The sequence below is a fragment of the Longimicrobium sp. genome, assembly GCA_036377595.1.
Classification (GTDB): Bacteria; Gemmatimonadota; Gemmatimonadetes; order Longimicrobiales; family Longimicrobiaceae; genus Longimicrobium.
The window spans coordinates 1-55,574 of the sequence record DASUYB010000083.1 but is presented as its reverse complement, the minus strand read 5'-3'; the positions used below and the strand labels follow the sequence as shown (position 1 = coordinate 55,574).

Annotated in this window: 59 protein-coding genes (1 of these 59 running past the window's edge); 32 read left to right on the top strand and 27 right to left on the bottom strand. The window is 71.0% G+C overall.

What is annotated here, in order from left to right; translation table 11 throughout:
• Positions 1-333: the final stretch of a PDDEXK nuclease domain-containing protein gene (locus VF092_11775; protein HEX6747961.1), read on the top strand. Its footprint begins 723 nt before the window's first position; 333 of the gene's 1,056 nt are visible here — the last part of the coding sequence; its start codon lies off the left edge, out of view; the stop codon is at positions 331-333.
• A 99-nt stretch (positions 334-432) separates the two neighbouring features.
• Here VF092_11775 and VF092_11770 read toward each other — a convergent pair whose 3' ends face one another.
• Positions 433-1,317: a DNA-formamidopyrimidine glycosylase family protein gene (locus VF092_11770; protein ID HEX6747960.1), complete on the bottom strand. Its 885-nt coding sequence runs from the start codon at positions 1,315-1,317 to the stop codon at positions 433-435.
• A gap of 161 nt (positions 1,318-1,478) precedes the next feature.
• Between VF092_11770 and VF092_11765 the strand changes: the two genes are divergently transcribed.
• The 14 genes from VF092_11765 (at position 1,479) to VF092_11700 (ending at position 14,870) form a co-directional block, all read left to right on the top strand.
• A complete protein-coding gene (locus VF092_11765) occupies positions 1,479-2,108 on the top strand; it encodes an SDR family oxidoreductase (protein HEX6747959.1) in 630 nt (209 codons plus the stop codon).
• A gap of 149 nt (positions 2,109-2,257) precedes the next feature.
• On the top strand, positions 2,258-3,028 hold the full coding sequence (locus VF092_11760) for a tetratricopeptide repeat protein (GenBank protein HEX6747958.1): 771 nt from the start codon (positions 2,258-2,260) through the stop codon (positions 3,026-3,028).
• 175 nt (positions 3,029-3,203) lie between these two features.
• Positions 3,204-3,905: a redox-sensing transcriptional repressor Rex gene (locus VF092_11755; GenBank protein HEX6747957.1), complete on the top strand. Its 702-nt coding sequence runs from the start codon at positions 3,204-3,206 to the stop codon at positions 3,903-3,905.
• 361 nt (positions 3,906-4,266) lie between these two features.
• Entirely contained in the window at positions 4,267-5,493 is a 1,227-nt protein-coding gene (locus VF092_11750; GenBank protein ID HEX6747956.1) for an arginine deiminase family protein, read from the top strand.
• Positions 5,490-6,392 carry a 3'-5' exonuclease gene (locus VF092_11745; protein HEX6747955.1) on the top strand — a complete coding sequence of 301 codons (903 nt, stop codon included), beginning with the start codon at positions 5,490-5,492 and terminating at the stop codon, positions 6,390-6,392. The genes VF092_11750 and VF092_11745 overlap by 4 nt, the downstream gene beginning before the upstream one ends.
• Positions 6,389-7,288 carry an MBL fold metallo-hydrolase gene (locus VF092_11740; protein HEX6747954.1) on the top strand — a complete coding sequence of 300 codons (900 nt, stop codon included), beginning with the start codon at positions 6,389-6,391 and terminating at the stop codon, positions 7,286-7,288. The genes VF092_11745 and VF092_11740 overlap by 4 nt, the downstream gene beginning before the upstream one ends.
• Before the next feature lie 50 nt (positions 7,289-7,338).
• Positions 7,339-8,568, top strand: coding sequence for an acetyl-CoA C-acetyltransferase (locus tag VF092_11735; protein ID HEX6747953.1), 1,230 nt, complete (start codon positions 7,339-7,341; stop codon positions 8,566-8,568).
• A gap of 217 nt (positions 8,569-8,785) precedes the next feature.
• Entirely contained in the window at positions 8,786-9,766 is a 981-nt protein-coding gene (locus VF092_11730) for a CPBP family intramembrane glutamic endopeptidase (GenBank protein HEX6747952.1), read from the top strand.
• The gene (locus tag VF092_11725) at positions 9,763-10,134 is read left to right on the top strand and encodes a hypothetical protein (protein ID HEX6747951.1); all 372 of its coding nucleotides are present in this window, start codon (positions 9,763-9,765) and stop codon (positions 10,132-10,134) included. Before VF092_11730 ends, VF092_11725 begins: the two co-directional genes overlap by 4 nt.
• Before the next feature lie 426 nt (positions 10,135-10,560).
• A complete protein-coding gene (locus VF092_11720; protein ID HEX6747950.1) occupies positions 10,561-11,421 on the top strand; it encodes a 3-hydroxybutyryl-CoA dehydrogenase in 861 nt (286 codons plus the stop codon).
• Entirely contained in the window at positions 11,418-12,179 is a 762-nt protein-coding gene (locus tag VF092_11715; GenBank protein HEX6747949.1) for a hypothetical protein, read from the top strand. Before VF092_11720 ends, VF092_11715 begins: the two co-directional genes overlap by 4 nt.
• Before the next feature lie 157 nt (positions 12,180-12,336).
• Positions 12,337-12,549: a DUF2695 domain-containing protein gene (locus tag VF092_11710; GenBank protein HEX6747948.1), complete on the top strand. Its 213-nt coding sequence runs from the start codon at positions 12,337-12,339 to the stop codon at positions 12,547-12,549.
• Positions 12,550-12,588: 39 nt separating this feature from the next.
• Positions 12,589-13,725, top strand: a complete 1,137-nt coding sequence (locus VF092_11705) for an acyl-CoA dehydrogenase family protein (protein HEX6747947.1) — start codon at positions 12,589-12,591, stop codon at positions 13,723-13,725.
• An 89-nt stretch (positions 13,726-13,814) separates the two neighbouring features.
• Complete coding sequence (locus VF092_11700; GenBank protein ID HEX6747946.1) at positions 13,815-14,870, top strand: Glu/Leu/Phe/Val dehydrogenase; 1,056 nt, start codon at positions 13,815-13,817, stop codon at positions 14,868-14,870.
• An 83-nt stretch (positions 14,871-14,953) separates the two neighbouring features.
• Here the strand turns inward: VF092_11700 and VF092_11695 are convergent, their stop codons facing one another.
• The 3 genes from VF092_11695 to VF092_11685 all read right to left on the bottom strand — a co-directional run bounded on the left by VF092_11695 (position 14,954) and on the right by VF092_11685 (position 16,094).
• The gene (locus VF092_11695) at positions 14,954-15,172 is read right to left on the bottom strand and encodes a hypothetical protein (protein HEX6747945.1); all 219 of its coding nucleotides are present in this window, start codon (positions 15,170-15,172) and stop codon (positions 14,954-14,956) included.
• A 202-nt stretch (positions 15,173-15,374) separates the two neighbouring features.
• Positions 15,375-15,608 carry a hypothetical protein gene (locus VF092_11690; GenBank protein HEX6747944.1) on the bottom strand — a complete coding sequence of 78 codons (234 nt, stop codon included), beginning with the start codon at positions 15,606-15,608 and terminating at the stop codon, positions 15,375-15,377.
• A gap of 213 nt (positions 15,609-15,821) precedes the next feature.
• Positions 15,822-16,094, bottom strand: a complete 273-nt coding sequence (locus VF092_11685) for a hypothetical protein (GenBank protein HEX6747943.1) — start codon at positions 16,092-16,094, stop codon at positions 15,822-15,824.
• A gap of 161 nt (positions 16,095-16,255) precedes the next feature.
• Between VF092_11685 and VF092_11680 the strand changes: the two genes are divergently transcribed.
• Positions 16,256-16,831 carry a hypothetical protein gene (locus tag VF092_11680; protein HEX6747942.1) on the top strand — a complete coding sequence of 192 codons (576 nt, stop codon included), beginning with the start codon at positions 16,256-16,258 and terminating at the stop codon, positions 16,829-16,831.
• A gap of 22 nt (positions 16,832-16,853) precedes the next feature.
• On the opposite strand, the gene VF092_11675 is transcribed toward VF092_11680, so the two are convergent.
• Entirely contained in the window at positions 16,854-18,410 is a 1,557-nt protein-coding gene (locus tag VF092_11675; protein ID HEX6747941.1) for a hypothetical protein, read from the bottom strand.
• Between the two features lie 245 nt (positions 18,411-18,655).
• On the opposite strand from VF092_11675, the gene VF092_11670 reads away from it, so the two are divergent.
• Both VF092_11670 and VF092_11665 read left to right on the top strand, forming a co-directional pair.
• A complete protein-coding gene (locus VF092_11670) occupies positions 18,656-19,051 on the top strand; it encodes a hypothetical protein (protein ID HEX6747940.1) in 396 nt (131 codons plus the stop codon).
• A gap of 107 nt (positions 19,052-19,158) precedes the next feature.
• Positions 19,159-20,289, top strand: coding sequence for an ABC transporter substrate-binding protein (locus VF092_11665; GenBank protein HEX6747939.1), 1,131 nt, complete (start codon positions 19,159-19,161; stop codon positions 20,287-20,289).
• A gap of 305 nt (positions 20,290-20,594) precedes the next feature.
• On the opposite strand, the gene VF092_11660 is transcribed toward VF092_11665, so the two are convergent.
• The 5 genes from VF092_11660 to VF092_11640 form a co-directional block, all read right to left on the bottom strand.
• Positions 20,595-20,750 carry a FeoB-associated Cys-rich membrane protein gene (locus VF092_11660; protein ID HEX6747938.1) on the bottom strand — a complete coding sequence of 52 codons (156 nt, stop codon included), beginning with the start codon at positions 20,748-20,750 and terminating at the stop codon, positions 20,595-20,597.
• Between the two features lie 130 nt (positions 20,751-20,880).
• Positions 20,881-23,061, bottom strand: a complete 2,181-nt coding sequence (gene feoB, locus VF092_11655) for a ferrous iron transport protein B (GenBank protein HEX6747937.1) — start codon at positions 23,059-23,061, stop codon at positions 20,881-20,883.
• Entirely contained in the window at positions 23,062-23,286 is a 225-nt protein-coding gene (locus tag VF092_11650) for a FeoA family protein (GenBank protein ID HEX6747936.1), read from the bottom strand.
• A 4-nt stretch (positions 23,287-23,290) separates the two neighbouring features.
• Positions 23,291-23,572: a FeoA family protein gene (locus tag VF092_11645; protein HEX6747935.1), complete on the bottom strand. Its 282-nt coding sequence runs from the start codon at positions 23,570-23,572 to the stop codon at positions 23,291-23,293.
• Between the two features lie 344 nt (positions 23,573-23,916).
• Positions 23,917-24,195 (bottom strand): hypothetical protein, encoded by a 279-nt coding sequence (locus VF092_11640; protein ID HEX6747934.1) that lies wholly within the window; start codon positions 24,193-24,195, stop codon positions 23,917-23,919.
• 47 nt (positions 24,196-24,242) lie between these two features.
• Between VF092_11640 and VF092_11635 the strand changes: the two genes are divergently transcribed.
• The 4 genes from VF092_11635 to VF092_11620 all read left to right on the top strand — a co-directional run bounded on the left by VF092_11635 (position 24,243) and on the right by VF092_11620 (position 29,654).
• Positions 24,243-28,085, top strand: coding sequence for an AAA domain-containing protein (locus tag VF092_11635; protein HEX6747933.1), 3,843 nt, complete (start codon positions 24,243-24,245; stop codon positions 28,083-28,085).
• Positions 28,086-28,190: 105 nt separating this feature from the next.
• On the top strand, positions 28,191-28,370 hold the full coding sequence (locus tag VF092_11630) for a hypothetical protein (protein ID HEX6747932.1): 180 nt from the start codon (positions 28,191-28,193) through the stop codon (positions 28,368-28,370).
• Between the two features lie 84 nt (positions 28,371-28,454).
• A complete protein-coding gene (locus VF092_11625) occupies positions 28,455-28,631 on the top strand; it encodes a hypothetical protein (protein ID HEX6747931.1) in 177 nt (58 codons plus the stop codon).
• Between the two features lie 102 nt (positions 28,632-28,733).
• Positions 28,734-29,654 (top strand): LysR substrate-binding domain-containing protein, encoded by a 921-nt coding sequence (locus VF092_11620; protein ID HEX6747930.1) that lies wholly within the window; start codon positions 28,734-28,736, stop codon positions 29,652-29,654.
• Positions 29,655-29,723: 69 nt separating this feature from the next.
• On the opposite strand, the gene VF092_11615 is transcribed toward VF092_11620, so the two are convergent.
• Positions 29,724-31,808 (bottom strand): M13 family metallopeptidase, encoded by a 2,085-nt coding sequence (locus VF092_11615; protein HEX6747929.1) that lies wholly within the window; start codon positions 31,806-31,808, stop codon positions 29,724-29,726.
• A gap of 284 nt (positions 31,809-32,092) precedes the next feature.
• Here VF092_11615 and VF092_11610 point away from each other — a divergent pair, with 284 nt between their 5' ends.
• From VF092_11610 to VF092_11580, 7 genes are all read left to right on the top strand, one after another.
• Positions 32,093-33,472 (top strand): erythromycin esterase family protein, encoded by a 1,380-nt coding sequence (locus VF092_11610; protein HEX6747928.1) that lies wholly within the window; start codon positions 32,093-32,095, stop codon positions 33,470-33,472.
• A 220-nt stretch (positions 33,473-33,692) separates the two neighbouring features.
• Complete coding sequence (gene glyA, locus VF092_11605; protein ID HEX6747927.1) at positions 33,693-34,943, top strand: serine hydroxymethyltransferase; 1,251 nt, start codon at positions 33,693-33,695, stop codon at positions 34,941-34,943.
• A gap of 11 nt (positions 34,944-34,954) precedes the next feature.
• Positions 34,955-35,233, top strand: coding sequence for a hypothetical protein (locus tag VF092_11600; GenBank protein HEX6747926.1), 279 nt, complete (start codon positions 34,955-34,957; stop codon positions 35,231-35,233).
• A gap of 209 nt (positions 35,234-35,442) precedes the next feature.
• Positions 35,443-36,810, top strand: coding sequence for a tRNA (N6-isopentenyl adenosine(37)-C2)-methylthiotransferase MiaB (miaB, locus tag VF092_11595; GenBank protein ID HEX6747925.1), 1,368 nt, complete (start codon positions 35,443-35,445; stop codon positions 36,808-36,810).
• Positions 36,807-37,139, top strand: coding sequence for a hypothetical protein (locus tag VF092_11590; protein HEX6747924.1), 333 nt, complete (start codon positions 36,807-36,809; stop codon positions 37,137-37,139). The genes miaB and VF092_11590 overlap by 4 nt, the downstream gene beginning before the upstream one ends.
• Positions 37,140-37,502: 363 nt before the next feature.
• Positions 37,503-37,844, top strand: coding sequence for a hypothetical protein (locus VF092_11585; protein HEX6747923.1), 342 nt, complete (start codon positions 37,503-37,505; stop codon positions 37,842-37,844).
• A 166-nt stretch (positions 37,845-38,010) separates the two neighbouring features.
• Positions 38,011-38,337, top strand: a complete 327-nt coding sequence (locus VF092_11580) for a hypothetical protein (protein HEX6747922.1) — start codon at positions 38,011-38,013, stop codon at positions 38,335-38,337.
• A gap of 192 nt (positions 38,338-38,529) precedes the next feature.
• On the opposite strand, the gene VF092_11575 is transcribed toward VF092_11580, so the two are convergent.
• The gene (locus VF092_11575; GenBank protein HEX6747921.1) at positions 38,530-38,922 is read right to left on the bottom strand and encodes a hypothetical protein; all 393 of its coding nucleotides are present in this window, start codon (positions 38,920-38,922) and stop codon (positions 38,530-38,532) included.
• Positions 38,923-39,047: 125 nt separating this feature from the next.
• On the opposite strand from VF092_11575, the gene VF092_11570 reads away from it, so the two are divergent.
• From VF092_11570 to fbp, 3 genes are read left to right on the top strand one after another with little or no spacing between them, the layout of a single operon-like run.
• Positions 39,048-41,414 (top strand): DNA internalization-related competence protein ComEC/Rec2, encoded by a 2,367-nt coding sequence (locus VF092_11570; protein ID HEX6747920.1) that lies wholly within the window; start codon positions 39,048-39,050, stop codon positions 41,412-41,414.
• Positions 41,411-41,803 (top strand): DUF4157 domain-containing protein, encoded by a 393-nt coding sequence (locus VF092_11565; protein ID HEX6747919.1) that lies wholly within the window; start codon positions 41,411-41,413, stop codon positions 41,801-41,803. Before VF092_11570 ends, VF092_11565 begins: the two co-directional genes overlap by 4 nt.
• Complete coding sequence (gene fbp / locus VF092_11560) at positions 41,800-42,837, top strand: class 1 fructose-bisphosphatase (GenBank protein HEX6747918.1); 1,038 nt, start codon at positions 41,800-41,802, stop codon at positions 42,835-42,837. Before VF092_11565 ends, fbp begins: the two co-directional genes overlap by 4 nt.
• Before the next feature lie 186 nt (positions 42,838-43,023).
• Here the strand turns inward: fbp and VF092_11555 are convergent, their stop codons facing one another.
• From VF092_11555 to VF092_11485, 15 genes are all read right to left on the bottom strand, one after another.
• Positions 43,024-43,356 (bottom strand): helix-turn-helix domain-containing protein, encoded by a 333-nt coding sequence (locus VF092_11555; GenBank protein ID HEX6747917.1) that lies wholly within the window; start codon positions 43,354-43,356, stop codon positions 43,024-43,026.
• Positions 43,356-43,715, bottom strand: a complete 360-nt coding sequence (locus VF092_11550; protein ID HEX6747916.1) for a type II toxin-antitoxin system RelE/ParE family toxin — start codon at positions 43,713-43,715, stop codon at positions 43,356-43,358. Before VF092_11550 ends, VF092_11555 begins: the two co-directional genes overlap by 1 nt.
• A gap of 199 nt (positions 43,716-43,914) precedes the next feature.
• Positions 43,915-44,757: a 16S rRNA (adenine(1518)-N(6)/adenine(1519)-N(6))-dimethyltransferase RsmA gene (rsmA, locus tag VF092_11545; GenBank protein ID HEX6747915.1), complete on the bottom strand. Its 843-nt coding sequence runs from the start codon at positions 44,755-44,757 to the stop codon at positions 43,915-43,917.
• 7 nt (positions 44,758-44,764) lie between these two features.
• A complete protein-coding gene (locus VF092_11540; GenBank protein ID HEX6747914.1) occupies positions 44,765-46,324 on the bottom strand; it encodes a SpoIIE family protein phosphatase in 1,560 nt (519 codons plus the stop codon).
• Positions 46,325-46,335: 11 nt separating this feature from the next.
• Positions 46,336-46,794 carry an ATP-binding protein gene (locus VF092_11535; GenBank protein ID HEX6747913.1) on the bottom strand — a complete coding sequence of 153 codons (459 nt, stop codon included), beginning with the start codon at positions 46,792-46,794 and terminating at the stop codon, positions 46,336-46,338.
• 101 nt (positions 46,795-46,895) lie between these two features.
• Positions 46,896-47,228 carry an STAS domain-containing protein gene (locus VF092_11530; protein HEX6747912.1) on the bottom strand — a complete coding sequence of 111 codons (333 nt, stop codon included), beginning with the start codon at positions 47,226-47,228 and terminating at the stop codon, positions 46,896-46,898.
• A gap of 260 nt (positions 47,229-47,488) precedes the next feature.
• Entirely contained in the window at positions 47,489-48,472 is a 984-nt protein-coding gene (gene pta, locus VF092_11525; protein HEX6747911.1) for a phosphate acetyltransferase, read from the bottom strand.
• 150 nt (positions 48,473-48,622) lie between these two features.
• Positions 48,623-49,138 carry a pantetheine-phosphate adenylyltransferase gene (gene coaD / locus VF092_11520; protein HEX6747910.1) on the bottom strand — a complete coding sequence of 172 codons (516 nt, stop codon included), beginning with the start codon at positions 49,136-49,138 and terminating at the stop codon, positions 48,623-48,625.
• The gene (gene rsmD / locus VF092_11515) at positions 49,135-49,662 is read right to left on the bottom strand and encodes a 16S rRNA (guanine(966)-N(2))-methyltransferase RsmD (protein ID HEX6747909.1); all 528 of its coding nucleotides are present in this window, start codon (positions 49,660-49,662) and stop codon (positions 49,135-49,137) included. Before rsmD ends, coaD begins: the two co-directional genes overlap by 4 nt.
• A gap of 99 nt (positions 49,663-49,761) precedes the next feature.
• Positions 49,762-51,195 carry a hypothetical protein gene (locus tag VF092_11510; GenBank protein HEX6747908.1) on the bottom strand — a complete coding sequence of 478 codons (1,434 nt, stop codon included), beginning with the start codon at positions 51,193-51,195 and terminating at the stop codon, positions 49,762-49,764.
• A gap of 320 nt (positions 51,196-51,515) precedes the next feature.
• Positions 51,516-51,953: a hypothetical protein gene (locus tag VF092_11505; protein ID HEX6747907.1), complete on the bottom strand. Its 438-nt coding sequence runs from the start codon at positions 51,951-51,953 to the stop codon at positions 51,516-51,518.
• Positions 51,954-52,046: 93 nt separating this feature from the next.
• The gene (locus VF092_11500; protein ID HEX6747906.1) at positions 52,047-52,601 is read right to left on the bottom strand and encodes a hypothetical protein; all 555 of its coding nucleotides are present in this window, start codon (positions 52,599-52,601) and stop codon (positions 52,047-52,049) included.
• Positions 52,598-53,164, bottom strand: coding sequence for a hypothetical protein (locus VF092_11495; GenBank protein ID HEX6747905.1), 567 nt, complete (start codon positions 53,162-53,164; stop codon positions 52,598-52,600). The genes VF092_11500 and VF092_11495 overlap by 4 nt, the downstream gene beginning before the upstream one ends.
• 73 nt (positions 53,165-53,237) lie before the next feature.
• A complete protein-coding gene (gene recJ, locus VF092_11490; GenBank protein HEX6747904.1) occupies positions 53,238-54,968 on the bottom strand; it encodes a single-stranded-DNA-specific exonuclease RecJ in 1,731 nt (576 codons plus the stop codon).
• A gap of 302 nt (positions 54,969-55,270) precedes the next feature.
• Positions 55,271-55,432, bottom strand: a complete 162-nt coding sequence (locus VF092_11485) for a hypothetical protein (GenBank protein HEX6747903.1) — start codon at positions 55,430-55,432, stop codon at positions 55,271-55,273.
• Between the last annotated feature and the right edge of the window lie 142 nt (positions 55,433-55,574).

Sequence of the window (55,574 nt, the reverse complement as noted above, 5' to 3'; positions counted from 1 at the left end):
CGGCTGCACTGCTACGTGGCCATCGAGCTCAAGGTCGGACGCTTCGTTCCGGAGAGCGTCGGCAAGATGAACTTCTACCTGGCCGCGCTCGACGATCAGCTGCGTGGAGCTGCCGACCAGCCGAGCATCGGCATCATCCTCTGCACCGACCGCAACGACGTGGTGGTGGAGTACTCGCTTCGCGACATCACGCGCCCGATCGGCGTGGCGACGTACCGGCTGCAAGGCCCGCTCCCCGCACCGTTCCGCGGCGTCCTGCCGACCGCGGCCGAGCTCGCCGCCGAGGTCGAATCCGTGATGCGGCCGGCCAGCGCCCACGACGCGTCGTCCTGATTGTGCAATAGTGCAAGCGGCGCCTGCACTATTACACAGTCAGGACAATATGAATGGTTTCCGAAGCCCGTCCCCCTCGATCCGAGCGGCGGGAACCGCTCACTCCAACTCGTCGATGCTGCGGGGCCAGTCGCCCTTGAGCAGGCGCGAGAGCGAGCGGTCGGCCAGGAGGCGGCCGCCGGTCTGGCAGCGGGCGCAGTAGTTGGTCTCGTTCTCGGCGTAGCGGATGCGCTGCACCGGCGCGCCGCAGACGGGGCACGGCCGGCCGTACTTCCCGTGCACGGCCATCGCCGGGTGGAACGCCGTCACCTTCTCCGGGAACCCGTCGCCGGTCTCGCGACGCAGGCGCTCGGTCCACTCCGCCAGCGTGTCGCGAACCGCGGCATGGAGGCGCGCCGCCTCGTCGTCCGACAGGTTCGTGGTCAGCTGCACGGGCGAAAGCCGCGCGCGGTGCAGGATCTCGTCCGAGTACGCGTTGCCGATCCCGCTGAACACGTGCGGGTCGGTGAGCGAGCGCTTGAGCGTGTGCCGCCCGCTCCGCAGCGCGGCCGCGAACTCCTCCGTCGACGCCGCCATCACGTCGATTCCGCCAGGATCCATCGCGCGCAGCGCTTCGGCCCCGGCGAGCAGGTGGATGGAGGCGCGGCGCTTCGACCCCGCCTCGGTGAGCGCGAGCGCGCCATTCGTGAAATCGAACGCGGCGAGGCCGATCTTCCCGGGCACTTTGGCGCCCTTCGCCAGCCAGCGGAACCGACCCGTGACCATCAGGTGAATGACGATGAAGCGCTCGCCCTCGAGCTCGATGGCGATCCGCTTCCCCACGCGGTGGAGAGCGACGACGCGCCGCCCGGTCATCTCCGCCGGCCTCGGCTCCACGGTGCGCAGCACGAACGGGCTTGCCAGCCGGATGCCGAGCAGCGTCTCACCGGCGATCCGCTTCTCCAGCGCTTCGATGTAGACGGCGACGTCCGGCAGCTCGGGCATGGCGGGGTGGTTTCTCCGATGAGAGCGTGAGAGACTGCGATCGTCTGATAGAATCACACGGAGGGAACGGAGTCAACGGAGGACGACGTGATTCGTCCGCGCGGCACATCCTTCGCGGAGGTGCGCGGCCCAGCGATCACCGGGAGGGGAGGAGGCGGGGGATGAACGTGGTGGTGTTCGGCGCGACCGGCGGCACCGGGCGCGAGCTGGTGAAACAGGCGCTCGGCCACGGCCACACCGTGCGCGCGTTTGTGCGCAGCCCCGACAAGCTGAAGGTGATCCACCACCGCCTGGAGGTGGTGCAGGGCGACGTGCTGGACGCGCCGGCCGTCGCCGAAGCGGTGGCGGGGCAGGACGCGGCGCTCTCGGCCCTGGGGGTGAACAACACCAAGCCGAACACCGTCCTCTCCGACGGCACGCGCAACCTGCTGGCGGCGATGGAGGAGCGGAAGGTGCGGCGGCTCCTCTTCGTCTCGTCGCTCGGCGTCGGCGACAGCAAGGGGCAGCTCGGGCCGCTCTACAACTGGATCCTGCTGCGGACCCTGCTGAAGCACATCTTCGCGGACAAGGAAACGGCGGAGGAACAGGTCCGCGACTCGAAGCTGGACTGGACCATCGTGCGCCCGGGGCGGCTGACGGACGGGCGCCTGACGGCGAAGTACCGTACCGGACCGGACGCCGCGAAGGGGCGCTGGTTCCCGAAGGTGTCGCGCGCGGACGTCGCCGATTTCATGCTGCACGCGCTGGAGCGCAACGCGCACGTCCGCGCAATCTCCGGCATCTGCTACTGAGCGGCGGATCCGCGGCAATCTCCATCCCACCATCCCCACGACGGACAGGACGAAGGCGCCGGCGCAGTTGCGCGGCGCTCCGTTCGGTCCGATCTTGTTCGCATCCCCCACGTCTCCGCTCCACGTCCCACGCCCGCCGGGGCCGACCCATGTTCTTCCCGTCCCTCTTCTATCTGCCCTCCCTGCTGATCGTGGCGGTGCAGGTGTTCTTCGCGGTGCACTGCATCCGCAACGGGAAGCCGGCGTGGCTCTTCCTGATCGTCTTCTTCCCCTTCGTCGGCAGCCTGATCTACCTGTTCGTGGAGTACCTGCCGGAGATGCGCGCGCGGGATACGATTGGCTCCACCGCGCGCAGGGTGAAGGAGCGCATCAACCCCGCGGCCGAGATCCAGCGGCTGGAAGACCAGGTGGCGCTCAGCAACAGCCACGTGAACCGGATGGAGCTGGCGCGCGGCTACCTGCGCGTGGGCCGCGCCGACGACGCCATCGCCGTGTACCGCCAGTCGCTGGTGGGGATGTATGCCGACGATCCGCCGCTGCTGTACGAGCTGGCGGCCGCCTACCACGCGGTGGGGCGCCTGGACGAGGCGCGCGAGACGTACGAGCAGCTGCGCGCCAACGTGCCTGCGCCGACCACCGACCACCTGCTGCTGAGCGCGCGCATCTACGAGGACGCGGGCGAGCTGGACGCGGCGGCGCGCGAGTACGAGGCGCTGCTCACCCGCCCGGTGGTGGGCGAGGAGGCGCGCTGCCGGTACGCGCTGGTGCTGAAGCAGCTCGGCCGCACCTCCGAGGCGCACGCGCTGTTCGACGCCATCGTCCGCCACGCGCGCGTCTCACCCGGCCACTACCGCAAGGCGCAGAAGCCGTGGATCGAGATCGCGCGCAAGGAGCTGGCGGGCGAGACCGTGGCGGGCTGAGGCACTCCGATCCCGCGCCGAGTCCAGTCAAAGAAAAGCCTCACGCAGGGTTAGCAGGTTAAAGCAGCTTCAATCACTGCTTTCTGCTAACCCTGCGTGAGGCTTTCTTTTTCTCGATCAGACCAGGATCGGATTCTGTGCGTTGACGTTCCCGGATCTCCGCCCTATCTTGTGAATGATTTCACAAGCCTTCTCGCGGCCGGCGTTGTTCGCGCGGCGGCGCGCGAGTCGCAGCGTGGTTCATGGCATGAAGAAGATCTCCGAGTCGGCGGTGCGCCGGCTTTCGCTGTACCTGCGCTTTCTCCAGGAGGCCCAGGCCGCGGGGGCGGAGACCATCTCCAGCGGCGAGCTGGCCCGGCGCGGCGGCACCACCTCGGCGCAGGTGCGCAAGGACCTGTCGCTCTTCGGGTCGTTCGGCAAGCGCGGGATGGGCTACTCCGTGCCCGAGCTGCTGCGCGAGATCCGGCAGATCCTGGGGCTCACGCGCCCCTGGAACGTGGCGGTGATCGGCGCCGGACGGCTGGGATCCGCCCTCAGCAGCTTCCGCGACTTCGAGGCGCGCGGCTTCCACATCAGCGCGGTGTTCGACGCCGACCCGGCCAAGATCGGCCAGAGCTGGGGCGGCCTGACCGTGCAGCCCGACGAGGAGCTGGACGCCACCCTGCGCGAGCGCCGCGTGGAGATCGCCATCGTGGCCGTTCCCGCCGAGGCGGCGCAGGGCGTGGTCGACCGCGTGGTCGCCGCCGGCGTGAAGGCGCTGCTGAACTTCGCCCCCGTGCGGCTGCGCGTCCCCCGCGGCGTCACCCTGCGCAACGTCGACGTCACGCTGGAGCTCGAGGGGTTGTCCTTCGCGCTGGCGAACGGGAAGGCGGGGTAGGCTTCCGAGCATCGGTCCGGGCGGCTGAAGCCACGGCGACAACAGCACAAAGTCCGCTTCGCGGACTGTGGGGCAAGGCCGGCGCGGGATGCCGGCGTTCAGGCGGAGGCTCATCCTGCCGATCGGCGCCGGACAAGCGCTTCCCCGGCAGCTCGATGCCGCGGCCGCAGTCCCGCAGGGACTTTGTGCCCTTGTTGCCGCGAATTCATTCGCCGGGAATCAGGGCGGGTCCGGAGTCCGGCATCGGCCGCGAAACTCTCTCTCCATGGACGGCCGGGTCGGCGGAATCCGTGTTGCCGCCCCTCCGGCGCGCGGCTAGATTTTTCCATCTATGCCGACCTCATCGCCCACACCCCAGACGGTGCGCGTCACCTCGGAGATCGGGCCGCTCCGCACGGTGATCTGCCACACCCCGGGGGCCGAGCTGCTCGCGGTGACTCCGTCCAACCGCGAGCAGTTCCTCTACGACGACATCATCGACCTGGACCTGGCGCGGCGCGAGCACCAGCGCTTCCGCGCCATCCTCTCGCGCTTCGCCGAGGTGCTGGACGTGCGCGAGCTGCTGGCCGACATCGTCGACGAGCCGGAGGTGCGCCGCTTCCTGGTCAACCGGGTGATGGAGGTGGCGTCTTCAGAGCCGCTGGTGGGCGAGCTGGCCGAGATCCCGGGCGAGGAGCTGATCCGCCGCTTCGTCGAGGGCGTCGAGGCGCCGATGGGGCCGATCTCGCAGCTCCTGCACAAGGTCAGCTGGGAGCTGCCGCCGCTGCCGAACCTGTTCTTCACCCGCGACGCCGCCATGGTGGTGAACGACGCGGTGATCATCGGCGCCATGCGCTACGCGGTGCGGTGGACCGAGGAGCTGCTGATGAAGGCGCTCTTCCTCTACCACCCGCTGCTCCGGAACGGCGGCTTCATCTACGACGGCACCGACGAGCACCGCAGCGACTACACCATCGAGGGCGGCGACGTCCTGATCCTGCGCCCCGACCTGGCGATGGTGGGCCTCTCCGAGCGCTCCTCTCCCGCCGCCATCGAGGGGCTCGTCGATGGCCTGAGAGGGACGGCGGGGATCGAGCACGTCCTCGTGGTCGTCCTTCCCGCCGAGAGCCCGGCGATCCACCTGGACATGATCATGACCATGGTGGACCGCGAGCACTGCGTGGTGTATCCCCCCTACTTCTTCAGCCCCTCGCGCCTCCCCGTGCTCTACTACAAGCCCGACGCGAAGGGGGTGAAGGCGTACGACGACGTGTTCACCGCGCTGCGGAAGGTGGAGCTGCCGCTGGAGCCGATCTGGTGCGGCGGCCGGCATCCGACCCGGCAGGAGCGCGAGCAGTGGTCCAGCGGGTGCAACTTCGTGGCGGTGCGGCCGGGCGTGGTGCTGGGCTACACGCGCAACGAGGGAACGATGCGGGAGATGGAATCCGCCGGCTACCGGCTGATCGACGCGATCGAGTTCCTCACGGGAGAGGTGGAGATCGAGGACGGCGACCGCGCGGTGATCGCGTTCGAGGGCGCCGAGTTGGTGCGGGGCGGCGGCGGCGGCCGCTGCATGACCCTTCCCGTCTGCCGCGACGACATCTGGTGAGCCAGCTGGCCCTTGCCCTGGACGGGGTCCGCTTCCAGCCGGACGGCATTCTCGTCCGCCGCGCGCTGGAGCTGCTGGAGACGCCGCGGCCCACCTGCGAGGTGGCCGCGAAGGTGCTGGGGATCACCCACGGCGCGGGCGCCGCGGCGGCCGCGGTGTTCGCGCTGCTGGGCACGGACCCGCGCTTCGCCGTCTCCGGCGAGGGCGTGTGGTCGCTCTCCGCGCCCCTCCCCCGCCCCACCGTCCCCGCGCCCGACGTGGCGCCAGCGGAGCCCGGCCGGAGCCTGTGGGAAGAGGAGTGGTGCGTGGTCGACCTGGAGACCACGGGCGGATCGCCGTTCCGCGGCCACCGGGTGACGGAGCTGGCCGCGGTCTGCGTCTCGAAAGGGAAGATCACCGACACGTACGCGACGCTGGTGAACCCGGCACGCGCCATCCCCCGCATGATCACCGCGCTCACGGGGATCTCGCAGGAGATGGTGGTGGAGGCGCCGTACTTCCACGAGGTGGCCCCGCAGGTGGCGGAAACCATCGGCGGGCGCGTCTTCGTGGCCCACAACGCGGCCTTCGACTGGCGCTTCCTAACGCACGAGATGCAGTCGGCCAACGGCACCACCCCCGCCGGGCGCCAGCTCTGCACCGTGCGCCTGGCGCGGAAGCTCCTCCCCGAGCTGCCGTCGCGCGGGCTCGACGCGCTGGCGCTCTACTTCGGGGTGGAGATCGAGAGCCGCCACCGCGCGCTCGACGACGCGGTCGCCACGGCGCGCATCCTGGTCCGCCTGCTGGAGATGGCCGAGGAGCAGGGCGCGGGCGACTGGGATTCGCTGCAGACGTTCCTGCGGCGCCGCGCGCGGCGGAAGAAGCGGACGAAGAGCCCGAAGTCGATGGAGGCGGCGTGACGGAGACGGTGCTGGCGACGGACACCCTGGTGCGCACCCGCACGCTCGGGCGGATGCGCATCCACGCGCTCGAGGCGGGGCTGCAGCGCCTGGATGGCGGCGCCATGTTCGGCGTGGTCCCCAAGCCGTTGTGGGAAAAGCGCATCCCCGCCGACGCGCGCAACCGCATCCCCCTCGCCCTCCGTTGTCTCCTCGTCGAGACGCCGGACGCGCTGGTGCTGATCGAGACGGGGCTGGGGAACAAGGAGAACGAGAAGTTCCTCGACATCTATGGCGTCGAGAACGCGTCCTCCGATCCCCGCTTCCCCGATCGGCTGCACCAGGCGATCGCCGCGGCGGGGTTCTCGGCGGACGATGTCTCCATCGTCGTCGACACCCATCTCCACTTCGACCACGCGGGCGGCAACACGTATCGCGATCGCGAAGGACAGGTGCGGCTCTCCTTTCCCAACGCGGCCTACCACGTGCAGCGCGGCGAGTGGGAGTGGGCGCACCGCGTGAACGAGCGCACCTCGGCGAGCTATCTCCCGCACAACTTCGATCCCGTGATGGAGGCGGGGCGGCTGAAGCTGGTGGAAGGCGACGTGGAGATCGTTCCGGGCATTTCGGTGTACCGGACGCCCGGCCACTGCCCGCACCACCAGTCCGTCCTGGTTTCGTCGGACGGCGAGGTGGGGTGCTTCCTGGCGGACGTCGTTCCCACGATGGCGCATCTTCCGCTGCCGTGGATCATGGGATACGACGTGGAGCCGCTGGTGACGCTGGAGAGCAAGCGCGCGCTGCTGAAGCGGGCGACGGACGAGCGGTGGCTGCTCGTCTCCACGCACGACCCGTTCACCCCGTGGGGATACGCGGTGGCGGACGGCAGGAACACGAGACTGGAAGAGGCCGCCTGAGGCGGCAAATACGCGCAGGACCCGAGATCTCAATCAACCGGAAGGCGGAGATGATCGACATAGCCCGTGACCCCCGCACCACGCCCGTGATCGTCAGCGCGGTGCGCACCCCCATCGGCCGCTTCCTGGGCGGCCTGTCGTCGCTGACCGCGCCGGACCTGGGCGCCGTGGCCATCCGCGAGGCGGTCGCCCGCTCGGGGATCGCGGTGGAGGACGTGGCCGAGGTGATCATGGGCAACGTCGTGCAGGGCGGCGTGGGGCAGGCGCCCGCGCGCCAGGCGGCGGTCAAGGCCGGGCTGCCGGTGACCGTTTCGGCGCTCACCATCAACAAGGTGTGCGGCAGCGGGCTCAAGGCGGTGATGCTGGCGGCGCAGTCGATCCGCGCGGGCGACAACCAGGTAGTGGTGGCCGGCGGGCAGGAGAGCATGTCGAGCGCGCCGTACTACATCTACGGGATGCGCGGCGGCGTGAAGTTCGGTGACCAGGAGCTGGTGGACGGGCTGATCCGCGATGGCCTGTGGTGCGCGTTCTGTGACGTGCACATGGGCGGGCACGCCGAGTACACGGCGAAGAAGGCCGGCGTCACCCGCGAGATGCAGGACCAGTTCGCCGTGGCCTCGCACCGCAAGGCGGTGGAGGCGATCAAGGCCGGCAAGTTCAGGGACGAGATCGTCCCGGTGGAGATCGCCGGCCGCAAGGGGACGGTGACGGTGGACACGGACGAGAACCCGCGCGAGGACACCACGCTCGAGGGACTCGGCAAGCTGCGCCCCGCGTTCGCCAAGGACGCGCCGAAGGAGATGACCGCCGACCAGCTGACGGTGACCGCCGGCAACGCCAGCGCGCTGAACGACGGCGCCTCCGCCGTCGTCGTGGTCAGTGAGCAGTACGCGCGCGACCACGATCTCCAGATCCTCGCCCGGGTGACGGCGTACTCGACGGGCGCGGTGGAGCCGAAGGAGCTGTTCTTCGCGCCGATCCAGGCGGTGCGCAACCTGATGGCCAAGGCGGGGACGGAGATCGGCGACTACGACCTAATCGAGGCCAACGAGGCGTTCGCCGTGCAGGCGCTGGCCGATGGCGCGGGGCTTGGGTGGGACTGGGACCGCGTGAACGTGAACGGCGGCGCGGTGGCGCTGGGCCATCCCATCGGCGCGTCGGGCGCGCGCGTGCTGACCACGCTCCTGCACGCAATGAAGGACCGCGACGCCGAGACCGGCCTGGCCACGCTCTGCCTGGGCGGCGGCGACGCCGTCGCGCTCTCGGTCGAGCGCGTCTGAGCCGACGAACCGCGCCGCCCGGTCCCCAAAGGACCGGGCGGCGCCGCGTTTTTGGGGGATGTTGGTACGTCGCGGGGAGTCCGCCCCGCCGTCATCCTGAGGCCGGCCGTGACCAGCGTCGCGGACGACGGCGGCAGGCCGAAGGATCTATAGCCAGCCGTGCACGAGACTTCGCCGCTAGACGCCGAATCTCGTCCGGCGCAGCATGATGAGCGGCTTGAGCATCGAATCACCCGTCCTGCACCCACCCGAGCACACCGGCGGCGGCTTCCCCGAGACGCCGGCGCCGCCCGAGCCCTCGCTGCTGGAGCGCATCTTCTACGGCCCGTACGGCGTGCGCGCGGGGTGGCGGATCGCGATGTGGCTGGGCGCCACGTTCTTCCTGCTCACCGCCATCGGCGCGGGGGTGATGCTGGCCGGCGTGCGCCCCGGCTTCGGCGCGCAGGTGGCGGTGGAGCTCGCCGCGGCGGCCGGCGCGGGGTGGCTGATGCTCGCGCTCGTGGACCGGCGCCGCATCGGCGCGCTGGGGTTCGCGGCCGACCGGGCCATCCCGCGCGACCTCGGCGTCGGCTTCCTGCTCGGCGGCGGCGGGATCGCGCTCGCCAGCGGTGTGCTTGCCGTGGCGGGAAGCGCGCGATGGGTTGCCGACGGAGGGAATGCGACCGAATATGTCGCCGCTCTGGGGCAGGCACTCCTGTTCTTCGCGGTGGCCGCGGCGGCCGAAGAGGCGCTGTTCCGCGGCTACCTGTTCCAGGCGCTGGTGCAGGGGATCGGCGCCCGGCCCGCGCTGCTCCTGTCCGCGGCACTGTTCGCGCTGGCACATGCGCGCAACCCGGGTGTCGACGCGCTCGCGCTGGGCAACATCTTCCTCGCCGGGGTGATGCTGGGCGCCGCATATCTGCGTACGCGCTCGCTCTGGTTCTGCACCGCGCTGCACCTGGGGTGGAACTGGACCATGTCGGCGCTGCTCGACTTCCCGGTGAGCGGGCTGATGCGCGACACGCCGCTGTACAGCGCCGTCTCCATCGGCCCGCGCTGGCTCACCGGTGGCGACTTCGGGCCTGAGGCGGGGATCGCGGCGACGGTGGTGATCGCCGCAATCGCGGTGTTCCTGCTCCGCGCGCCGTGGATCGGCGAGTCGGCGAAGATGCGCGCGCTGCGGCCGCTGGTGGACGACCGCGTGGGAGAGCGCCTGTGAGCCGGCCGCTGCGCTTCTGGGGGAGCGCCGTGCTCGCGGCCGTGGTCTTCGCCGCGGCGACGCCGCTGCTGTTCCCGTTCCGTGCGCTCGGGCTGGACCCCGCGGTGGACCGGCCACGCATCTGGCTGCTGACCGTGTTCTGCGCGGGGGTGATGGCGCTGCTGTTCGGCGCCAGCGGCGCGATGGGAGCGCGCTTCGTGGGGCTGCGCGACGTGCTGGAGCACCGCTCGGCCACCATCGCCGTCGAACGCGAGCGCCAGGCGCGCGACGGGTCGCGGGCGCGCGGTGCGATGAACCCCGGCCTGTGGACGATGGCCGCCGGCGCGAGCCTCATCGCCATCTACTTCGTGCTCCTCCTGGCGCTTTGAGGCTGCTGGGGGATTGAAGCCTCGCGCCGATGTCGAGGCGTCCGCGCGAAACGACCACGCATCGGTTAGTACGGGCCGGCGAAGAAGCAAAGGACGTCATCCTGAGGGCGCTGCGCCGAACCGTCGGAGTGACGGAAGTCAGTGCGCCCGAAGGATCTATAGCCTGCATTCGAGCGCCAGTCAGGCATTCGCTCGGACGCGGACCACAGATTCCTCGGGAGCCGCCCGGCATCCGCACAGACGCGAGGACCGGCGCAGCGGCTCCGCTCGGAATGACATACGGGGGTGATCGCGTCCCTATCACCCTCCCCCCAGTCGGTTCTGGGAGGAGGATCGCGCGAAGCGCGGGGAGCGGGCACGCGGGGCGGCGGCAGCTCTGATGTTCGTTGGACGGACAAACTTAACCAGCAGATCGGGAATCGACCGATGGCGGATATTCGCAAGGTGGCGGTGATCGGCGCGGGGACGATGGGGAACGGGATCGTCCACGTGTTCGCGCAGAACGGCTACGACGTCACCATGATCGACGTGCGCGCCGAGGCGCTCGACGCCGCGCGCGCGACCATCGCCGGGAACATGGACCGGCAGATCAAGAAGGGCGCGCTCACCGAGGCCGACCGCGACGCCGCGCTCGCCCGCATCTCCGCCGCTGGCGACCTCTCCGCCGTGGCCGACGCGGACCTCGTGGTCGAGGCGGCGACGGAGAACGTCGAGCTCAAGTTCCGCATCTTCGAGCAGATCGACGCGGCCGCCCCCGTGCACGCCATCCTGGCCACCAACACCTCCTCCATCTCCATCACCGAGATCGCCGCGCGCACCAAGCGCCCCGAACAGGTCATCGGGATGCACTTCATGAATCCCGTGCCGGTGATGAAGCTGGTGGAGATCATCCGCGGCCTGGCCACGTCGGACGAGACCACGCGCGCGGTGGTGGAGATGTCGGAGAAGCTGGGGAAGACGGTGGCCGAGGCGCAGGACTATCCCGGCTTCGTGTCGAACCGCATCCTGATGCCGATGATCAACGAGGCGGTGTTCTGCCTGATGGAGGGCGTCGCCACCCGCGAGGCCATCGACACCGTGATGAAGCTGGGGATGAACCACCCGATGGGTCCGCTGGCGCTGGCGGACCTGATCGGGCTGGACACCTGCCTGGCCATCATGAACGTGCTCCACGAGGGGCTGGGCGACGACAAGTACCGCCCCTGCCCGCTGCTGCGGAAGTACGTGGCCAGCGGCCGTCTGGGCCGCAAGACGGGCGAGGGCTTCTACTCGTATGCCCAGCCGTGAGCGACCCCGCCCTCCTGCACCAGGCCGCCGAGCTCTTCGTGAAGCTGGCGAAGGACGCCGGCCGCGAGCTGGAGCTGGACGAAGCCGGCGTGGAGTGGGCCGAGCAGTACGTCCAGGCCGTGCGCCCCGTCGAGTCGCCCGAGCAGCTGCGCGTGCAGAGCGCGCTGGTGGGCTCGTTCCTCGGCGAGGCGCTGATCGCCGTCCATGGCGGCGCGTGGAGCGACGCCGACGGCGAGTGGGCGGTGGAGCTGGGCGAGCGCGGGCGCGTGCACCCCTTCCGGGTCACCGAGGCGCAGCTTCGTGACGGCGGCGGGATCTCCGTGCTCGACCTCTTCCGATCGCTGGGGGACAGGGAACAGGGGACTGGGGACAGCGGGAAGATTCGCGACGAGGATCCGGTCGAACCGCTGCGGGAGACGGCGGAGCGGCTGCGCGAAGTCGTCGCGGCGAACGGGGGACCGGCGGAGTACGGCGAGGCGCTGGTGGCGTTCGTCGACGAGTTCGTGAACAACACCCGGCCCGTCGAGGCGGACCTGCTCGACCAGTACACGGCGCTGGTCGGCGCGGCGCTGGGCGAGTCGCTCGTCGCCGAGTACGCGGGCGAGTGGCGCCACACCGGCGACGCGTGGGTGGTGCGGCTGCCGGACGACACCGCCGTCTGGCCCTTCGCCTCGGCGCGCAAGCACCTGGAGGGCGGCGCGGAGGACTCCATCCTCGCCCTCTTCCGCCAGGCGCGGCCGGGCGGGCGGGACGATTGAGACGCGCGGACGAACGGCCTCGCCCGTCGTCCACGCCGATTTTGTCCAGTGGTTGAGCAAATCACCTGGGGACGGCCAGATATCGCGGAAGGCCCCGGAGCGCAGGGCCAGGCTGCGCGCGTGGAAACAGGGGGAGCGCGCCGCGCGCGAGGCGGCGATGCCGGTCTCGCACGGCGACCTGCGTGGCCTGTTCGACGCGCTCGACGAAGCGCTGGAGGGCGGCTGCGACCAGACGCTCCGCCACACGCGCGCGTTCCTGCGGTCGCGGGGGATGGACGAGGCGCGGGTGCTCCCCTGGCTGGCCGAGTACGGCGGCCACTGCGACTGCGAGGTGCTGGCCAACGTGGGCGGCGAATGGGACGACGCGTGAACGCACCTCCGCACTCACGCACTTACGCACTGTGACGTGATGACACCCGAACAGCAGCAGATCCAGGAGCTCGCGCGCGAGTTCGCCGACAACGAGCTCCGCCCGCACGCCGAGGAGTGGGACCGTGAAGGGAAGCTCCCGCGCGACGTCGTCGCCAAGTTGGGCGAGCTGGGCTTCCTGGGGATGCTCCTTCCCGAGGAGCACGACGGGCTGGGGCTCGACACCATGGCGTACCTGGTCGCGCTCGAGGAGATCGCGCGCGGCGACGCCAGCGTGGCGGTGGCGATGAGCGTCCACAACTCGCTCCCCACGCAGATGATCCTGGCGCACGGGACCGAGGCGCAGAAGGAGCGCTGGCTCAAGCCGATGGCGCGTGGCGAGCTGCTGGGCGCCTTCTCGCTCTCCGAGCCCGACTCCGGCTCCGACGCCGCCTCGCTCGCCGCGCAGGCGCGCAGGGCCGACGGGGGATGGGTGCTGAACGGCGCCAAGGCGTGGGTCACCAACGGCAGCTTCGGCGACGTGGTCGTCACCATGGTGCGCACCGACACGCCCGAGGACCGCCGCGGGACCAAGGGGATCGGCGCCTTCATCGTCCCCACCGATACGCAGGGCTACATCGTCGGAAAGAAGGAAGACAAGATGGGCCAGCGCGCGTCGGAGACGGTGGGCGTGGCCTTCCAGGAGATGTTCGTTCCCGACGACCAGCTGCTGGGCGATCCGGGGCTGGGCTTCACCTACGCGCTGCAGGGGCTGAACGGCGGCCGGCTGGGGATCGCCGCGCTGGCGGTGGGAATTGCGCAGGCGGCGCTCGAGCACGCGGTGGCGTACGCGGACGAGCGCCGGCAGTTCGGCAGGGCGATCCGCGACTTCCAGGGGATGCAGTTCAAGCTGGCGAACATGGCCACGCGCGTCTCCGCCGCCCGCGCCCTCCTTCACCGCGCGGCGGAGGCCAAGGACACGGGCGAGAACGCGGTGCAGATGGCCAGCATGGCCAAGCTCTTCGCCAGTGAGGCGGCCATGTACGTGACCACCGAGGCGGTGCAGGTGTTCGGGGGATACGGCTACATGAAGGAATATCCCGTGGAGCGCCTCTTCCGCGACGCGAAGGTGACGGAGATCTACGAGGGGACGAGCGAGATCCAGCGGACGGTGATCGCCCGCGCGCTGTACCGGTAGGGCGGGCCGCCGAGCGGGATCGAAGGGCCTCCAGCAAGACCGCCGGCCATGACCGGCGACACATCGCAATCGAGACGAACGGGACCGGAATGGAACTCTTCGAGCTGATCAACGAGCACGGCCACGAGCAGGTGGTGCTCTGCAACGAGCCTTCGTGCGGCTACCGCGGGATCATCGCCATCCACAACACCGTGCTGGGGCCGGCGCTGGGCGGCACGCGCTTCTGGCAGTACGGCAGCGACCGCGAGGCGGTGATCGACGCGCTGCGCCTGTCGCGGGGGATGACGTACAAGGCGGCCGTGGCCGGGCTGAACCTGGGCGGCGGCAAGAGCGTGATCATCGGCGACAACCGCACGGTGCGCCGCGAGGAGATCTTCCGCGCGCACGGCCGCTTCGTGGAAACGCTCAAGGGGCGCTACATCACCGCCGAGGACGTGGGCACCTCAGTGGACGACATGGAATACGTGGCGATGGAGACCGAGCACGTCACCGGCCGCGCCGGCAGCTCGGGCGACCCCTCGCCGGTGACGGCGTACGGCGTGTACCGCGGGATCAAGGCGGCGGCGAAGCACCGCTTCGGCAGCGACGACCTGGCGGGGCGCACCGTGACCGTGCAGGGCGTCGGCCACGTGGGCTACTACCTCTGCCAGAACCTGGCCGGCGAGGGCGCGCGCCTGGTGGTCACCGACATCGACGCCGAGCGCGTGCAGAAGGTGGTGCACGACTTCGGCGCCACGGCGGTCGGCCCCGACGAGATCTACGCGGTGGAGGCCGACGTCTACGCCCCCAGCGCGCTCGGGGCGACCATCAACGACGAGACGCTGAAGGTGCTGAAGGTACAGATCGTGGCCGGCGCGGCCAACAACGTCCTCGCCCGCGAGTGCCACGGCGACGAGCTGCACCGCCGCGGCATCCTGTACGCGCCCGACTACGTGATCAACGCCGGCGGGCTGATCAACGTCTGCGGCGAGCTGAACGGGTGGACGGCCGAGCGCTCGATGCGCAAGGCGGGCGAGATCTACGGCACGCTGCTGCGCCTGTTCGAGCTGAGCGAGGCCGAGGGGCTGCCCACGCACAAGGCGGCGGACCGCCTGGCCGAGGACCGCATCGGCCGCGTCGGCGCGCTCCAGCGGACGTGGGTGTGATCAACTGAAAGTGCCCAGTACCAAGTGCCCAGTGCCCAGTAACTCACTACTGGGCACTGGGCACTTTGCACTGGGCACTGCTCTTACGCGAAGCGCTTGATCGCGTACGTCGCGCGGGTGCGCACCGTCGACAGCAGGGCGGCGCCGGCGCTGCCGACCATCACCCCCACCGTGGCCATCGCGCTCCAGCCGCCCAGCGCGGCGGCCGCCAGCGTGTACATCCCGAAGATCACCATCCCGGTGGCGATGATCACGCGCGTCTTGCGCTGGTCTTCGGCGTCGGCGTGGATCTGCTCCAGCATCTCTATCTCCCGGCCCCAGTGGGCCATCGATCGAAGTCTCTTGACGGACGAGGAATTCGCCCGGGCGGGCGGGTGTCCTCACCGCCTCCGCGTCCAACCGTACGGAAGGAGCAGCAGGAGAGTTTCAGGAGATGGAGATGCTCGTCAGAACGGGCCCCCGGCGACGCGTTCGGGAGAGCGGAGATCGTCCACACCCGGCGCGTCAGATGCAGCCGGGGTAGCAGGTGAACTCGTTGAGATAGCTGTGGATCTCGCAGACGCACTGGTCGTCTTCCGAGACGGACTCACACCCCAGGTCCTCCCAGGTGTGCGGGCAGAAGCAGTACGTATACGACTGGTCGTTCCCGCGCACGGTCCCCTGCGCGGCCACCTCGGGGCCTTCGGTGGCGAACTCCTCCACCTTCAGCGCGTCGACGTCCAGCTTCAGCTTGCGCATCTTCACTCCTTGTGTGGGCTTGGAAACGCAGCGACCCGCTGCGGGGACCTGAAAGGTGCGCAAGCTCCGCCTAGGACGCAATAGTTTTAAGATTACATGTCCGATAAGGAGATTACAGATGGCTCAACGGCCGCAGAGTCAGCAGAGAACCGCAGCTGCACCCTCTGCTGACTCTGCTAACTCTGCGTGAGACAAAGCTTTTCGATGTTCGGCTCAATGCCGGAAGTTGACCAGCAGCACCTCGGCGCTGCCGTCGGCGCGGAGCTCCTCGCAAGTGCTGTAGTTGGCGTCGAGCCAGGGGGCCACGCCGTCGATGGTCTCGTTCTCACGCCCGCCTGCCTGGTGCGCCAGCCAGCGCGCCGCCTCGGCGTCGTCGGCGCGCACCACGAAGCCGAACGCGCGCTCGCGGTGCGGCGACCACGGGTCCTTCCCCTCCACGCACCACCAGAGCGTATCGTGCCGCGGAGCCAGTCTCCAGAACTTCATCGCGCGTTCGCCTCTCTGCGTCGCCGTCAGCCATCCACCTCGCGGGCGGGGGATTGTATCGCCCGCGCGCGCCCGGCGGGAGGGCGAGCGGTTGCGTCCGCCGCCGCGAGGTGGTATCTGCTGAATCGAACCTCATCCACCGTGCCACGCCCGGAGACGTGATGAAGCGCGTCCGACCGTTCGCCCTGGTCCTGCTGGCGCTGGCCGCCTGCTCGGGGCGCCAGTACACCGTGCAGGACTACTTCGCCCTCCTCCCCGACGTGGTGCGCTTCGCCGACGCGGACGCGCGCCAGAACTCCGGCGGCGCGCGGCCGCAGGGGCCGCTGTGGATCGACGCCAACTCGTTCGCCGGCGGCGCGTGGCAGCTGGCGGAGCAGAAGCTGAACCGCGACACGGTGATGGCGCGCATCGGCCTGCCGCAGGCGCAGAAGATCTCGAAGCCGCAGGACGTGATCATGCTGCAGGACACCGGCACGGTCGCGGCCACGCCCGAGGCGGTGGCGGGCTTCAGCGGCGGCCGCTGGATCCGCGCCTACGGGGTGATGCTGCACCTGAACCTGGTGAAGGCCGACAACGAGGAGATCGCCGTGACCGTCACCAGCTACGCCACCGACCGGCGCAGCTGGCCCACGGGAATCTGCCGGCGGGTGCAGCGGCTGACGTACCGCAAGGATGCCGCGGGTGCGTGGAAGCGCACGAAGAACCAGCTGCGGAAGGGATGCGACGACCCGGACTGACGGACTGCGGCGGCCTGCGGATCTACCCGGGCGTGGCGGGCGGCTCCGGTGGCCGCCCGCCTTCGTCGTCTCCGCCATCGCCATCACTCCCGGCCGACGGATCGCCGTCCGCTTCCGCTCCAGTCTCGCCGCCCGGCATCTCCCCGTGTGACGCTTCCCCGTCCGCTGCGAGGACGGAATCGCGCATCTCCACGACCGCATCCCCTTCCGCCCCGGCGGCCGCGCCGGCTTCGTTCTCCGCCCCGGGACGCGGAGATCCGCCGTCTCCCCTGATCGCCGATTCCTCCGTCGTCTGCGTGGCAGCGGGCGCGACGAAGCCCTCGGCCTGCAGGAGCTGCTCGATCTCGGCGCTCACGTCGTCGTCGTCGTCCGCGTCGAGGCGCACCCGCGGCGCGGGTCCGCGGCGCACGGGCTCCTCGAGCCGCGCCTCGGCGAGCCCGCCCCGCCGCCGGCGCCGGCGGAGCGAGGTGGCGAGCTCGGCCACCTGCGAGGCCACCGCCGGCTCGGGCGTGGCCAGCGTGGTGGCCAGCCGCACCGCCTGCTCCACGTGCGCCCAGTCGCGGAAGAGCGCCGAGGCGCGCGCCAGCTCCAGCAGCGCCCGGCCGTGCTTCTCCTCCTCGCCGAAGCGGCGGTTGATGATGGCCCACGCGTCGAGCCACGCCTCCTGGTACAGCCGCTGGTTGCCGTCGCCGGCGGCGGCGCGGGCCAGGAGGGCCAGCGTGAGTGCGCGCTCCACCGGCTCCACGCGCGCGGGAAGGAGCCGCTGCAGCATAGGGATGGCGCGCACGTAGTTCTCGCGCCGCACCCAGAGGTAGGCCACATCGTGCACCAGCTCGGGGAGCCGCGGGTTGCCGCGCCCGAACGCGCGGATGGCGGCGCGCGCGTAGCGCTCGCCCTCCTCCAGCGCGCCCGTCTCCATCGCCAGCCGCAGCATCCCGTGCAGCGCGGCGCCGCGGGTCAGCACCAGCCCGTGCCGGCGCGCCGCGCGCAGCCCCTGCACGTAGAAGCGGTGCGCCTGCGCCGGCTGGGCGCGGCGCGCGTACAGCGCCCCCATCTCCACGTACGCGGCCGCGTACACCCCCCACTCGCGCCCGCGCCGCGCCAGCCCGATGGCCCGCCGCAGCCACGTTTCCGCGCGCGCGCTCCGCCGCCAGCGCAGCGCCAGGCTTCCCGCGAACAGGGCGGGATTGGAATCGAGCGGCGTGGCCAGCGCCGCGGCCTGCGCGTACGCCATGGCCGTCCCCCACAGCCCCCGCCCCTCGGCCCAGCGCGAGATCTGGATGCAGACCAGGGAGACGATCTCGGGGCTGGCGGCGCCGGGCGCGCCCACCAGCGCGGCCAGCGTGGTCAGCGACACCTCCAGCGCCGGCTCGGCGCCCGCCGACAGCAGGTCGCTCAGCCGCCGGTGCGCCGCGTCGTGCGTGAACAGCTCCTCGCGGTTCTCGTCGGGAATCTCCGACCACAGCGTCACGTCGCGCACCGACTGCCAGAGGATCACCCCCACCGGCGTGGGGATCTCGGCCAGCACCTGCACCGCCTCGAGCAGCTCGTCGGGCTCGTGCTGCAGCGCGGGGGGCACGCACCAGCGGCGGGAAGCGTTACGGCGCGAGGCACGCGCCCGGGGGGCTGCTTTGCGTTCGAGGGCTGCTTCCATTTTCTCCTCCGTCTCACGGCGCGGCGGGCCCGCGCATTGACCGTGTGGTGGGGCTCCGGGCGCTCCTCTTGACGCGCACCGGTTGGGTGTCCTAAGCTGTTATCGAGCCCCCACAACAAGTGGACAAAGTGGACAGAGCTACAGTATAGCTCTCCACCAGCCCCGCGTCAATGGTGTCGAACAGCGCGGCCACCTCTGTCGCAGTTCTCCGGCAGGCGCTGCGCGACGCGCTCGCCGACGCGTCGCTCCGGCACGTTTCGCGACAGGTGGGGATGAGCCCGACGGGGCTGCTGAAGTTCCTGGAGGGCGGCCAGCCGCTGAGCGGCCCGCGGCGCCGGGTGGAGCGCTGGTACGTGCTGCACGGCCCCGGCCGGCTGCAGCGCGGGGTGACGGGCGACAGCGCGCTGGCGGTGCTGCGCGTGCTGGTGCAGGACCTTTCGCCCACGCGCCACCGCGCGATGCTCGAGGGGCTGGTGCGCAGCCTGGAAGACGCCTACCGCACCGCGCGCCTCCCGCCGCCCGCCTGGCTGGGCGAGGTGAGGATGGAGATCGGCGGCGACTCGTAGCCCCGGCCGGATCGAGATCACAGGATTCCCGACAGTTTCACGTCACTGACCCACCACGACCGGCGCGCCTTTCCCGTCGCCGCCGGCCTGATTCGCACTCCATGAACATGCGGAAATCGGTTCTTATCCCCCTCGCCGCCCTGCTGCTCGCGGGGTGCGGCAAGGGCGGCGGCGAGGTGGTGATCGGCATCGCCGGGCCGCTGAACAAGCCCAACGGCCGCTCGATGAAGCTGGCCGCGCAGATGGCCGCCGACGAGATCAACCGCCAGGGCGGCATCGACGGCCGGCAGGTGCGCCTGGAGTTCGGCGACGACGACGCCGATCCCGCGAAGGCCATCGAGGTGGCCCGCGCGCTGCGCGAGAACGCAGCGGTCGTGGCCGTCGTCGGCCACGTCAACTCGGCGGCCAGCCTGAAGGCGGCCAGCATCTACAACGCGGTGAACAACGACAGCGTGGGCGGGTCGCCCGTGCTGCAGATCTCCCCCGCGTCGAGCAGCCCGCAGCTGACCAACGCGGGCGACTGGACCTTCCGCATCTGCCCCACCGACCTGGAGTTCAGCCCGGCGCTGGCGCGGTGGGCGGTGCGGCTGGGGCGGCGCAAGGCGGCGGTGCTGTACGCCAACGACGACTACGGGCAGGGGGTGATGACCACCTTCGCCGACGCGTTCGGGCGCGACGGCGGCGCGGTGGTGTCGCGCGATCCCTATCTCCCCGCGGTGTACGAGTCGCCGGGCGCGCTGGACCCGTACCTCCAGCGCGCGCTGCAGCGCGGCGCCGACGCGCTGGTGATCGGCGGGCAGGCGCCCGAGGGGCTGAAGATCATCGCGGCGGCGCGGCGGCTGGGCTTCACCGGGCCGATCCTGGGGTCCGACGGGCTGACGGGGGTGAAGGACGGGGGGCCGGTGGCGGAGGGCGTGTTCGTGAGCTCGGCCTTCCTTCCCGACCGGCCGGCGGACAAGGCGCAGCAGTTCGTGAACGCCTACCGCCAGCGCTACCGCGAGATGCCGGACCACCGCGGGGCGATGACCTACGACGTGATCTACCTGCTGAAGGACGCCATCGAGCACTCGGGCGCGGGGCGGCAGGAGCTCCGCGACTACGTGGCGGGGATCGGGAGCAGCCACCCCGAGTTCGCGGGCGTCTCGGGCACCATCAAGTTCGACCGCAACGGCGACGTGGTGGGGAAGGAGGTGGCCGTCGGCGTGGTCCGCAACGGCCAGCTCGTCACCGCGCGGTAGGTTCGGCACAAGACCGATCACCGTCGCCGAGACGGAGATACGAAGAGGGCCGGCATCGTCGCGATGCCGGCCCTCTTCGTGTTGTGCGATCGATGGAGGCGGGTCGATCCTGGTGCGATCGGCGAGCGTTTGCGCGGCCCCGGCTGGCCCCCTCCCCCGGCCCCTCCCCCGCTTCGCAGGAGAGGGGAGAACTGCACGATGGTGCGATTCCGGAGTTCAGCCCGCGCAGCGGGCTTCCCAATGTTCCAGCCGCGGGTTTACCCGCCCGTCCCCGATACCGGCCCGCCCCGGATTGCCGATCCGCGTCAATGCCCGCACCCGCAGTCCCCACCACACCCGCTGTCACCTCCCTTGGGCGTTCGGGCGGCGGAGACGGTGCGCCAGGCGCGGCGGCCGATGAAGAACGCGGCGGCGAGGACGATCGCGCCGGCGATCAGCGTCTGCAGGAGTTGGGAATCCATCATCACCTCATTTGCGCCGGCTGTGTACCATGGCCGGCGATAGATCCTTCGGCCGCTCGAGTTCGGCCCAGTCGCTGGTTCGATGCGGCGGCCTCAGGATGACGTCTTCCTGGGATCGTCCAACGGTCAATCACCCCAGGCCCAGCAGCAGGCCGCCGCGGTAGACGATGAAGGCGGCCGTGTACGCCAGCGCCAGCATGTACGCGAACTGGAACGCGGCCCACTTCATCCCCGTCTTCCCGCCGCCCGTCTCGCGGACGACGACGGCGATGGTGCTCATGCACATCAGCGCGAAGACGTAGAACACCATCAGCCCGGTGGCGATCAGCGGCGTGTAGGCGAGCCTGCCGGTGCGCGGGTCGCGCTCGCGCTGCAGCTTCTCGCGCAGCGCGCCGCTGGTCTCGTCGCTCGACGAGCCGACGCCGTAGATGGTGCCCATGGTGGAGACGAACACCTCGCGCGCCGCGAAGCTGCTCACGATCCCCACCCCGATCTTCCAGTCGTACCCCAGCGGCCGCACGGCGGGCTCGATCACCTTGCCGATCCGCCCCAGCGCACTGCTGGCCAGCTGCTGCTCCTGCGCCGCCGCCTCGCCCAGCCCCGCCTGCGGGTGCGACTTGGGATAGGTCGCCAGGGCCCAGAGCACGATCGAGAGCGCCAGGATCACCGTCCCCGCGCGGCGCACGAACATCGACGCGCGGTGGCCGACCGACATCGCCAGCGAGCGCGGGCGGGGGAGGCGGTAGGGCGGCAGCTCCATGATCAGCGGCCGCGCGCGCCCCTTCAGCAGCGTCTTCTTGAACACCGCCGCCATCCCCAGCGCGGTCAGCGTGCCCAGCAGGTACATCGCCAGCAGCATCACGCCGCGCAGGTTGAAGATCCCCGCGACGGCGACGGGCGGGATGAAGGCGCCGATCAGCAGCGTGTAGACGGGGATGCGCGCCGAGCAGCTCATCAGCGGCAGCACCAGGATCGTCGCCAAGCGGTCCTTGGGATTCTCGATCGTGCGCGTCGACATCACCCCCGGCACCGCGCAGGCGTAGCCGGAAAGGAGGGGGATGAAGGAGCGCCCGTGCAGCCCCACGCTCCTCATGAAGCGGTCCATGATGAAGGCCGCGCGGGCCATGTACCCGCTGTCTTCCAGGATGCCGATGAAGAGGAAGAGGATGGTGATCTGCGGGAGGAAGACGAGCACCGAGCCCACCCCCGCGATCACGCCGTCGACCACGAGCGAGCGCAGGTCGCCCTCCGGCAGGAGCGCGCCGACCGTGCCGCCCAGGCCGTTGAACAGCCCCTCGACCAGGCCGATCAGCGGCTCGGCCCAGGAGAAGATGGACTGGAAGACCAGCGCCATCAGCAGCACGAAGATCACCGGCCCCCACACGCGGTGGAGCACGACGGTATCCACGCGGTCGGTGAGCGACTTCTTCCCCGTCGCCGTGCGCGTCGTCGTCCGCTCGACCACGCCGGCGATCCAGCCGTAGCGCGCCTCCGCCTCCAGCGAGCGCGGGGAGAGCCCCGCGGCCTCGGCCTCCGCGCGCGCGCGCCCGACCGCCTCCGCCAGCCCGGCGACGTGCGCCAGGTGCGGACCGATGGTGGTGACCGCGAGGAGCCGCAGCGCCTCCATCCCCGCCGCCGACGGGTTCAACCCGCCGGCGACGAGGCATTCCTCCAGCGGCCGCAGCGCGCTCGCCGCCTCCGCCGGCAGCTCGAAGCGCCGCTCGTGGAGGGGGAGATCCGTCGCCTGCGACACCGCCTGCTTCAGCAGCTCGATCCCCTCCCCCTTCGTCGCGACAGTGGCGACGACGGGGGCGCCCAGCTCCAGCGTGAGCTCCACGGGGTCGATGCGGACGCCCGCGGCCAGCGCGGCGTCGACCTGGTTGAGCGCGACGACGGTGGGGAGGCCCAGCTCCAGCACCTGGCTGGCCAGGAAGAGGTTGCGCTCCAGGTTCTGCGCGTCGGCGACGACCACCACCACGTCGGGGAGGATGACGCCCTCGGCGCGCCCCTGGAGGACGGCGAGCGCGATCTCCTCGTCGGGGGAGTTGGCGGAGAGCGAGTAGGTGCCGGGAAGGTCCAGCACGGCCACGGGGCGGCCGTCGGCGTCGCGGTACCGGCCCTCGACGCGCTCCACGGTCACCCCGGAATAGTTGCCCACGCGCTGCCGCATGCCGGTCAGCGCGTTGAAGAGCGTGCTCTTGCCGGTGTTGGGGTTGCCGACCAGGGCCACATGCAGCAAACCCCCGCCGCGCGCAGTGGCGGGCGAGGGTGCGCGAGTGGCCGGCGGCGTGCCGGCCTCGATCAGGTCCATCTACTCCACCGTGATGTGCTCCGCCTCGGCGCGGCGCAGGGTCAGCATGAAGCCGCGGACGCGCACTTCCATCGGGTCTCCCAGCGGCGCGCGGCGAATCATCTCCACCGTCGTCCCGCGGATCAGTCCCAGGTCCATCAGCCGGCGCACGGCGTCGGCGTCGCCGGCGATCTCCGTCACCTTCCCCCGCTCGCCCGGATCCAGCTCCGACAGGGGCCGCTCCAAGGCGTCAGGCCCCGAGGGGGAGAACGTGGATGGCGTCGGCCAGCTTGCGGCCCAGCGCCAGCCGGGCGCCCTTCACCTCCAGCAGCATCCCGTTGCGCGAGTCCAGCACGCGCACGCAGGTGCCCTCGAACAGCCCCATCCCGCGGAGGCGGTGCGCCTCGTGGTCCTCGCACTCCATCCGCAGCACCGCGGCCTGGCACCCGCTCGCGCAGGCAGCCAGCGGGCACCCGGCGCAGCGCTCGGGCGCGGCGGGTGCCTTCTTGCGGGTGAAGATGCGCTTCAGCATCGGTCCGGGCGTCGAGGATCGGCGGTGAAGATGAGAATCGGTTTCAACCGATGGAGAATGATACCGATTCGCACGCGTGCACGCAAGCGGAACGTGCCCGCCGATGTCACGTCTCCGCCTGTAGATACTCGACACCCGTCCCCGCCGCTCCCCTTCCTCCATCCTCCGGGAAAACCGAAGGGCCTCACGCGGAGCCGCGGAGGCGCGGAGGAGCCGGCCCCAGGGTTCTCCGCGTCTCCGCGGCTCCGCGTGAGAACAAGGATCGCCGGAGATGCGCAAACCCTTGCCCGTCAACGGTGTACATGGCTAACGTACCGTACACCCGAACGCGGCTTGGCGTTGGCTCAAGCGTGAGCTCCGCAGGTGCTGCAAGGGTTGATCGTGGCACCTTCCTCCTTCGCGAATCCCCGCAGCTCCGATGCGTCAGGCGCGCAGACTTTCTTGCTCGCCGTGAGGCGCAGCTGCGTTTCGTGGAAGAGATGGGGACAGCTCCCTTTGTGGATCATGTAATCCCGTGGGCCGCGCTGATTCAGGTAGAAAGCATCGGGATGCGCAGTCATCCACTCCCGAAACTCCTCCTGCGCGCGCGGGCTGTACTCCTGGTAGAAGATGGTGATGGCCATGGTGGTCCTCCGCGTCGTGTGAGCCGTATCTCTCAACCGCCTGAACTTTGATCCATAGCGGCACCGGCACAACGCCCCTGCGCCTCACGGGATCGCAGCTCGCGCAGCATTTCCGCTTTCGCTGCGAGCGGAAGCTGCGCTGGGAGATTGCGCCCGCGGCCGACGTGCCGCCGCGCCATCCCCGCCCGGGGATGGGGCTGCTCGCGTCCGCCGGGAAGGCGTTCGAGCGGCGCAAGGTGTCCGCGCTCGTCCGCCGCTTCGGCGCGGACGCGCTGCGCGTGGGCGGCTTCACGCCGCGCGGCGACGCACGGGCGCTGGAGTTCGGCGAGGTGCTGGAGATCCTGTGCGATCCCGGCCCGGTGCAGTTCCTCGTGCAGCCCAAGCTGGAGATCCCCGACCCCGAGGCGTTCGCGGCGCGCTTCGGCATCGACCCGGCGCTGGCGCTGGACTTCGCGCCCGGGCAGCCGGACCTGGTGCGCATCGGGCGCTGGCCCGACGGGCGGCTGCGCCTGGGGGTGATCGACGTGAAGTGGAGCCGCGAGCGCGCGGTGCACCACTTCGCGCAGGTGGCGTTCTACACGATCCTGCTGGAGGAGATCGTCCGCGCCACCGGCCTGGACGCGCGCGTGGACACGCGCTGGGGATGGGTGTGGAACCGCGGCGCGCGGGGGCCGCGGCGCTTCGCGCTGGCCGCCTATCGCCACCACGTGGAGCGCTTCCTCCGCGAGGACCTGCCGCGCATCGCCGCCATGGAGCCGAAGGACGCGGCGTGGCACCTGTCCCCCGTCTGCGCGGGATGCCCCTTCTTCCAGCATTGCCGCGCCGAGGCCGACGCGGGCGACGACCTGTCGCGCGTCCCCGGCATCACCCCGGTCGCCCGCCAGGTGCTGCACGGTCGCGGCATCCGCACCGTCAAGCAGCTCAATCTCCAGGGGATCAAATCCGATACGTACACCGGCTCGTATGCGCTGGAAAACGGCGAGAGCGCGCTGAAGAAGCGGGCGCAGGCGCTCTCCTACCGCAAGCTGGTGGAGCAGGAGAAGCAGACGCACCTGCTGGGCGACGGCGAGCGCGTGCGCGTGGTCCTCTCCGCGGAGTACGATCCGGCGAGCGGGACGGTGTTCGCGCTCGGCTTCCGCGCGGAGCGCTCCGGCGCCAGGCCGCAGGCGCACGTCATCCTCTCGCGCGAGGGGAGCACGCGCGGCGAGCGGGAGATGCTGCGCGACTTCCTCGCCCGCCTCCGCGACGCGGCCATGGCGATGCTGCGCGCGGGCGGCCCCAACGGCGCGCGCGGCGAGAAGCCGCTGCACGTGTTCGTCTACGACCGCCAGGAGCTGGAGCTGCTGCGCGGCGTGCTCCATCGCCACCTCTCCGACCCCGACGCGCAGCCGGGGATCGCCGCGCTCGCGGGGTTCGTCTTCCCCGCCGCCGCGGGTGCGTCCGCCGGGCTGCGCGCCGCCTCCGCCGCGCCGGGGACGGTGGTGGTCGACGCCGTCTCGGAGCTGTTCGCGCTCCCCGTACCTTACGCGCTCGACCTGGCCGCCGTCTCCGCCGCGCTGCGGCCGGCGGAGCGCGCGCACGCCTGGCATCCGCGCGCGGACTACGGCTGGCCGCTCAGCTCGCAGGTGGCCTTCGAGCGCATCCACAACGCCTGGCGCGGCCGCCCGCACCGCAACGAGCGGGGGGAGGAGACGGCGGACGAGGTGCGGGCGGAGATCGAGCGCACGGTGATGTCGAAGCTCGACGCGGTGGACTCCGTCGTCCGCGGCGTGCGCGAGCAGGCGTCGCGCGCGCGCGCGCCGCGGCTCAGGATGGAGGGCGGCGGCCCCGCGCCCGTCGTCTCCGCCGAGCCGATCCGCGATCCCGTGCTGGAGACGCTGCGCATCTTCACCGAGCTGGAGGCGGCGGCCGAGGCGCTGGCCATCCGCACGCTGCACACGCTCCCCTCGCGCGACCGGGCGAAGCGCTTCGAGTGCATCACCGGGCTGGAGCCGGTGGAGCGCATCTCCGACCGCGAGTGGGTGTTCGAGTTCGATCCCGAGTGCCGCGAAGCGAAGTTCCGCCCCGGCGAGTTCGCCCTCGTCCTGACCAACGACAACGGCGAGATGCTGGCGGAGACGGACCGCAAGCCGTGGCTGCGCCGCAAGCTGATGGTGGAGCTGGCCGCGTACGATCTCGCGCACGAGCGGCCGCGGGTGACGCTCGTCTCCGACTACGGATTCGCGCGGCTGCAGGCGGAAGGGCTGCTGAAGTTCGACCGGCGCTGCGTGCTGGACCGCGCCGAGGCCGACTTCAACACCCGTCGCGTCGTGGCCACCCTGCGCCACCTGGCCGACGGCCGCGGCGAGGCGCGCTTCGTCCGCGGGCTGCTGGATGGGACCATCTCACCCGACTGGCTCATCTCCCCGCTGGACGCGGACGCTGGCTGGGCGGAGACGGTCGCGCGCGTCCCGCGCCCCGTGCTGAACGCGGAGCAGGCGGAGGCGTGGCGCGCCGCCTTCGAGCGCGCGCTGACGGTGATCTGGGGCCCGCCGGGAACGGGGAAGACGTACCTGCTCGCGTGGACGCTGCTGGGCCTCGCCGCGTCCGCGAGGGCCGCCGGCAAGCCGCTGCGCATCCTCGTCACCGCCGCCACGCACCGGGCGATCGCCAACGTGCTCGTCCGCGTCGCGCGCGAGCTGGAGGCGGCGGGGATCGCATCTCCCCTGCGGCTGGTGAAGCTGGAGGGGCGGGGAAGCGAGGCCGACCGCGAGGCGAAGGACGCCGGCGTGGAGCTGGCCAGCGACGAGCGGCTGGCGGGGATCCTGGAGGAGTCGGACGCCACCGGCCTCCCCGTCGTCGTCGGCTCCACCGTCTGGTCGCTGTGGAAGCGAATGCGCGCCGCTTCCCTGGAGCCGGGAGAAGATGAGGTCGCGGAAGACGTCCCCATCACCCCCATGTTCGACGTGGTGGTGATCGACGAGGCGAGCCAGATGAAGGTGGCCGACTCGCTGATCGCGCTCTCGTCCATCCGCCGCGGCGGCCGCGTGATCCTGTGCGGCGACGACCGCCAGCTCGCGCCCGTGGTCCGCGGCAGCTACGACGACGGGGAGACGCTGTTCGGCTCGGCGTTCGCCCACTTCGCCGGGCGCTTCGGGCGGCTGGCGCTGCGCGAGAGCCGGCGGATGAACCGCGCGCTGGTGGGCTATCCGCGCCGCACCTTCTATCCCGGCCTGGTGTCGATGGTCCCCGAGCGGCGCGTCCTCGTCTCGCCCGAGGGCGTCGACCTCTCCGACCCGGCGGACGCGCTGCTCTGGGACCTCGTCTTCGCTCCCGAGGACTCCGTCGTCCTGGTCACCTACGCGGACTTCCGCGGCACCGCGCGCAACCCGTTCGAGGCGCGGCTGGCGGCGCGCATCGCCACGCTGGCACGCGCGGGGCTGCGCGATCCGGCCACCGGTGGCGCGTACGAGCCGGATGCGTTCCGCCAGCAGGCGCTGGCCATCCTCTCGCCGCACCGCGCGCAGAACAGCGCCATCCTGCACGAGCTGGCCACGATGGGGTGGGCGTACGGCGAGCTCCCCGTGGTGGACACGGTGGAGCGGATGCAGGGGAACGAGCGGGAGATGGTGGTCGTCTCCTACGCCGTCGCCGACCGCGAGTATGCCGAGCGCGAGGCGGAATTCCTCCTCGACCCGAACCGCTTCAACGTCTCCATCACCCGCCCGCGGGCCAAGCTGGTGGTGCTGATGAGCGACGAGGTGCTGCGCGCCCTCCCGCGCGACGAACGGGTGATGACCGAGTCGATGGCGATCAAGGGCTACCTGCGCCAGCCGTGGCGCAAGGTGCGCGAGATCGACCTTCCCGCCCCGGACGGCACGGCGGTTCGCGCCAGAATCCATACGCGGTGATCGCGGGTGGTCCCCTTCGTGCAGGCGCTGCCAGCCGCACGAGACTGCCGTGCGCACCGCAGCGGGGCCACGGCACCCACATCCCGTGACCCGAGGAGTATCCGGATGCGCAAGATCAAGCTCGAGCTCGACAGCCTGACGGTGGCGTCGTTCGAGACCGCCCCCGCCGAGCGCGGCCAGGGCACCGTGCTGGCCAACGAGCCCACCCGCGGCACCAACGACGGCTGCCAGACCCCCATCGACGGGTGCGCCACCGGCTTCTGCGCCCCGACGCAGACCTGCTGAGCCGGCAGATCGTCGAGGACAGGCCCGGCGGATCGCGCTTCGATCCGCATCTCACTCCACCACTCCCACTCCGGAGACGCCGCCATGCGCAAGATCCAGCTCGACCTCGAGACGCTGTCCGTCGAGTCGTTCGAGACCGCCGCCGCCGAGAAGGCCCAGGGCACCGTCCTGGCCCACGTGCGGCCGACGTTCAACGGGTGCGGCTCGGAGATCGACCGCTGCCCGAGCGCGCGCGGCTGCACCGTGATCGGCTGCGTGTAAGCCCGCGGCGCGAGGCCGTCCCTCCCCGATGACGCAGCGGCCCGGCGCGGACCTCTCCACGCCGGGCCGTTCGTGCATCGAATCCCATCTCCCGAAGCCGAAATGACGCGGACGCCGGAGCTCCGCCACCTGCGCTACTTCGTGGCCGTGGCGGAGGAGCTGCACTTCGGCCGCGCGGCGGAGCGGCTGGGGATCCAGCAGCCGCCGCTGACGCAGCAGATCCAGCGGCTCGAGGCGATGGTGGGCGCGCCGCTCCTGGTCCGCCGCCCGCGCGTGCAGCTGACCGAGGCGGGGCGCGTGCTGCTGGCCCACGCGCGCCGCCTGATCGCGCAGGCGGAGCGCGGCGCGGAAGAGACGCGCCGTGCCGCGCGGGGCGAGGCGGGCGTGCTGAGCGTGGGATTCGCGGCGTCGACGCTCCCCACGCTGCTGGCGGGCGCCATCCGCGCATTCCGCCACGGCACGCCCGACGTGGAGCTGCGCCTGCGCGAGCTCCCCTCGGCCGCGCAGCCCGCCGCCCTGCGCGACGGGGTGATCGACGTCGGCGTGGCGCGCGAGCCGCCGCCGGAGGAGGAGATCGCGTGCGAGGTGCTGCTGCACGAGGAGCTGGTGGCCGTGCTCTGGCCCGGGCACCCGCTGGCCGGGCGCGACGAGATCCCGCTGGCGGCGCTCGCGGCCGAGCCGTTCGTGCACTTCCACCGCGCGGTGGCGCCGGGGCTGCACGACCGTGTGACCGCGCTCTGCCGCGAGGCGGGGTTCGCGCCGGCCATCGTGCAGGAGGCGCACGAGTGGCTCACCATCGTCGGCCTGGTGGAGGCGGGGCTGGGGGTGACGCTGGCGCCCGCGTCGTTCCGGCGCCTGCGCTGGGGCGGCGTGGCCTACGCCGCGCTCTCCGCGCCGGCGGACCGCACCACGGTCGTCGCGCTCTGCCACCGCGCCGGCGACCTCCCGCCCGCCGCCGGGCGCTTCGCCGCCGTCCTCCGCGATGTCTCGAAAATCCAGACAGAAAGTCTCACGCAGAGTTAGTAGAGTCAGCAGAGAACTGCAGTTCAACTGCTTACCCTGCTGACTCTGCGTGAGACCTGTCTGTTCAGATTACCAGATCTCCACGCGGACGCTGTCGGGGCGCACCATGGGGTCGCCGGGCCTGCAGCCGAACGCGCGTGCGAACTCGGGGAGGTTCGAGAGCGGCCCGACCACGCGCCAGCGCATGGGCGCGTGCGGATCCGTGCGCGCGGCGGTGCGCAGCTGCGCGTCGCGGGCGTTCTCGCGCCAGTTCTGCGCCCAGGAGATGAAGAAGCGCTGCTCCGGTGTCAGCCCGTCGATCGGCGTGCGCGGCTTCCCCCGCAACGCCCGCTGCAGCGCGTAGTACGACAGCGTCACCCCGCCCAGGTCGGCGATGTTCTCGCCCAGCGTCAGCCGCCCGTTCACGTGCACCGTGTCGACGGCCACGTAGCCGTCGTACTGCGCCACCATCCGGTCCGCGCGCGCCCTGAACCGCGCCGCGTCGTCCGCCGTCCACCAGTCGCGGCGGTTCCCCCCTGCGTCGTACTGCCGACCCTCGTCGTCGAACCCGTGCGAGATCTCGTGGCCGATGGTGCTCCCCAGCGCGCCGTAGTTCACCGCGTCGTCGGCCTCGGGGTCGAAGAACGGCGGCTGGAACTTGGCCGCGGGATAGGTGAGCATGTTGCGGCTGGCGTCATACACGCCGCTCACGCGCTGCGGCACCGTGCCCCACTGCGAGGCGTCCGTCGGCTTCCCGATCTTCGCCCACTCGCGCGCGTTGTCGAACGCCGCCACCGCGCGGAGGTGGTCGACGAACGATCCGCCGCCCGCCAGCCGCAGCGGCGCGTAGTCGGGGATGGTGTCCGGGTACCCGAGGCGGGCCCGCAGCGCGTCGGCCTTGCGCAGCGCCTCGGCGCGGGTGGCGGGGCTCATCCACGCCAGCCCGGCGATGCGGTCGCGCAGCACGGCCTTGAGGTTTGCGATCATCTCCTCCGCCCGCGCCCGCGCCGCCGGCGTGAACACCCGCTCGCCGTACAGCCGCCCCAGCGCCGGCCCCAGCGCCCCGCTGGCGATGTTCACGCACCGCCGCCAGCGCGCCTGCCGCTGCGTGGCGCCCGAGAAGCGCGAGTAGAAGCGGAAGCTCGCGTCCGCCAGCGGCGTGCTGAGGACGCCCGCCGCGTCGTTCAGCACGTGCCAGCGCAGGAACGCCGACCACTGCTCCATCGGCGCCTCGGCCAGCAGCCGGTCGACCGTGCGCATGAACTCCGGCTGCGACACGTTCAGCTCCGTGGCGGCGGGGGCGCCGAGCGCACGGAGATACGCCGGCCAGTCCAGGTGCGGCGTCAGCGCGGCCAGCTCGGCCAGCGTCAGCTTGTGGTAGATGGCGTCGGGATCGCGCATCTGCACGCGCGTCATCGACGACCGCGCGAGCGCCGTCTCCATCTCCAGCACCCGCGCGGCATCCGCCTCCGCCGCGGGTTCGGACGAGCCGGCCAGCACCAGCATCCGCGCGACGTGGCGCCGGTAGTCGTCGCGCAGCGCGCGCGAGGCGGAGTCGCCACGCGTGTAGTCTTCGGGGCTGGAAAGGCTGAGCCCGCCCTGCCACACCACGCCGATGGTGCGCGTGGCGTCGCGGTCGTCGGGGCTGGGGAAGAGCTGGAAGGGGACGCCGCCGCCCATCTCCCGGCTCAGCCGCGCGAGCTCCGCCGGCAGCGCGGCGCGGTCCCGCAGCGCCGCCAGCCGCGCCAGCTCGCCCGCGACCGGCGACACCCCGTCCGCCTCCGCGCGAGCGGAATCCATGCACGACGCGTAGAAGGCGCCCAGCTTCCCCTCCAGCGACGCGGGCGCGGAGCGGGCGCGCGCCGTCGCCTCCTCCAGGATCGCGTGCAGCGTGGCCGTCGTGCGGTCGCCCACCTCGTTGTAGCTGCTCCACGACGAGCGGTCCGCGGGGATGGGGTTGCGCGCCAGCCACCCGCCGTTCGCATAGCGGTAGAACTCCTCGCACGGCTTGCACGAAGGATCCATGTTCGCGGGATCGATCCCCCTCCCCGCCGCGCTCGCCGAGCCGGCCGCGGGCGGAGCGGGCTCGGTACCGGACGGGACGGCCGCGGCCGCGCACCCGGCCAGGGCCAAGCAGCCGAGGAAGATGCGGAGATTGCTGCGGAAGATGCTCATCGGGTGGGCTCCATCGACCAGCGGAAGGTGGATCGACCAAGGTAATGCCAGGACCTTAGCACGGAGATGCAGATACGTCCAATCCCAATCTCCGTATCTCACGATATGAATTCGATATGAGATGACGAGCGGTTCATGGTGCGGGTCGACTCGCTGCCCAGCCGCGAAGCCATTCGCCCGTCACCAGTTTGTCGCGGGCGGCCGCGGACGGGTTGCGCCAGCCGCGGAATCCCCGGCAAGGTTGAGCACCCGCCGCAGATCCCGCTTCCCCGGAGGCCCCCTTCATGCGCGCCGCACCGACCCTCCGCCGGCTCCCGCTGGTCCTCATCGCCGCGCTCGCGGCCGCGTGCCACGACGCGCCCACCGACCCGCTCGCCAGGGGATCGGGCACCGGCGCCGACCGCCTCCTCTCCGACGCCGAGCTGGCCACGCCGACCGATCCCTCCGCGGCGCCGTCGGACGCGGCGTGGGTGTCGTGGGTGAAGTCGCACCGCGAGCCGATCCGCTCGCTCACCTCCACCCGCTTCGACGACCTGCGCTTCCTGGAGCCGCTGCTGCAGGGCAAGCGCATCGTGCAGCTGGGCGAGAGCGGCCACGGCGTGCGCGAGTTCGACCAGGCCAAGGTGCGCCTGATCCGCTACCTGCACGAGGAGCTGGGCTACGACGTCATCGCCTTCGAGAGCGGGCTGTACGACTGCTGGTCGGCGAACCGGCAGGTGGCGACGCTCACCGCGACCAACCTGATGCGGCACTGCATCTTCGGCGTCTGGCACACGGCGGAGGTGCTCCCCCTCTTCCAGTACATCAAGGAGACGCAGTCCACCGCGCACCCGCTGACCCTCGCCGGCTTCGACATCCAGGCGTCGACGGTCAGCGAGAACGCCGGCGCGCCCGCGTTCCTCGAGTCGGTGATCGGCAGGCTGGATCCGGACTACGCCGCGCGCATCCGCCAGCTCGACGCGATGTTCGTCGCCGGCCGCACCACCTTCGCCCAGTCCGACGCGGGGCTGCAGGCCGTGGCGACGTACGACTCGCTGACCGCGTGGTTCGACGCGCACGCGCAGGCGCTCTCCGCCGCCTTCGCCGCCGACCCGCAGCCCGCGCGCGTGGCGCGGCAGCTGGCCTTCTCGCGCGCCCGCTACCTGCGCCACCTGCGCGCGCAGACCAGCGAGGAGCTCACCAGCTACCGCGATCCCGGGATGGCCGACAACCTGGACGCGCTGCTCACGTCGATCCATCCGGGGAAGAAGGTCATCGTCTGGGCGCACAACTACCACATCCAGGCCGACCGCGGCCACAGCTACGAGAACGGCGACCCGTCCACCGGCATCGCCACGATGGGCACCTGGGTGGCGCAGCGGCACGCGAGCGAGCTGTACACGGTGGGATTGTTCATGTACCGCGGCACCGCGGCCGACAACGCGCGCCGCGTCTACCAGGTGAGCGCGCCGTCGCCGAACAGCCTGGAGGCCACCTTCTATCCCGTGCGGCTGAAGCACTTCTTCGTCGACCTCTCGCAGGCCGGCGCCGGCAGCGGCACGGAGTGGATCCGCCGGGTGACCATCTCGAAGGACTGGGGCGTCACCCCGCTCCTGCAGGTGATCGGCGACCAGTACCATGGCATCCTCTTCATCGACACCACCGCCCCGCCGGATTACATCTGATCTGATACAGGGAAAGACTTGATCTCACGCAGAGTCAGCAGGGTCAGCAGTGAGAACGAGCTGCAGTTCTCCGCTGACCCTGCTGACTCTGCGTGAGACCTGCTGTTCAGGATTGATCGAGCGGCGACGAGACACGTGGTCCGCTCTCGACACCGCCCGCGGGCGCGGGTAGTTTCCCGGCTCGCCGACCGACGACCCGAGAGCTTCCGAGAGCCGCCCGATGCAATCGCTGAAGTCCGCCGACCCCGAGATCCACCGGCTGCTGGTGGCCGAGGCCGACCGCCAGGAAAGCCAGCTGGAGATGATCGCCAGCGAGAACTTCGCCTCGCGCGCGGTGATCGAAGCCATGGGCTCGGTGCTGACCAACAAGTACGCCGAGGGGCTCCCGGGAAAGCGCTACTACGGCGGGTGCGAGGTGGTGGACGAGGTGGAGCGGCTGGCGCAGCAGCGGCTGCTCGAGCTCTTCGGCGCCGACCACTGCAACGTGCAGCCGCACTCCGGCGCGCAGGCCAACATGGCCGCCTACTTCGCGCTGCTGGAGCCGGGCGACACCATCCTGGGGATGAACCTGTCCGAGGGCGGGCACCTCACTCACGGCTCGCCCGTGAACTTCTCCGGGCGCCTCTTCAACGTGGTGGCCTACGGCGTCCGGCCGGACGACCACCGCATCGACTACGGCGCGCTGCGCGACCAGGCGGTGCAGGTGAAGCCGAAGGCGATCATCGCCGGCGCCAGCGCCTATCCCCGCATCATCGACTTCGAGGTGTTCGCCGAGATCGCGCGAGAGAGCGGGGCGAAGCTGATCGTCGACATGGCGCACTTCGCCGGGCTGGTGGCCACCGGGCACCATCCATCGCCCGTGCCCCACGCCGACATCGTCACCTCCACCACGCACAAGACGCTGCGCGGGCCGCGCGGCGGGCTGGTGATGGCGCGCGAGGAGCACGGCAAGGCGGTGGACAAGCAGGTGTTCCCCGGGATCCAGGGCGGGCCGCTGATGCACGTGATCGCCGCCAAGGCGGTGGCGTTCGGCGAGGCGCTGCGGCCCGACTTCAAGGACTACTCCGGGCGGGTGATCGCGAACGCGAAGGCGCTGGCGGAAGGGTTGATGGAGCGCGGCTTCGACCTCGTCTCCGGCGGCACCGACAACCACCTGATGCTCGTCGACCTGCGCAACAAGGGGGTGACGGGGAAGGTGGCGGAGAAGGCGCTCGACCGCGCGGGGATCACCGTCAACAAGAACACGGTGCCCGGCGAGACCGAGAGCCCGTTCGTGACCTCGGGGATCCGCATCGGCACCCCCGCGCTCACCACGCGCGGGCTGGGCGAGACGGAGATGCGCGCCATCGCCGCGCTGATCGAGCGGGTGATCGCGAAGCCCGACGACGAGCAGGTCGCCGCCGAGGTGCGCGGCGAGGTGCGGGAGATGTGCGCGCGCTTCCCGCTCTACGGCGAGTGGGCGCGCGCCTGAGGAGAAAGGCGATGCCCGTGCGCGAGCCCTGGTTCGAGGGCGAGACCAACGAAGAGCGCCAGGCGCGCCGCGAGGCGTACGAGCGCCTCGCCGGCGCCGCCGGCCGCCTGGGGCTGCCGCTGGAGCGCCTGGCGGCGATGCTGCGCCAGCTCTACGCCAACGAGGCCGAGACACGCCGCTTCCTCGCGGAGATCTACCACGTCCCCGACCACTCGCTCGACGACCTCCTGCGGCTGCGCATGAAGGATCTCGAGCGCGGGGAGAAGGACGACCCGCCGCGCGGGATGTGATCGCGATCCCCGGAATTCCGCTGGGTGTCTTGCTCTCATTTTGTCTCACGCAGAGTCAGCAGGGTCAGCAGAGGAACTGCAGTTCTTCCGCCGACTCTGCTGACTCTGCGTGAGACCTCTTTGTATATTCCTGATCGCGAACCCCGCGGCCGGTGCGGTGTACGCAGGCGGTTCCGGACGGACCGCGTTTGCAGGACTCGAAATCTCCCATGAAGAAAGCCTACATCGAGACGTACGGATGCCAGATGAACATCAGCGACAGCGAGCTGATGGCCGGCATCCTGGCGGAGCAGGGGTACGTGGCCACCGACACCCCCGACGACGCCGACGTCATCCTGGTGAACACCTGCGCCATCCGCGACCACGCCGAGCAGCGCGTGATCGGCCGCGTGGGGCAGCTGCAGCAGTTCCGCCGCGGCGGCGCCGTCGTCGGCGTCACCGGGTGCATGGCGCAGCGCATGGGCGAGTCGCTCCTCGGCCGCGCCGGCGGCGTGGACCTGGTGATGGGTCCCGACGCCTACCGCCAGCTCCCGGGTAAGCTCGCCGAGCTCCGACCCTCAGCGGCGAAGCAGGCGCGCGCGCTGCCGACGATCGGCGGCGGGGCGCGCGGGCTGACGGTGCTGGGCTTCGACCCGTTCGAGAACTACGAGGGGGTGTCGGCGCGCCGCACCTCGTCCGTATCCGCCTGGGTGCCGATCCAGCGCGGGTGCAACTACCGCTGCACCTACTGCATCGTCCCTTACGTGCGCGGCGACGAGAAGAACCGCGACCCGCGGGCGATCCTGGCCGAGGTGCGCCAGCTCGCCGCCGAGGGCGTGCCCGAGGTCACCCTGCTGGGGCAGACGGTGAACAGCTACGAGCACGGCGACTGGACCTTCCCCCGGCTGCTGCGCGAGGTGGCGCGGGTGGACGGCATCCGCCGCGTGCGCTTCACCAGCCCGCACCCCAACGACTTCACCCGCGAGCTGGTGGAGGTGATGACGGCGGAGCCCACCGTCTGCAAGCAGCTCCATCTCCCGGTGCAGTCGGGCCACGACCGCACGCTCAAGCGGATGCTGCGGCGCTACACCGTGGCCGAGTACCTGGAGAAGATCGAGTGGGTGCGCGAGGCCATGCCCGGCATCGCCCTCTCCACCGACGTGATCGTGGCCTTCCCCGGCGAGACGGAGGAGGAGTACCAGGCCACGCTCGAGCTGATGCGCACCGTGCGCTACGACGACGCGTTCATGTACCGCTACTCGGAGCGCGACGGCACGCCGGCCACCCGCCTCCCGCGCGACCAGTTCGTCCCCGAGGCGGTGGGGCAGGCGCGGCTGGAGCGGCTGATCGAGCTGCACCGGCAGATCCAGGCCGAGATCTACCAGGCCGAGGTGGGCCGCGTGGAGGAGGTGCTGGTGGAGAAGGAGGGCCGGCGCGGCGGCGTGCAGGGGCGCACCGAGAGCAACAAGGTGGTGAACTTCGACGGCCCCGCGTCGCTGATCGGCACCTTCGCCGAGGTGCGGCTGACGTCCACCACCGGCGCCACCTTCGCCGGCGAGCTGGTGTCCGCGCCGGAGCCGGCGGAGCTGGCCGCGTGAGGGTGCCCGGCTGGCCGGCGATCGCCGCCGGCGGGGTGCTGGCCGGCCTCTTCGCGTTCGCCAACCGCTTCGAGCGGGTCAGTGTGAGCCTGGGCTTCGTGCAGCTGTACGCCGTCCCGCTTTCCATCTTCTTCTTCGCCGCCTTCCTGCTGGGGATGGCGGCGATGCTGCTTCTGTCCCTCCCGCAGGACCGCCGCACCCGCGAGCTGCTGCGCGCGCACGGGCTCCTGGATGCGCCCGCGCCCGCCGCCCCGAACCGGCCATCCGCGCCGCCGCCCGCGGATCCCCTCGTCCCCCGCCCCGACCCGCGCGACGCCGTCGATTCCTGACGGACAAGGGTCCCACCATCCGGGACGCGGCTCTCGCCTCGCATCGCATCAGCATCTTTAAGACAATCCAGATGGAGCCCGGGAATATTTCCGTGGGCCGTTCTCCCCACAGCTCCAGCCGTTTGTCCGGGACGGATCCCACCGCGCCGTCCGGTGGTTTTTGAGACTTTTCGCGATCTCCAGAAAACGCGCCTCAAGCCTCTTGATGGCGCCGCAAGGCCACTTACCTTGCGCTCAAGAGACACTGATCCGGACGTAATTCATCGCCAATCTCGATTGCACGGACCGGCTGCGGGAGCGTACGGGGACGGGTGAGTCGCCCGCCTCCGAGGAGAGTCCAAGATCCCACCAACGGAGGCCGCGATGAAGAAGCTGCGACTGGACCTGGACGCGATCCGCGTGGACACCTTCACCACCACGCGCGCGGAGGGGGAGCGGGGCACCGTGAAGGGACACGTGTGCTGCTGTTGCTGCTGCCCCTGCTGCTGCACGGGCGGCAACTCGTGCGGCGGCACCTGCGACACCTGCCTGACGGGGTGCGGCACCTGCCAGACCTGCGCCACGGCGTGCGGCACCTGCGAGAGCTGCGGCACCTGCCCCGGCCAGTGGTCGTGCGACTTCAGCTGCTACGGCAGCTGCGACCGCACCTGCGATTACTGCCCCTCGAACTACCAGATCATCTGCGAGGAGTACCCGGTGTACTGAGCGCGTTCGCGGGGGCGGGCGGCACCGGTGCGCCGCCCGCCCCGCGCGCTGAATGGAGCACGAAATCGGACCTGTTTTGCGGCACCCGGCGAGCCGCTCCCCCGCACTCGGGCGGACCCCCGCCCCGCGGCCGCCGGACGATCACTTCTGGACCAGGGAGGGCGCGATGAAAAAGGTGAAGCTCGACCTCGACGCGATCTCGGTGGACACCTTCGAGATCACCCACGCGCCGGGCGGACGGGGGACGGTCCGCGGCCACCTGTGCTGCGTGTGCTGCTGCGATCCGTGCTGCTGCACCTGCTGCAACACCTGCCAGGCCACCTGTCCGGCCAGCTGCTACACCTGCCCCGAAAGCTGCTGGGGCACGTGCTTCGACCCGACCTGCCAGGGCCGCAGCTGCGACTACTGCGTCACGGACCTGTGCGGGACGTACCTCTACGCCGCGGGCGAGGCCGGCGGCGACGCGGCCATGATGGCGCTCCCCTGCTACTGAGCGCGTCCACGGCGGCCGCGCCAGCGGCCGGAAACCGAACGGCGGCGGGTCCGACCGGGGCCCGCCGCCGGGCCGTCGACGAGTCGAGGGCACGGGTGGAAGCAGACGGAGGGGACGAGGCTTGCGCGCCCCGTCCCCTCCGTTTATCGTTCCCGCCCTCCGTCCACTTGGAGCCCCGGCGTTTCTCCGCGGCTACGGCACCGTCGTCGTGCTCTGCAGGATGAAGGCGGCGCCCGCGGTGCCGCCGTTGGGCACCGTCACCGTGCGCGTGGCGGTCTGCCCCGCGGCCAGGGCGAAGCCGATCGGCACGCGCACCGACACCTGGTACGTCCCCGAGGCGACCGGCGAGAAGGTGTAGACGCCGGAGCCGTTCGTCACCGTGGAATCCTGCCCGATCAGGATCACGGAGATCCCGCCGCGGCCGGTGCCGTCGGCGGTCACCAGCCCCTGGATCGTTCCGGTGCCGCCGGAGGTGCCGCCGTTGAGGCCCACGTCCGAGCCGGTGAAGGCGCTGGCCCCGTCGCACGCGGCGGCCGCGAGCGCCGTCAGCGCCACGGCGATCCCGATCTTCAAGCGCAGCAGCATCTCGCACCTCCGGTTCATCGCCCCGCCGGCCCGACCCCGACGGGCCGTCCCAGTTCGTTGGGTATGCAACCGGCGCGCCACACGGCTGATTCGTATCTCCCTCCTCTCCAAGGGGTTGTGATTCGATGAGCGCGCTGCGCCCGCCGCTGGTCGCGGCGTCCCTGGCCTTCCTCGCGGGCCTCCTGGCCGGGCTGCGGGTGGAGACGGTTCCGCCCGGCGCGGCGCTCCTGGCCGTGCTCCCGCTCGGCGCAGCCGCCCTGCACCGCCCCGTCCTCGGCGCGGCGATGTCGCGCCGCGCGACACAGGCGGCGCTCCTCGGCGCGCTCGCGCTGGCCGGCGCGGGAAACGGCGCGCAGGCGCGGCGCGACGCGGCGCGCGACTGCCGCTCCATCCTGGCGGATGGGACGAAGTTGTCCCTCGCCGGTGCGCTCGCCGCGGACTTCGCGCCGCCGCCCGACACGACGGAGCGCATCCCCCTCCTCCCGCTGCGGATCGAACGCGCAGCGTCGTCCCGCGGAACGATTGGACGATGCGCGGTCGAGGTGCGCGTCCGCCTTCCGCGCGGCACCCCCGCGCTCGCGGCGGGAACGGAGCTGCGCGTGGACGGCGAGTGGCGGCTCCTCCCCTCCCCCGTCGACCGCGGGAGATGGCCGGTCTCGCCCGCGTACCGCGGCTACATGCTGTCGAAGTCCGCCACCGTCACCGCGCCGGTGGAGCTGGCGCGCCACCCGATGCTGGCGCTGCGGGGACGCGCGGAGCGGCAGATCCGGCGGCTCTTCCCGCGCAACGCGCCGCTCGCGGACGCGCTGGTCCTCGGGAGGCGGGAGACGATGGACCGCGCGGTGGCGGACCGCTTCGCCGCGTCGGGGCTGGTGCACCTGCTGGCCATCTCCGGCACGCACGTGGCCCTCGTCGCCGCCGCGCTGATGCTGCTGGCGCGCGTGGCCGGCGTGCGCCGCGACGCCGCGGTGTGGCTCACCATCGCCCTGGTCACGCTCTACCTGGCGATGATCGGCGCGCCGCCTTCGGCCGTGCGCTCGGGGATCATGACCGCGCTCACGCTGCTCACGCTGGTGCTGCAGCGGCCGTCGTCGCCCTGGTCCATCGTGGCCGCGGCGGGATTCGCGATCCTGGCGCTGGACCCGATGGCCGCGCTGGACGCGGGGGTGCAGCTCTCCTTCGCGGGGGTGCTGGGGATCATGGCGCTGCGGCGGGCGATGCTCGACCGCGTCCCTTTGCGCCTGCGCGAGGGGAAGGTGCTGCGGCCGCTCGCCGAGTCGCTGGTCGTCAGCGTGGCCGCGTTCGTGGCGACGGCGCCGGTGGTGGCGCACCACTTCGGCCAGGTCGCGCCGGTCTCCATCCTCGCCAATCTCCCCGCCATCCCCCTGACCTCGCTTGCGCTGGTGGGGATCGGGGCCGCGTGTGCGCTGGAGCCACTGGCGCCCGGCCTCGCCCGGCTGGTGGCGGACGGCGCCTCGCTCGCGCTGGGCCTGCTGGGGAAGGTGGTGGACGCCGCCGCGGCGGTCCCCGGCGGACATGCCGCCGTCGCCCGGCCGCAGTGGTGGCTCTGGGCCGCGGCCGCGATCGCCGTCCTCCTCGCGCTGGAGTGGTCGGCGGGAATGCGGCGGCGGGTGCGCTGGGCGCTGGCGCCGCTGGCCGCGGGCGCGGCGTTCCTCCTCCTCCCGCTGGCCGCCGCCCCCGCGCGCGGGCTGGAGGTGGCCTTCATCGACATCGGCCAGGGAGACGCCATCGCCCTGCACACGCCGGGGGACCGGTGGGTCCTGGTGGACGCGGGGCCGTGGGACGAGGACTTCGACGCGGGCGCGCGGCGCGTCCTCCCGTATCTCAGGCGACACGGCGCGCGGAGACTGGAGGCGATGGTGCTGACCCATCCCCACGTGGACCACATCGGCGGCGCCGCGGCGGTGATGCGGGGGATGCATGTCGGACGGATGATCGAGCCCGGGCTGGCCTTCGGGACGCCCGTCTATCTCCACACCCTGACGGCCGCGGAATCGACCCACGTGCAGTGGACTGCGGCGCGGCAGGACCGCACATTGCACGTCGACGGCGTGGAACTGACGTTCCTGTGGCCTGCAGCGGACGTTCTTGACGCGCCTGCGGATGCGAACGACATTTCGGCCGTGATCCGGCTTCGTTACGGCGCCTTTTCGATGCTGCTGACGGGCGATGCGCCGGACTTCGTGGAGCACGCGCTGGTGGCCCGCTACGGCCAGAATCTCCGTTCCGCCGTGCTGAAGGCGGGGCACCACGGGAGCCGCACGGCGTCGTCGGAGGAGTTCCTGGAGACGGTCGATCCCGCGCTGGCGGTGATCTCGTGCGGGCGGCGCAACAAATACGGCCACCCCGCGCCCGAGACGCTCGCGAGGCTGCGCGCGGAGGGGATCGAGGTGGCGCGGACGGACGAGGACGGCACGGTGGTGATCGACGTGGACCCCGGCGGCCGCGCCTGGCACCGCGAGGAGCCGTGAGTCTCCTCGGGCGCATCGCCGACCTGCTGATCGGGCCCCGGGTGCCGGCGGAGGAGCTTCCCGGCGCGCCGCTGCCGCCGGGGGTGACGGTGCGCCGCAACGGTCTGATCCCCGGCATCGGCGGGATCACCGGGGGGATGCAGGGGCCGGCCAGCGCGGTGACGCTGGGGAGCACGATCCTGGTGCATCCCCGCGCGCCGATCGACGCGGGGCTGCTGGCGCACGAGCTGGTGCACGTGGAGCAGTGGCGGGCGGACCCGCTGTTCGCGGCGAAGTACGTGGTGGAGTGGATGCGGCGGGGATACAGGAACAACCGGTACGAGATCGAGGCATACGAGCGGGAGCGCCGCTTCCGCGAGGAACTGTCGAAAACCGCGAGGAATTCGTGAGCAGCAAGGGCATCATCACCATCGAGCGCCACATCATCGAGGCCGAGCGGCAGTTTCCCGAGGCCACGGGGGCGTTCAGCAGCATCCTCTACGACATCGCCTTCGCGGCCAAGATGATCGGCAAGGAGGTGCGTCGCGCCGGCCTGGCCGACATCCTGGGCTACACCGGCGAGGTGAACGTGCAGGGCGAGGAGGTGCGCAAGCTGGACGAGTACGCCAACGAGGTGCTGTTCAAGGCGCTCGACCACACCGGCCACCTGTGCGGGATGGCGTCGGAGGAGGTGGAGGACTTCATCCCCATCCCCGACAAGTTCCCCACCGGCAACTACTGCGTGCTCTTCGACCCGCTCGACGGCTCGTCGAACATCGACGCCAACGTCTCGGTGGGCACCATCTTCTCCATCCACCGCAAGGTCAGCGACCACCCGCGCGGGTGCGTGGTCGACTGCCTGCAGGCGGGATACAAGCAGGTGGCGGCCGGCTACGTGGTCTACGGCTCGTCGACGATGCTGGTCTACACCACGGGGAACGGCGTGCACGGGTTCACGCTGGAGCCGTCGATCGGCGAGTTCCTCCTCTCGCACCCCCACATGTGCATCCCCGAGAAGGGGCAGCGCATCTACAGCGTGAACGAGGGGAACTACGGGAAGTGGGGCAAGGGGCAGCGGAAGCTGGTGGACTGGCTGAAGGGGTACGCGGGCGACAACCCCAAGCCGTTCTCCTCGCGCTACATCGGCTCGCTGGTGGCCGACTTCCACCGCAACCTGCTGTACGGCGGGCTGTTCATGTACCCGGCGGACGCGAAGAACCCCAAGGGGAAGCTGCGGCTGCTGTACGAGGCGGCGCCGCTGGCCATGATCGCCGAGCACGCGGGCGGCAAGGCGACGGACGGGCAGCGTCGGATCATGGAGATCGACCCCGAGTCGCTGCACCAGCGCACGCCGCTGTACATCGGCACCAAGGAGTACGTCGACATCGCGAGCCGCTACCTGGCCGAGTCGGCCGTGGAGGAGCCGGCGCTCGCCGCGGTCTGATTTGTTCGATCACTGAGCAAACGACGAGAAGCCCCGGCCGTCCTCGCGACGGCCGGGGCTTTTCTTTCATACCAGATCGGCAAAACAGAAGAGTCTCACGCAGAGTCAGCAGAGTCAGCAGTAAACAGCAGTTCCACTGCTGACTCTGCTAACTCTGCGTGAGATAAATCTTTAAGGGATGTAGACTCAGTCCGCCGCCTCCGCCGCGCGCTCGAACTGGTCGATCTCGTAGTCCGCGTCCGGGAAGTGGGCGATGATCCGCAGCTCTCCGCCCATCGCCTCGATCGCGGCGCGCAGCGTACTGAGCCGAACGTCCTTCCGCCGCTCAAGCTTCGACACGTTCGGCTGGCGAGTGCCGAGCCGCTCGGCCAGCTGCTCCTGGCTGATATCGCGCGCGCGGCGAAGCTCGTGCAGTTCCATCGCGAGGATGCCGGCCTCGACCTGGCGATCGAGCTCCTCGATCTGCTCGGGAGTGAACCTTCCAGCGCGGACTTGGCGCCAGGGAGTATGTCCCGCCATCAGATCAATCCTTCCTTTCTCAGCTCCTCGAGGTACTCATCGTACAGGCGATCCGCGAGCGGAACGTTGCGCTCGTACCACGCATCGTCGCCTGTCTTGTCACCACCCAGCAGGATGATCGCGGTCCGGCGCGGATCGAAGGCGTACAACATTCGCAGCGGATGGCCGCCACTCTGCGCACGCAGCTCGCGCATGTTGCCGTGGCGCGAGCCCCTCACGTCGGAGCTGAACGGGAAGCTCAGTTGCGGACCACGTTCCTCGAGGTAGCCGACCACGCGGAACACGGCTTGGGCCTCCTTCAGCGGAAGGGCCATGTACCATTCGAGAAACTCGTCGGTGACCTCCACTTCCCATGCCATGAATATACCCTCCCTTGCATATGCAGTAAAGAGAATATCTCGCCCGACATCTGGCTGCACGGCGACGAAGCTTGCGGCGGCCGACGTCAGCAAACGGGAGCGCGAAGGTTAACGATTTAGACGGGAATGTACGCGCACTCTGGACAGCAGAAAAGCGCACACGAGACGACAGGTTGATCGGCTGTCGGGAGAGGCGATCTCAGGCGGTATCGACCCTGGCCCGGAGCACGCGGGCGAGGTCGATGAACTTCTCGGCGGAGAAGGTCTCGGGGCGCTGGACGAGGTCCATGCCGGCGGCGCGGCCGACCGCCTCGACCTCGTCGACGGAGAGGTGGTAGGCGTCGCGGAGGATGCGCTGGAACTGCTTGCGGCGCTGCTGGAAGGCGGCGCGCGTCAGCTCGCGCAGCGCCGCCTCGTCGTCCGTCGTCAGCCGCGGCGGGTCGTGGGGGACGATCCTCACCACGCTCGACATCACGTCGGGGACGGGGCGGAAGGCGTCGCGGCTGACGTTCAGCACGCGCGTGGCGTCGGCCACCGCCTGCACGCCGACGGCCAGCGCGCCGTACGTCTTGCTCCCCGCCTTCTCCAGGATGCGGTCGGCCACCTCGCGCTGCACCATCAGCACGATCATCGCGGGCCTCGGCCGCCGCTCCAGCAGCGAGAAGAGGATGGGCGTGGTGATGTTGTAGGGGATGTTGCCGATCACCTTGAGCCGCGCGGGATCGGCGGTGATGCGCTCCAGCGGGACGTCGAGCACGTCCTCGTTGATCACCTCCACCGACGGCTCGCCCGCGAACTCCTCGCGCAACCGGGCCGCGAGATCGTTGTCGAGCTCCACCAGGACGAGCCGCCGCACCGTCCCGGCGAGGTGCCTGGTGAGCGCACCGACGCCGGGGCCGATCTCCAGCACCTCGTCGTCCGGAGAGGGGTCGAGCGCGGCGACGATCTTCCGCTGGATGTTGGGGTCGATCAGGAAGTTCTGCCCCAGCGAGCGCTTGGCGCGGGGGAGGTCGTCGGGATAGGGAAGCTGCCGGCGCGACACCGCGGCTCTAGAAGCGCAGGACCACGGCGGTGCGGTCGTCGGGCGGCACGCTCCCCGCCTCGCCGACGCGCGCGAACAGCCGCCGCACGATCTCGTCCGTGGGGCGGGCGCGCAGCCGCGCCACCTCGTCGACCAGCAGGTGCTCCCCCGCCACCTCGCCGCGGTCGAGCGCGTCGGAGAGGCCGTCGGTGAAGAGGAAGAGGAGGTCTTCCCCGCCCACCCAGGGCGCCGTCGCTTCCCCGTACTGCGAGCGGTCGATGATCCCGAAGGGCGGGTCGGTCACCGCCAGCCGCTGCGGATCGCCCTGCGCGGGGATGCGCCAGGCGTGCGAGTGCCCGGCGTTGGCGTAGGCGATCGTCCCCTCGGCGGGATCGATGACGCCGTAGAACAGCGTCAGGTACATCTCCGTCGTCTCCAGCTCGTCGATCAGGGCGAGGTGGGTGCGGCGCAGCACCTCGGCCGGCGGATCGCCCTCCGACGCGTGGATGGCCACGGCGCTCATGGTCAGCGCCATGATCAGCGCGGCGCCGAAGCCGTGGCTGCTGACGTCGCCGATCAGCACGCCCAGCCGGTTGCCGGGGAGGCGGAAGAGGTGGTAGAAGTCGCCGCCCACGCTCTCCGCCGGAACGCATCGCGCGGCCACGTCGGCGTAGTTGGCGAACTGCTCCAGCGGGGGGAGAAGCTTGAGCTGGAGGTCGTGCGCCAGCTCCATCTCGCGAACGATGCGCTCCTGCTGCAGCGACTCCTCGATCAGCCGGTTGTTCTCGACCGCCGCGCCGATCTGGCTGGCGATGGCGGCCAGCAGCTTCATGTCGCCCGCGCTGAACCCCCCCGGCCGGCCGGTGAGGTTGATCACCCCCACGGTGCGCGACTCGCCCTCGGGCGGGGTGTAGCTGACGGGGACGGAGAGGAAGGCGCCCTGCTGCGGCTGCTGCTCGGTGCCGCCGCAGTCGGCGCGTGCCCAGACCTCGCCCGGCGCCAGGATGACCGGCCGGCCCTCGCGGAAGACGGAGGCGGTGACCGAGCAGCGGTCGTCGACGGGGATGGGGCCGCTGAAGCCGTCGCCGCCCTCCACCGCCGCCAGGGTCAGCTGCGCACGCTCGGCATCGTGCACCCAGAGCGCGGCGCGGCTGGCGCCGAGGATGCTGGCCACCTCGGTGATGATCGTCCCCGCCGCCTGCTCGAGCGAGATGATGGAGCCCAGGATCTCGCTGATGGAGTAGAGGAGGTTGATCTCCTCGTAGCGCTCGGAGATCTCGCGGCTGAAGGAGCGGATCTCGTCGTCGTGGCGCAGCATCCGCGACAGCGTGCTCCCCAGGAAGCGCGCCGCGCCCTCCACGGTCTGCGGCTCCACGCCGGGGAGCTCCAGCTGGTACTCGGTGCCGGGGACGTCCACCGCGGAGGGGCAGGGCGCCGTCTGGCCGTCCGCTTCCGATCCCAGCACCACGCGCCAGCCGTCGCCGGCGCGCGCCCACACGCGCACGCCGTCTCCGTACGCGCGCCGGAGGTCGTCCAGCACTTCGCGGGCGGGGCGGGCCAGCGCGGGGGCGGTGGCGGCGGCGGGCATCGGAGGGCGCTTCAGGATGCGCGGGGGAGCGGTTCGTGGCGGTACAGCACCAGGCGCACGCAGTTCCCGCACCCGGCGAAGTCCACCTCGTCCATCAGTTCGCGGATCAGGAAGATGCCGCGCCCGCCGGGCTCCTCGAGGTTCTCGGGAAGGGTGGGGTCGGGCACGGCCAGCGGGTCGAAGCCGCTCCCCTGGTCGCGCACGACCACGGTGACCTGGTCGGCGCGGAGATCGACCTCCACGCGCACCTTCTTGGCGGGGTCGCGGGCGTTGCCGTAGATCATGGCGTTGGCCAGCGCCTCGGACACGCCCACGCGGAAGTTCAGCGTCAGGCGCGAGCCCTCGTAGCCGTAGTCGCGCAGGCGGCTGGCCAGGTAGCCGATGGCGCCGTCGATCAGGCGGAGGTCGCTGGGGAGCTCCAGCGCGAATTGGGTGCCGTCGCGGACGCGGCCCCGGTCGTGGTGCTCCATGGGGGTCAGGCGGGTGCCGCCGGGGTGGCCCGGCCGCGGTGCGCCCCCCGCGCGGGGGGCGCCGGACGTGCCCGGGACGGATGCATCTTCCCGGGCGCCGCTCAGAAGGCGGACAGCGCCGCGTCGCGCGAGTCCGCGATGTTGAAGAGGGTGTCGAGCTTGGTCAGCTCGAAGAGCGTGCGCAGGTCCTCGTTGAGGTTGGCCAGGCGCAGCTCGCCGCCCTGCTCCCGGATCTTCTTCGACAGGCTGACCAGCACGCCCAGCCCGGAGGAGTCGATGTAGCCGGTGTTGGTGAAGTCGATGAGGAACTTGCGCTCGCCGCCCTCGAGCTCGTCGAGCACCTTCTGCTTCAGCTCCTGGCGGTTGCCCACGATGAGCTGCCCGTCCACGTCCACCACCACCACACCGTTCTGCTTGCTCGTTCGGAAGCTCATGGCTCCTCTGGTCCATTCGCCGGGTTGAAGTCCAGACCGCAACGGTGCGCCAGCCGGGGCAACAAACGCGCCATCCCCCACCCCAGTCCCGCGCTCACCGCCGAAGCTACGCGCGCGCCTCCGCCAACGCAAACGACGCTCGCCGCCGCGGCTCCGTCACCCTCCCCTCGGCATCGCTGGTTCTCACGCGGAGACGCGGAGGCGCGGAGGTGTGTGCGGCTTGCATCGGCGCGTCTCCCGTGCGCCCGCGGCGGACAGGATCAAGCCGCCATCAGCGACGTCAGGCAGGCGGTGTTGACGATGTCGTCGACGCTGGCGCCGCGGGAGAGGTCGTTGCACGGCTTCGCCAGGCCCTGGAGCAGGGGACCGATGGCCTCGGCGTGCGCCAGGCGCTGCACCAGCTTGTAGGCGATGTTCCCCGCGTCCAGGTCGGGGAAGACGAGGATGTTGGCGCGGCCGGCCACGGGCGAGCCGGGCGCCTTCTTCGAGCCGATGGATTCGATCAGCGCGGCATCCACCTGCAGCTCGCCGTCGGCGGGGATGTCGGGGGACTTCGCGCGGAAGATGGCGAGCGCCTCCCGCACCTTCTCGATGCTCGGCCCCTGCGCGCTCCCCACGGTCGAGTAGCTGAGGAAGGCCACCCGCGGCGCGTCGCCGACCACGCGCGGGCGCGCCTCGGCGGCGGCGAGCGCGATGTCGGCCAGCTGCTCGGCGGTGGGATCGGGGATCACCGCGCCGTCGGTGAAGGTGAGCACCTCCGCGTCGTCCGAGCGGAAGGGCGGCACGACCATGTAGAAGGACGAGGAGACGGTGCGGATCCCCGGCGCCGGGCCGACGCCGTAGATGGCGGCGCGGATGACGTCGCCCGTGGTGTTCGCCGCGCCGGCGACGGAGCCGTCGGCGTGGCCCGCGCCCACCATCAGCGCGCCGTACAGCAGCGGGTCGGCCACGGCGCGGAGGGCTTCTTCCTCCGTCATCCCCTTCGCCCTGCGGCGCTCGTGCAGGCGCGCGGCCAGCCCGGCGCGGCGCGGGTCGGTGGCGGGATCGACTACTTCGACGTCGACGGCGCCCAGGTCGTCCAGATCCGCGCGCGTCAGGTCGCCGCCGATGACGAGGGGGATGGCGAGCCCGTCGGCGACGATGCGCGTCACCGCCTCGAGCGTGCGCGCGTCGTGGCCCTCGGGGAAGACGAGCCGGCGCAGGCGGTCACGCGCGCGAGTACGGATGGTGGAGAGGAAATCCATCAAGACAGATCAGATCTCAAGGTAGGCACCGTTCGCGGCGGCCGTGGAGGGCCCTCTCCCTGGCGCTTCGCGCCTGTCCCTCCCCCAAAACCGACTGGGGGAGGGACCTGGGCTCGCTGCGCTCGCGGCTGCTTCGATTGCGTCCGCGGCTCACGTCCAGGCACCTGGATTTGTTGGCACGCCAAGCTTCTCGCGGATGCGATGGAGAACGGCCGGGGAGACGAACGGGGTCACATCTCCACCCAGCGTGGCGATCTGGCGGACGAGGGTGGCGGAGACGAAGGCGTGCTCGGGGTCCGGCGCCATGAAGACGGTGTCGAGCGCGGGGAAGAGGCTGCGGTTCATCAGCGCCATCTGCATCTCGTACTCGAAATCCGCCACGGAGCGCACGCCGCGCACGACGAGGGTCGCGCCGCGCTCCCGCGCGAAATCGACCAGCAGCCCCTGGAACGCCGCGCCCTCGATCCGCGGCTCGTCGGAGAACACGTCGCGGATCAGCGCCAGGCGCTCGTCGACGGTGAACATCCCCTGCTTCTGCGACTGCGGGTTGTGGGCGACAGCCACGATCGCACGTTCGGCGAACGCCAGCGCGCGGCGGACGATGTCTTCGTGGCCCCGCGTGATCGGGTCGAAGGAGCCGGGGACGAGCGCGATTCGGTCGCTCATTCGGGGGCAGGGAGGTAGGTGATCCAGGTGTCTCCGTAGCGGCGGCTGCGCGCGCCGGGGAGGCCGGGGAGCACGTCGTCCTTCCCGTGCTCGATGCAGAGCAGCGACGCGAACGGCGCCACCGCGAACGCCTCCGCCAGCGCCCGCGCGAACCCCTTCCCGTACGGCGGGTCGGCGAAGGCCACGTCGAAGGCGCCGGGGGCGAGCGCGGCGGCGTACTTCACGGCGTCGGTGCGGAACACGTCCACGCGGTCGGCGGCATCCAGCGCCTTCACGTTGGCCCTGAGCGCGGCCAGCGCCTTCGCATCCTGCTCCACGAAGGTGCAGTGCGACGCGCCGCGGGAGAGCGCCTCCAGCCCCAGCGCGCCGGAGCCGGCAAAGAGGTCGAGCACGCGCGCGCCGGGAAGCTCGGGCGCCACCGTGCTCATCCACGCCTCGCGCACGCGGTCGGTCGTCGGCCGCGTCCCCCGCCCCGGCGGCGCCTGGATGATGCGCCCGCCCCACGTCCCCGCGACGATCCGCATCTCGTCTCCATCCGGCGCCGCCGTTGTCGATGACTGCCGACAAAGTAAGCCCCTCGCCCGAAACCGGGAGAGGGGCCGTCGTCCGTCACGCGATCCGCATCACCACGTCACGTGCACCTTCACCGTCACCGTGGCCTCGGAGTTGGCGGGGACGCGCAGGGGGATCTCGCCGGTGGAGGCGTCCTTCTTCTCCACCGGGTGCGTGGTGGAAAGGACGCTCCAGTTGCTCCAGAAGTGCTCCACCACCGTGACGTCGGCGGGCGTGTCCTTGTGGTTGCGGACGTTGACGGAGATGGTGACGTCGCGCGCGCGGGTGCCGACCGGCACGTCGGCCACCACCTTGCGCGTGGCCACCACGTCGAAGGCGTCGCCGACGTACAGGCGCAGCGTCTCGTCGCGCGGCGTGTGGTCGATGCGGTCTTCGCCCAGGAACTGCAGGCTGCCGGCGTCGTCGGCCTTGTACAGCCGCAGTGTGCCGGCGGGGAGCGGGCGGCCGAGCCCGTTCTCCGCGCTGTTGCGCATCTCCAGCATGATGGCGGCCTTCACCTCGTCGGTGCGCGCGGACGCGCCGGGGCGCCAGTCCCACCCCCACGCGCGCCGCGAGTCGAACACCAGCCGCCGCCGCACGCCCGCGCCGCGCGCGTCGAGCAGCCCGATCTGCTTGGTCTCGTTGTTGGCCAGCGTGGTGCGCCCGTCGAGCGTGTACAGGTGGTACTCGAAGAAGCCCTGCTCGCGGAACGCCTCGTCGTTGGCCGCGGTGGCGACGAGTTGGCCAAGCTGAACCCCCGCCTGCCGGCCCATCACCCGCGGCGTCACCACCCGCACGTCGCCGGCGAGCAGCTGGAGCGCGGCGTCGGTGTAGGCCGTTCCGCTCTGGTTGGTGAGGGTCACCCAGCCGCTCAGGTCCACGTGCTGCTCGGCCGCGTCGAGCACGGCCACGTAGTCGGCGGCCCACGTCATCCCGCCGGAGATGTACGACACCTCCAGCCGCTGCGGGCCGCCGCGCGCCGAGCTCAGCATCCACAGCAGCGACGGTCGCAGCGCGAGGCCGGGCGGCAGCTCGGTGACCTGCCACTCGCCACCGGGGTTGAGGAGGAGCCGCCCGTCGTCGGTGCGCAGCACGGAGCCGCCGGACGAGGGCGCGCTCAGCAGCGTGCCCTCCAGCACCTGCGCCTCCGGGCCCCAGCCGCGCACCAGCCGCACCCGCCGGCCCACGGCGTGGTCCAGGATCACGTTCGGGTTGACGACGTCGAACTGGTAGTTCTGCTCGCGCACGGAGATCGTCCCGGGCGCGGTGAGCGAGCGGAGACGGACGGTGGCGGGCTCGATCTCGCGCGCCACGCCTTCGTAGCGCAGGCGATTGGCGCCCGCGCGCAGCGCCACGTCGCGCCGCTCGCGGACCACGGCGAAGCTCTGGTTGTAGACGGTGAGCGAGACTTCCCGCGTTTCCGCGGGGGTGGACACCACCGAGTCCTGCATCGCGGCGGGGTCCGCGCCCGCCAGGAGCGCGGCGGCGAACAGGGTGTGGATCATGGGGCCTCCGGCGTTCGGGTGACGTGCAAGACCACACCCGTCCAACGCCCGGCGCATCCGCGGTTCTGACCGGCGCCCGTCCTGGCGAGCGATTGTCAGGGTGACGACGAGCGTGCGAAACGCCGGGGATCTGGCCGTGCCGCGGCATCCGGCCCTCTCCCCCCGGCCCCTTCCCCCAAAACCGACTGGGGGAGGGGGAGACCTCAGCGCGAGGAGAGGGTTCGGTGCTGATCGGACGGCATCCTCTCCAGCGAAAAGCCCCTCGCCCGGGACAGGGAGAGGGGCATCATCCTCACACTCTTCTTGAGATTGCCTGAGACTTATGGCGACGTCTCGAGCACCGCCTCGTCCACCTCGCCGGCGACGAGGCGCTGCATGTCGCGCGAGAGGCGCTGCAGCGATGCGTAGTCCGTCGGGATCTCCAGCGCGACGCGATTCTGCCGCTCGGGATCGCCGTCCTTCCACATCTCCGTGGCCAGCGCGACACGGATGGCCGCGGCGCCGCGGCGGTCCACCTGGCGGGCGTAGATGGAGACGTGGCACTGGTAGAGCTCACCCGCGTCCCAGAACCCACCCTCCAGCTTCACCGGATCGCCAGGAAGCGGGAACGCGCCGAGCGCCTCCGCGAACTCGCGCAGTCGCACGAAATCGAACCAGGCGCTGCCGACGCCGGCGAACCCACCGCCGCTCGCCTCGACCCTCAGCTCGCCGGTGTAATCGGAGTCGCGATACAGCGTCAGGCGGAGTCTGTCTTTCATTTCATACTTCCGTGATCCTCATGGCAGACAATAATTCGCCCCTCGTCCACAGGGAGGAGGGGCTTGATGGCTGGGACACCTCAACCGCCGACGCTAGGCAGAACGGGACGAGACGGCCAGGGAGTGAACGTCGCTGCTTTCCACGAAGGACCTCAACTCGGCGACGGTTTCGTGCTTGCGCAACTCCTCCAGGTCCTCCTCCGTCAGCCGCTCGATCAGCTCGGTCAGACTACTGCCCTGAAGAAGCTCCTCGAGCACCGCCCTCGGTGCAAACCGACCCGCCACGACGGCGTGTTTGTCCAGCCGATCACCGAGAAACCGGCGAAGAACCTCGGGATGGTGGAAGAACACCACCTCGACCTCGGGAATGAACTGGACAACGCGGAACGGAACGCCCTGCGATACCCAGAGGAAGTAATCCTCGAGGTCGCGCTGTAGCTGCATGATACGCGCGGTGTCGGTCGTCTCCGCATCCATCACGAGCGCAACCGGCTGGTGGGCGATCGCCAGATGCGTCCGTGCAAGCGGCCTCGCCGCATCTCGACCATCCGCATGGATGACACGGAAGGCACACCCCGGCCCCAGGTCGGCCAGCAGGCGTTCCAGGAGGCGCCGGTCCGTTATGCTTTCAGCGAATATGGTGATCATCGCGACTCACCCAGCGCGAGGAGTGGCAGTCCGCGTTCGGTCGCGTATTCGAGCTTCCGTCGAAGACCAGCGACCATCGTGCCATGTGTCAGCGCATGGTCGAGGTCTTTGCTGCTCCAGAGCAGGACGTTGAGCGGCGACGCGAACTGCGCGAAGACCTCCGTGGGAAAGGTAAAGTTCTGGACGCTGAAGAGCACGCCCATCGTTCCCGGAGGCCGTGCTTCGAGACGGAAGCGGAGCTTGGCGATGACCTCGATGGTCGCAGGCTCAGCCAGGTTCTTGCTCTCGATCAGGAACGTACGCTCGCCGAGATAGACGACGCCGTCGAGCTGCTCCATCGTCCCGAACCTGTGCGGATACGTCACCTGGAACGGCCAGCGCACCGCAAGCCCTTCGAGCTCGAACGCCCGGACCACCAGATACTCGAACGCCTTCCCGGGCGGCCGCGCCGCGACGTCGGCCTGCGACTTGATCTCCTGCCAGACGCGGATCAGGTCCGCGCGTTCCCACCTCCGCGCGACCTGTTCCAGATCTCCAGACGTGTGGACGATTCCGGCATCCATCTCCGCACCCACCCGATTGTGGTCCGACCCGATCCGAATCTCGAGGAAGCGTGCATGTGAGTACCTGAAACGTTCACTCCGCCGGGCGGAGGTCGACGATCTTGGCCTGGAGCGAGGCGCGGCCGTTGTACATGTGCTCTTCCAGGCGGAAGGCCACGTCCAGCGGCCCGCCGGCGAAGAGCGGCTCCTTGCTGCGCTCGCCCATCCCGAAGCCGATGGCGTCCATCGTCCGCCCGTGCGCGCCGATGGTGAGCTTCAGGTGGTTCTGCCCCACCACCCTGGGGTAGCCGACCAGCCCCACGCGCCGCGCCGCGAACACCGGCGTGGCGTTCCCCATCCCGAACGGGCCCGCGTGGCGCAGCATCCGCGCGAGGTGCTCGTCGGCGTGGCGCAGCTCCACCTCCAGGTCGATGCGCACCTCGGGGACCAGCTTCTCGGGGTCGAGCACGCTGTGCGCGTAGGCGTTGAACTCCTCGCGGAAGGGCTCCACGCGCTCCGGTCGGATGCTGCACCCGGCCGCCATCCGGTGCCCGCCGAAGCGCGCCAGGTGATGGCTGCACGCGCGCATCGCCTCGTACAGGTGGAAGCCGGGGATGGAGCGCGCACTTCCCTTCCCGTCCTCGCGCCCGGCCAGCGCGATCAACACCGTCGGCCGGTGGATGTGCTCCACGACGCGGGACGCCACGATCCCGATCACCCCCGGGTGCCACCCCTCGGCGGCGAGGACGACGCCCCAGTCGCGCTCGGGGTCGAAAACGTGCTCCAGCGCGTCCAGCGCCTGCTTGAGCGTCTCGCCGTCGACCGTCTTGCGCCAGCGGTTCTCGCTCTCCAGCTCGACGGCGATCTCCTCGGCCTCGCGCTCGTCGTCGGTCAGCAGCAGCCGGACGCCGCGCAGCGCCTCGCCCATGCGGCCCACGGCGTTGATGCGCGGGGCCAGCACGTAGCCGACCTGCGCCGCCGTCACCTCCGGGCGGTCGATCAGCCCCGTGGTCCGCAGCAGTGCGCGGAGGCCGGGGTTGGGCGTCTGCGGCAGGATCTTGAGCCCCCAGCGCACCAGCGCGCGGTTCTCGCCGGTGAGCGGCGCCAGGTCGGCGATCGTCGCGACGGCGACCAGGTCGAGGAACGCGTGCAGCCGCGCCTGCGGGAAGCCGATCGCGTCCGCCACCGCGCAGCAGACCTTGTAGGCCACGCCCACGCCGGCCAGCCCCTTGTCGGGATAGGGGCAGTCGGCGCGGTTCGGGTTCACCACCGCCACGCAGGGCGGGAGCGTGGGGCCGGGGGTGTGGTGGTCGGTGACGACCACGTCGATCCCCAGCGCGCACGCCCGCTCCACCGCCTCGTGCGCCACGATCCCGCAATCCCCCGTCAGGATCAGCCGCGCGCCGATGCGCTGCGCCTCGCGGATCCCCGCGTCGCTCAGGTCGTAGCCGTCCTGCAGGCGGTGGGGGACGAAAGGGAGGGCGTGCGCGCCCATCATCCCCAGCGCGCGGACGAAGAGAGCCGTCGCGCAGATGCCGTCGACGTCGTAGTCGCCGTGCACGAGAATGGTCTCGCCGCCGCGGATCGCGCGGACAATGCGCTCCACGGCCTCGCCCATCCCGGCCAGCGCCTGCGGCGGGTGGATGTGGCCGGCGTGCGGGCGCAGGAAGTCGCGCACGAGCTCGGGCTCGCCGAAGCCGCGCTGCACCAGCAGGCGGCAGAGCGCGGGCGGCAGGCGCAGCTCGCGGGAGAGGCGCTCTACGCGGGCTTCGTCGGGCGGGGTGGGAAAGACCCAGCGGCGGGTCGCGGGAGGCGCGGCGGGCATGGGGTGAAAACTATCCATCTCCCGCCCCCCTTACAAGCCGTCTCCACCGTCCACTGCGGGTGATCTACACAACGGATTGGGGATCGGAGCAGCGGTGGCTACAAGGGAGCGGAGCGGGGGAGGGAGATCACGAGCGGCGGGGGATGGGATCTCCGTCACCAGGGTGAGGAGGGGGCGGATGAATCCGCAGCAACAACCACACGAAGTCCGCCTTCGCGGACTACATGCTTCGGGTCCGACGCGATGGCGGTGCGCGCGCCGGGCATCGCTGGTGGCCGATTTCGCGCGCCGATGCCTGGGCCTCAGCGCGCGAAGATGAAGATCACCCCCGCCACGAGGAACAGCACGATCAGCCCCAGCAGCAGCCCGGCGCGCGGGCTGGGGCGCGAGGGCGGAACGTACGGCGGCTCCTGCTTCACGGGCTGGGACCCGCCCTCGAACGGCGGCTCGCGGTCGGTGGCCACGTATTACTCCGCCCGCTAATTAGTTTGCAGCGGCGTAAGCGACGTGGGATTCCAGGAAGTAGCGCCGGACCAAGTCGGGCTGGCGCTTTCTGTTCTTGAGGAAGGTGCGGACGTTCGCGATCAGCTGCTTCACGTCGTGCAC

Coding starts and splice junctions, on each gene's coding strand:
- rsmD (HEX6747909.1), bottom strand. CDS start 49,662: ATGCGGATCGTCGCGGGGACGTGGGGCGGGCGCATCATCCAGGCGCCG.
- VF092_11760 (HEX6747958.1), top strand. CDS start 2,258: ATGTTCTTCCCGTCCCTCTTCTATCTGCCCTCCCTGCTGATCGTGGCG.
- VF092_11550 (HEX6747916.1), bottom strand. CDS start 43,715: ATGGCATGGGAAGTGGAGGTCACCGACGAGTTTCTCGAATGGTACATG.
- VF092_11540 (HEX6747914.1), bottom strand. CDS start 46,324: ATGCCCGCCGCCGCCACCGCCCCCGCGCTGGCCCGCCCCGCCCGCGAA.
- VF092_11570 (HEX6747920.1), top strand. CDS start 39,048: ATGAGCGCGCTGCGCCCGCCGCTGGTCGCGGCGTCCCTGGCCTTCCTC.
- VF092_11580 (HEX6747922.1), top strand. CDS start 38,011: ATGAAAAAGGTGAAGCTCGACCTCGACGCGATCTCGGTGGACACCTTC.
- VF092_11610 (HEX6747928.1), top strand. CDS start 32,093: ATGCGCGCCGCACCGACCCTCCGCCGGCTCCCGCTGGTCCTCATCGCC.
- VF092_11705 (HEX6747947.1), top strand. CDS start 12,589: ATGACACCCGAACAGCAGCAGATCCAGGAGCTCGCGCGCGAGTTCGCC.
- VF092_11620 (HEX6747930.1), top strand. CDS start 28,734: ATGACGCGGACGCCGGAGCTCCGCCACCTGCGCTACTTCGTGGCCGTG.
- VF092_11625 (HEX6747931.1), top strand. CDS start 28,455: ATGCGCAAGATCCAGCTCGACCTCGAGACGCTGTCCGTCGAGTCGTTC.
- VF092_11765 (HEX6747959.1), top strand. CDS start 1,479: ATGAACGTGGTGGTGTTCGGCGCGACCGGCGGCACCGGGCGCGAGCTG.
- pta (HEX6747911.1), bottom strand. CDS start 48,472: ATGGATTTCCTCTCCACCATCCGTACTCGCGCGCGTGACCGCCTGCGC.
- VF092_11720 (HEX6747950.1), top strand. CDS start 10,561: ATGGCGGATATTCGCAAGGTGGCGGTGATCGGCGCGGGGACGATGGGG.
- VF092_11755 (HEX6747957.1), top strand. CDS start 3,204: ATGATTTCACAAGCCTTCTCGCGGCCGGCGTTGTTCGCGCGGCGGCGC.
- VF092_11680 (HEX6747942.1), top strand. CDS start 16,256: ATGAAGCGCGTCCGACCGTTCGCCCTGGTCCTGCTGGCGCTGGCCGCC.
- VF092_11660 (HEX6747938.1), bottom strand. CDS start 20,750: ATGGATTCCCAACTCCTGCAGACGCTGATCGCCGGCGCGATCGTCCTC.
- VF092_11670 (HEX6747940.1), top strand. CDS start 18,656: ATGGTGTCGAACAGCGCGGCCACCTCTGTCGCAGTTCTCCGGCAGGCG.
- VF092_11575 (HEX6747921.1), bottom strand. CDS start 38,922: ATGCTGCTGCGCTTGAAGATCGGGATCGCCGTGGCGCTGACGGCGCTC.
- VF092_11585 (HEX6747923.1), top strand. CDS start 37,503: ATGAAGAAGCTGCGACTGGACCTGGACGCGATCCGCGTGGACACCTTC.
- VF092_11510 (HEX6747908.1), bottom strand. CDS start 51,195: ATGATCCACACCCTGTTCGCCGCCGCGCTCCTGGCGGGCGCGGACCCC.
- VF092_11505 (HEX6747907.1), bottom strand. CDS start 51,953: ATGAAAGACAGACTCCGCCTGACGCTGTATCGCGACTCCGATTACACC.
- VF092_11495 (HEX6747905.1), bottom strand. CDS start 53,164: ATGGATGCCGGAATCGTCCACACGTCTGGAGATCTGGAACAGGTCGCG.
- recJ (HEX6747904.1), bottom strand. CDS start 54,968: ATGCCCGCCGCGCCTCCCGCGACCCGCCGCTGGGTCTTTCCCACCCCG.
- VF092_11630 (HEX6747932.1), top strand. CDS start 28,191: ATGCGCAAGATCAAGCTCGAGCTCGACAGCCTGACGGTGGCGTCGTTC.
- coaD (HEX6747910.1), bottom strand. CDS start 49,138: ATGAGCGACCGAATCGCGCTCGTCCCCGGCTCCTTCGACCCGATCACG.
- VF092_11615 (HEX6747929.1), bottom strand. CDS start 31,808: ATGAGCATCTTCCGCAGCAATCTCCGCATCTTCCTCGGCTGCTTGGCC.
- VF092_11500 (HEX6747906.1), bottom strand. CDS start 52,601: ATGATCACCATATTCGCTGAAAGCATAACGGACCGGCGCCTCCTGGAA.
- VF092_11710 (HEX6747948.1), top strand. CDS start 12,337: ATGCCGGTCTCGCACGGCGACCTGCGTGGCCTGTTCGACGCGCTCGAC.
- VF092_11645 (HEX6747935.1), bottom strand. CDS start 23,572: ATGCTGAAGCGCATCTTCACCCGCAAGAAGGCACCCGCCGCGCCCGAG.
- VF092_11690 (HEX6747944.1), bottom strand. CDS start 15,608: ATGCGCAAGCTGAAGCTGGACGTCGACGCGCTGAAGGTGGAGGAGTTC.
- VF092_11530 (HEX6747912.1), bottom strand. CDS start 47,228: ATGAGCTTCCGAACGAGCAAGCAGAACGGTGTGGTGGTGGTGGACGTG.
- VF092_11665 (HEX6747939.1), top strand. CDS start 19,159: ATGCGGAAATCGGTTCTTATCCCCCTCGCCGCCCTGCTGCTCGCGGGG.
- VF092_11685 (HEX6747943.1), bottom strand. CDS start 16,094: ATGAAGTTCTGGAGACTGGCTCCGCGGCACGATACGCTCTGGTGGTGC.
- feoB (HEX6747937.1), bottom strand. CDS start 23,061: ATGGACCTGATCGAGGCCGGCACGCCGCCGGCCACTCGCGCACCCTCG.
- VF092_11770 (HEX6747960.1), bottom strand. CDS start 1,317: ATGCCCGAGCTGCCGGACGTCGCCGTCTACATCGAAGCGCTGGAGAAG.
- VF092_11555 (HEX6747917.1), bottom strand. CDS start 43,356: ATGGCGGGACATACTCCCTGGCGCCAAGTCCGCGCTGGAAGGTTCACT.
- VF092_11695 (HEX6747945.1), bottom strand. CDS start 15,172: ATGCTGGAGCAGATCCACGCCGACGCCGAAGACCAGCGCAAGACGCGC.
- VF092_11535 (HEX6747913.1), bottom strand. CDS start 46,794: ATGGAGCACCACGACCGGGGCCGCGTCCGCGACGGCACCCAATTCGCG.
- VF092_11600 (HEX6747926.1), top strand. CDS start 34,955: ATGCCCGTGCGCGAGCCCTGGTTCGAGGGCGAGACCAACGAAGAGCGC.
- VF092_11735 (HEX6747953.1), top strand. CDS start 7,339: ATGATCGACATAGCCCGTGACCCCCGCACCACGCCCGTGATCGTCAGC.
- miaB (HEX6747925.1), top strand. CDS start 35,443: ATGAAGAAAGCCTACATCGAGACGTACGGATGCCAGATGAACATCAGC.
- VF092_11640 (HEX6747934.1), bottom strand. CDS start 24,195: ATGGCCATCACCATCTTCTACCAGGAGTACAGCCCGCGCGCGCAGGAG.
- VF092_11700 (HEX6747946.1), top strand. CDS start 13,815: ATGGAACTCTTCGAGCTGATCAACGAGCACGGCCACGAGCAGGTGGTG.
- glyA (HEX6747927.1), top strand. CDS start 33,693: ATGCAATCGCTGAAGTCCGCCGACCCCGAGATCCACCGGCTGCTGGTG.